The organism is Sphingobium sp. LMC3-1-1.1 (assembly GCF_040676285.1).
Lineage (GTDB): Bacteria > Pseudomonadota > Alphaproteobacteria > Sphingomonadales > Sphingomonadaceae > Sphingobium.
Genome location: NZ_JBEGHQ010000001.1, coordinates 390543 through 446863, shown reverse-complemented (window position 1 = coordinate 446863; position 56321 = coordinate 390543). Strand labels below are relative to the sequence as shown.

The following is a 56321-nucleotide window of genomic DNA, read 5'->3' as shown; positions in this document are numbered from 1 at the left end:
CAGGGTCTTCAAGCCTCCGTTCTGGAAGGCTCCATTCCGGAAGATGGTCTCAAGCGGGAGGATGTAAGTTAAGCATGAGCCTGTCGCCCGCCTTCCTCGATGAATTGCGCGTGCGCACCTCGCTTTCCACCCTGATCGGTCGGACGGTGAAGGTGCAGAAGGCGGGCCGCGAATACAAGGCCTGCTGCCCCTTCCATAATGAGAAGACGCCCAGCTTCACCATCAATGACGAAAAGGGCTTTTATCACTGCTTCGGCTGCGGCGCGCACGGTGATGCGATCCGGTGGATGACCGATCATCGCGGCCTGCCGTTCATGGAGGCGGTGAAGGAACTGGCGCAGACGGCCGGGATGGACGTTCCCGCCCCTGATCCCCGCGCGGCGAAACGGGCAGAGCAGGCGCGGGGACTGCATGACGTCATGGCCGCCGCGCAGGGCTTTTTCGAGGAGCAGCTTGGCGGAATAGAGGGCGCGGAAGCACGATCCTACCTCCAGAAGCGCGGCATCGGCGCAGCGACCGCCAGGACTTTCGGCTTCGGCTTTTCTCCCGACGGACGGGGACGGCTCAAGACAGCGCTCAAGGAATTTGGCGAGCCGCTGCTGATAGAGGCCGGCTTGCTCATCGATCCGGATGGTGCCGAACCGGATGGCGGGAATGCCCGAAAACGCGAAAGCTACGATCGCTTCCGGGGCCGGCTGATGCTGCCGATCCGGGACATTCGCGGCCGGGTGATCGCTTTTGGCGGGCGCATATTGGGCGCGGGCGAGCCCAAATATCTGAACTCCCCCGACACGCCGCTCTTCGACAAGGGGCGCACGCTCTACAATATCGACCGGGCCTCTCCCGCCAGCCGGCATAGCGGCCGGATCATCGTCGTGGAGGGCTATATGGACGTGATCGCCCTCGCCCAGGCCGGCTTTGAGGAATCGGTGGCCCCGCTGGGCACGGCACTGACCGAGCATCAGATCGAGCGCCTGTGGAAGATGGCCGATGTGCCGATCCTCTGCTTCGACGGCGATGCGGCAGGCCAGAAGGCGGCGATCCGGGCAGCGATGCGCGCCCTGCCCCTGCTGCGGCCAGGCATGAGCCTGGCCTTCGCGACGCTTCCCGCCGGTCAGGATCCGGACGACCTCATCCGCGCGGAGGGGCCAGCGGCGATGGAAGCGGTGCTGGCTGCGGCCGAACCGCTGATCGAGCGGTTGTGGACCCATGAACAGGGCGCCGCGCCGCTGGATACACCGGAACAGCGCGCCGCGCTAAAGCAGCGTCTCTCCGCGATTACAGACGCCATCGCCCACCCCGACGTGCGGGCGCATTATATCCATGCCTTTCGCGAACGGCATGACGCGCTGTTCTTCGCGCGGGCGGCATTCCAGCCCCGCCACCAGCGCGGTGGCGGCGCCCGATCCGGCTGGCAGCGGGACCGTCGGGGCAATTGGAAGCCCCCCCTTCCCCCCGCGGGAAGCGAGGCAAGGGCGATCGGCGCAAGCGGCATGGAACAACGGCTTTTGCGTGCCGTACTGGCCAGCCTGCTGCGGCATCCCGATCAGATTGCGCTACATCGAGAGACGCTTATCGGGCTTCGCGTGGCCGACTCCGCATTGGCGGAATTGCTGAATGCGATGATCACGGCCTCGTTCAGCAAAGAAACAGTTGAAACCGATGGCCTCCTTACCATATTGGGGCAAGGTGAAGTGTATAATATGGCAAAAGGGATGCTCCGGGCCGACACGTTCACATTCACCCCCCATAAAAGCAAGGCCGACTCGGATCGCGCGCGGCGCGACCTGGATGAGGCCATTCGGGTGATGGCGCAGGGACCGGAATTGGAGGCGGCGTTGGCACATGCCACCCGGCGGGCGAGAGAAGACCTCAACGAGGACAGCTTTGCCGAACAGCAAAGGGTCCACAAGTTGAAGCTGGATCATGATCGCCGCCTGGCGGAACTGGCGCAGTCCGAAGATATTATATGATATGGATCGCTCCCTTCACGGGCGCGGCGGAGTTAAGGCGAATAAATGGCGAGCAAGGCGAACGGCAAGGGTGCGGGTGAGGATACGGATACCGGCGATGCGCCGCTGCTGGATCTGAACGAGGCGTCGGTCAAGAAGCTGATCGCCCGCGCGAAGAAGCGTGGCTACATCACCTATGACGAGCTGAACGACGCGCTGCCGCAGGACCAGATGTCCTCCGAGCAGATCGAGGACATCATGTCCGCGCTCAACGAAATGGGCGTGAACATCGTCGAGAATGAGGAAGCCAGCGAGGACGGCGAGGATCAGCGCGACGACAGCGATGATGACAGCGCCGACGACAGCGCAGAAGACGACGGCTCGCCGCGCCCCGTAACGGAAAAGAAGAAGGAAACGGTCGACCGCACCGACGACCCCGTGCGCATGTACCTGCGCGAAATGGGGGCGGTGGAACTGCTCAGCCGCGAGGGCGAGATCGCCATCGCCAAGCGGATCGAGGCGGGTCGCGACACGATGATCCTGGGCCTGTGCGAAAGCCCGACCACCTTCAACGCGATCATCGAATGGTCGACCGCGCTCAACAATGGCGAGATGCAGTTGCGCGAGATCCTCGATCTCGACGCGATGCTGTCCAAGGATCCCGCTCCGGAAAATCTGGAGGAAGGCGCCGAGGACGACGACGGGGAGATCAGCGAGAAGACCGCTGGCCCCAGCTTCAAGGAAGAGGAAGAGCCGGAGGAGGAATCCGCCGATTCCGACGAGGATGAGGACGGCCTGACCGAACGCCGTGCCCGCCGGATGGAGGAGGAGGAAGAGGAGGACAACACCCTCTCCCTCGCCCAGATGGAAGAGACGCTCAAGCCGATGGCGCTGGAGAAATTCGCGACCATCACGGAGATTTTCCGCGCCTTTTCCAAGGCGCAGGAATCGCGCATGGCCGCCATGGCCAGCGGGGAAACGCTCAGCCAGAAGGCGGAGGACGACTATCAGGATCTGCGCGAACAGCTCACCGCCGAGGTCGAGAGCGTCCAGTTCCACCAGCAGAAGATCGAATATCTGGTCGACCAGCTCTATGCCTATAACCGGCGCCTGACCGCGCTGGGCGGGCAGATGCTGCGCCTTGCCGAGCGGCACAAGGTAAGCCGCAAGGATTTCCTCGACCGCTATGTGAACCATGAACTGGACGATGGCTGGCTCGACAAGGTGTCGGGGCTGGACAAGAAATGGGCCGCCTTCGCCGCCGCCGAGGGTCGCGCCGTGGAGCGCATCCGCGTCGAGGTGAGCGAGATCGCCCAGGCGACGGGCATGTCGCTTTCGGAATTCCGCCGCATCGTCAACATGGTGCAGAAGGGCGAACGCGAAGCGCGCATCGCCAAGAAGGAAATGGTCGAGGCGAACCTGCGCCTCGTCATCTCCATCGCCAAGAAATATACGAACCGCGGCCTGCAATTCCTTGATCTTATTCAGGAAGGCAATATCGGCCTGATGAAAGCGGTCGACAAGTTCGAATATCGGCGCGGCTACAAGTTCAGCACCTATGCGACCTGGTGGATCCGTCAGGCGATCACCCGATCGATTGCGGACCAGGCGCGAACCATCCGCATCCCCGTCCACATGATCGAAACGATCAACAAGCTGGTGCGGACCAGCCGCCAGTTCCTGCATGAACAGGGCCGCGAACCCACTCCGGAGGAGATGGCCGAGCGGCTGTCCATGCCGCTGGAGAAGGTGCGCAAGGTGATGAAGATCGCCAAGGAGCCGATCTCGCTGGAAACGCCGATTGGTGATGAGGAAGACAGCCATCTGGGCGACTTCATCGAGGACAAGAATGCGATCATCCCCGTGGATGCCGCCATTCAGGCGAATCTCAAGGAAACCGTCACGCGCGTTCTGGCATCGCTGACCCCGCGCGAGGAACGCGTGCTGCGCATGCGCTTTGGCATCGGCATGAACACCGACCATACGCTGGAAGAGGTCGGACAGCAGTTCAGCGTCACCCGCGAACGCATCCGCCAGATCGAGGCGAAGGCGCTGCGCAAGCTCAAGCACCCGAGCCGCAGCCGCAAGATGCGCAGCTTCCTGGACCAATAGAGGCGCTTCGGCAGGCCGAGGCCGCAGCGCGGCAGGATGATCGAAAAAGGGCGGCTTCGGGTCGCCCTTTTTTACTGGCGTAAACTCCTCTTTTACCTCGACTCTCTACCGTCGCGGAATGTGGCTCCGCTGGTTGGCCGGCGTGTGCAGGGGAAGATGATGAGCGAAGCAGCACCGCGCTATCAATTTGGCGATGTATCGCAGATCCTGGATGCCGTGGTCGCCGCCGACGGCACGGCCGGACATGGCTATGCCAGCGGCGCGCGGGCGAGTTTCGGCGCGAATGCCACGATGTCGCTGCCCGACCTGGCCGACGCAGCCTATTATCTCTGCCTGCTCCATGGCCGTCATCCCGGCGTGATCGACCATGCCGCCACCCGATCCGCAGACAATGCGGCGCGCAACTGGCTGATCCAGGCGGCCGACGCCTTTGCACGGGAACGGGCCTATCTGACCCAGGTGACTGTCGCCGTCGGTCCCGCGCCCAGCACGGCGGGACAGAGCGATTGCGAAACCGTCGTCAGCCAGCAGCGCCATGCCCTCGACATGCTGGCCCAGTCGGACCGGCGGGGCTGCGCCATGGGCGCGGCGATCGCGCTGGTGCTCGACTGGCGGGCGGTGCGGCACGTTCTGGACATCGCGGCGATTCGCGTCGGGCTCGAACCCCATGTCTGCGATCTTCCCGGCCGGGCGGCGACTCTGGAGGTCGCCAGGGAAATCGGCGGCGACGACGCCGTCGACCGTGCCATCCTGTTCGGAACACGCCAGTTGCTCAACCAGCATCGCGGGCTGTGGGATGTGCTTCAGGCCCGCGCAGGAATACGCGCCGGCAAGGATCAGGCCGTGACTGGCCGATAAAGGCTTTGCGCTCCACCCCTGCTTTGCCATAGTTGGCCCGGCACAAGCAGGGTGAGAAGCAGCAATATGCGGTTTGAAGGCACGCAGGATTATGTCGCCACCGACGATCTGAAGGTCGCCGTCAACGCCGCGGTGCTGCTTCGCCGTCCGCTGTTGGTGAAGGGCGAACCGGGCACCGGCAAGACCGTGCTGGCGCAGGAAATCGCCAGGGCCCTGGGCGCTCCGCTGATCGAATGGAACGTCAAGTCGACGACCAAGGCGCATCAGGGGCTGTACGAATATGATGCCGTCGCCCGGTTGCGCGATGGCCAGCTCGGCGATCCGCGCGTTCACGACATCGGCAATTATATCCGCAAGGGAAAGCTGTGGGAGGCATTCACCTCCCCTACCCTGCCGGTCCTGCTGATCGACGAGATCGACAAGGCCGACATCGAATTCCCCAACGACCTGCTGCAGGAACTCGATCGCATGGCCTTCCACGTCTACGAGACGGGGGAAACGGTCGCTGCCAGGGAGCGGCCGGTGGTGGTGATCACCTCCAATAATGAGAAGGAACTGCCCGATGCCTTCCTGCGCCGCTGCTTCTTCCACTATATCAAATTCCCCGACCGGGAGACGATGCAGGCGATCATCGACGTCCATTTCCCCGGCATCCAGAAGGTCCTGGTCAAGCGCGCGATGGAAATCTTCTACGAATTGAGGGAAGTCCCCGGTCTCAAGAAGAAGCCATCGACCAGCGAACTGCTCGACTGGCTGAAGCTGATCCTGGCGGAGGACATGCCGCTCGACATATTGCAGGACCGCGATCCCACCAAGGCGATCCCGCCACTCCACGGCGCCCTGCTCAAGAATGAGCAGGACATCATGATGTTCGAACGGCTTGCCTTCATGGCCCGGCGACAGGGCCGGTAAGGATGCCCCCCTTCAACTGAAAGGCCCGACCCATGGCTCATCAAGCTGGATGCCTGTGCGGACAGGTACGGATCGACATCGATGCGGAACCCATGGCGGCGCGCATGTGCTGGTGCCGGCTTTGCCAGTATCTGGGCGCCGGATCAGGAACGGTGAATGTCTGCTTCCCTTCCGACAAGCTGACGGTGACCGGAGAGGTGCGCTGGCATCACAGCATGGCGGACAGCGGCAATGCCATGCGGCGCGGCTTCTGTCCCGAATGCGGCACGCCGCTTTTCAGCCTGGCCGAATCGCGTCCCCACCTCACCTTCATTCGGGCTGGCGCGCTTGACGATCCTGAACTTCTGGGACCGCAGGCGGTGATCTGGACCGATGCGGCGCCCGATTGGGCGCATCTGGACCCGGAATTGCCCCATTATCCGGCACAAATGCCGCCCGTGACCTGAAAGGCCGCTTGCGCCGCCGATGCATTTCGGCTCAACTTCCCCCGACGTTCAAAGCCGCGCCAAGACGGCCATGAATCGGAGGAAGGATGCCAATGCCCAAGCGTGCGTGGTCCCTTTTATCGGCGGTGCTGGCCCTGTCAGCGCCCGCATTCGCGCGCGCGGCCGAGGAAAGGGAAGCCTGGACACCCACTGCCACCGCGCTGCGCGCCGATGCAGCGGGGATCAGCATGCCGCAGACAGTGGCCGGGCTGTCCCTCTCCAAGAGCGGGGAGGTTTCCAACGGCGGCAAGGGGATCGACAATTACGCCCAATATCTGTCCGAAGACGGCGCGGTCCAGGCGACGCTCTATGTCTATCTGCCCAGCTATGCCGACGCGTCGCTGGCCGCCTATATGACGGACAAGGCGGTGATGGAGCGCTTTGGCGCAAGGACGCACCGCACCGATTATTCCAGCGTCGCCGTTGCGGGGCGCGCCAATGCCGCCATTCGCGCCGTCTATGACGATGCCGCCGACGGTGCGCTCACCACAGCGGCGGCATTCCTGCACGCCGGGCGCTGGATCGTGAAGCTGCGCGTCACGGGACCGACCGAACGGCGGAGGGAAGTCCTCGCAGGCCTGGACGGCATGCTGGCGGGTCTCCGCTTCGATGCGCCCGCATCCATCCATGCCACAAAACCGGCGAGGCTGACGGCGTGCCCGGCCGTCGACGCGGCCGAAGCGCGGCTGACCCATCAGACATCTGCCCAACCCGTCGATAATTCCCTGCCCCGCGAAGGGCAGGCGGATCTTTGCGTCCGCGGGAAGGCCGAAACCGCCAATGGCAGCTACGACATCCTGCAACAGGCCGGCATTGCCGACGGCGCGATCATCGTGCCGGTGGACGATTCGGGCACGGTAATGACATTTGATCCCGCCACGACCGGCAGCGGCTATCAGCTTTCGATCCACTCGGTGGGCCAGACCGATCTCTACGGCATTTACGACAAGGTGCCGAGTGCGCGGCAGATTGCCCAGATACTGGATGGAAAGGATCCGCAAACCGCGCAGGCCGGGGCAACCGCAGCCTACACCGCCAGCGGCCAGATGACGGTGCGGACGGCGGACGCAAAGCTGCATTAGGGCGGGCTTCCGGGCGGCCGGGTAGAAATGCGGAGTGGCAGGATAGCCGATCAGATCAGATAGCCGACCTCATAAAGGCCCCAGCGCCGGCCGCCGAACATCAGCGGCACGAAGACGCTGCGCAGCGCCCGGTAACGTCCCTCGCCCAGATCCTGGCGATAGGTGAACAGGAAAAAATCCCCTTCTCCATCCAGGGCGCGGCGCGTCTGGCTGTCCATGAAAATCTGCCGGTTGCGCGCATGCTCCATGTTCCATCGCGCCTCGCCGGGCCGCTGCGGCTGGCTGCGCGCGCTGATATGGGTTGGCAGATAACCATTCATGTCGATCAGGCAACAACCGACGATGGCGCTGTCCTGCGCCGTGCGACGATCCAGGACGGGTTGCACGAAGCGGTCGGCAAAGGCGGTGAAGCCATTTTCATATTGCGCCGGTTCTGAACCGGGAGCCGGCCGATAGGCGGTATCGAACAGGCCGGCCATGTCCAGCGCGCCTTCCGCCAACGCCCGTTCGATCAGCGCCTGCACCTCCTCCGCCCCTTCTTCGGCGAACCCGATATAGCGGCTGTTGCGCGTGACGTGCCCGCCATGCGCCGCCGTGTTGAGCATCGCGTTCGCCATGCCCTCCAGGCTCTCCAGATGGCTGCGCGCCGTCGCCACGCGCGTCGCGCTCTCCGTCGCGGACTGGCTGAAACGGGCCAGCCCCTGCCGCAACGCCGCCACATCGCCATCCGCCTCATCCGTGCAAGTGGCGATCGTGTCGGAACGTTGCCCGAATTGCGTCACCAGCGAAGCGATTTCCGCCATGCTGACGCGCAGAGTATCGATATGCGAACCGACGTCGCGGCCACGCAGGATATTGGCCTCGACCCCGCCGATCAGTCGCCGGGCGTCATGGTCGAGCTGCCCCAGCTTGTCCCCCACGGAAGCGGCGGACTCGCCCGCCTGCCCCGCCAGCCGACGGATTTCGTCCGCCACCACGGCAAAGCCCTGCGTCGCCTCGCCTCCGCGGGCCGCCTCGATCGCTGCGTTCACGCCGAGCAGGCGGGTCTGCCGCGCGATCGCGCCCAGTTGCCCGGAAATATCGCCCACGGTCTCTATAACGCTCAGAAATTGCCGCAAATGCCCTTCAAGGCCAGTCACATTCTCGATCAGCTCCGTGACCTGGCCCAGGGAACGGCCAATCGCCTCATGCCCCTGGGCGATGATCTGGCCCGCGCGACGGGCCGTCAGGCTGAGCTCCTGCGCAGCCAGCACGCTTTCATTCTGGCTGACGGCCAGCGCCTGCATCGTTGATTGCAGTTCACCCAGATGCGCCGAGTCCTCATGAATGCGGCGGGTAAGCTCCCCCAGAAAGCCTGCCGTTTCGCTGCATTGCAACGCAATGTCGCCCGATCGCTCCCCCAGGTCGGTCAACAAATCTCCGTTTTCCAATGGTCACTGCCCCATTCCACCCAATATGGATACTGCCCTGTTAACGATGCAATGCAACACTTAACATTCCGACAACGTCCGCTGCTTGCATGATCCGCCAAGCTGGCGGACAAGGGCGCCATCATGATGCTCAACTTTCTCGATGCGCTGCGCGCTGCCGGCATTCCCGCCAGCATCAAGGAACATCTGCTGCTGCTGGAGGCGCTGGACCGGGACGTGATCGGACAGCGCCCGGAGGATTTCTATTATCTCGCGCGCGCCACCTATGTGAAGGACGAGGGGCTGATAGACCGCTTCGACCAGGTATTCGCCCGCGTGTTCAAAGGCGTGCTGGACAGCGAAGCGGTGGAGGCGGACATCCCGGAGGACTGGCTGCGGCTGGTGGCGGAAAAATTCCTAAGTCCGCAGGAAATGGAGGAGATCAGGTCGCTGGGAAGCTGGGACGAGATCATGGAAACGCTGAAGAAGCGGCTGGAGGAGCAGAAGGGGCGTCACCAGGGCGGCAACAAGTGGATCGGCACCGGCGGCACATCCCCCTTCGGCCATGGCGGCTATAATCCCGAGGGCGTGCGGATCGGTGGCGAGGGCCGGCACAAGCGCGCCATCAAGGTCTGGGAAAAGCGCGAATTCGCCAATCTGGACAATCAAAGGGAACTGGGCACCCGCAACATCAAGGTTGCGCTGCGGCGGCTGCGCCGCTTCGCGCGGGAGGGCGCGGCCGACGAACTGGACCTGGACGAGACGATCCGGGGAACGGCGCGGCAGGGCTGGCTCGACATCCGCATGCGGCCAGAGCGGCACAATGCAGTGAAACTGCTGCTGTTCCTGGACGTGGGCGGATCGATGGACCCGTTCATCATGCTTTGCGAGGAGCTGTTCTCGGCGGCGACGAGCGAATTCAGGAACATGGAGTTCTTCTACTTCCACAACTGCCTTTATGAGGGCGTGTGGAAGGACAACCGCCGCCGCTTTTCCGAACGCACGCCGACCTGGGATATCCTCCACAAATATGGGCATGACTATAAGGTGATCTTCGTCGGCGACGCGGCGATGAGCCCCTATGAGATCAGCCATCCCGGCGGCTCGGTCGAACATATGAACGACGAACCGGGCGCAACCTGGCTGAGCCGCGTGCTGCATACCTATCCGGCGGCCGTTTGGCTGAACCCCGCGCAGGAGGCGCACTGGGGTTATAATCAGTCGACCCGGATGATCCGCGAGATCATGAACGGGCGCATGTATCCGCTGACGATCGAGGGGATAGACGACGCCATGCGGGAACTGACCCGCAAGCGGTGATCCGCCGGCTCGCCCGGTATTGCCGAGGCGACGGAAAACAGCCCTGGGCGGAAGAATTTACGCCGGTTCGAAGAGCACGCCGCCCGTCATCGGCTGCGGCGCGCCGGTCGTGCCGGGGAAGCTGATGGGCAGGCCCTTCATATGGCGTACGGCCATATAGGCGAAACCCTGCGCCTCCAGCGCGTCGCCGTCCCATCCCAGTTCGTCCACGGGCCGCACATCCGCGCCGGTATAGGCCCCCAGCATTCGCATCAGCGTCGCATTGCGGCGTCCTCCGCCAGCGGCATAGATGCGCGTCGGCCGTTCGACGAGATGCTCCATCCCCCGCGCAACGGCTGCGGCGGAAAAGGCCGTCAGGGTCGCCGCGCCATCCGCAAGCGACAGCCCGCGCACCGCGTCGATGGTGAACGCCTCGCGGTCTATGCTCTTGGGCGGAGCGACGGCGAACCACGGGTCGGACAGCATGCGGGCCAGCCGCGCCTCGTCGACCTGGCCGCTGGCCGCGGTCGCGCCATCCTCGTCGAAGCTGCGGTCGCCATGGGTCTGCATCCAATTGTCGATGAGGCCGCTTGCCATGCCGGTGTCGAAGGCAAAAATCTCCCCGTCGGAGGCAATGGCGGTAAGGTTGGCGACCCCGCCCAGGTTCAGCACGGCGAGCGGCTTCGCCAGATCATGGGCCAGCGCACGATGATATACGGGGAGCAGCGGAGCACCCTGCCCGCCTGCCGCGACATCGGCGCTGCGCAGGTTCGCGACGACAGGGATGCCGAATGCCCCCGCCAGGGCGGCGCCGTCGCCGATCTGCCAGGTCCAGCGCCATTCGGGACGATGGGCCACGGTATGGCCATGGAAGCCGATGACGGCAATGTCCTGCGTCACATGGCCGCTGCGGGCCAGCAGGTCCGATATCGCCTCGACATGAAGCTCCGTCAGTTCCTCCTCGACCGCGTGGATGAGCGGTTCGAAACCCGGCCTCTCCATCGTCATGGCGCGCTGACAGGCTTCGGCAAGGCGAAGGCGGAAGCCCTCGCCATAGGACATGGCGTGGAAAGCGACGCCCTTGCCGGCGCCCTCGCCATCGGTTTCTATCAACGCGGCGTCTATGCCGTCGCGCGATGTTCCCGACATCAGGCCTATTGCGAGCATCGATGATCCTGCCTCTTTTACACTATTCCTCTCAATGCTACAGGGCCGCGCCATGAGCAACTACCAGTCCGATCTGCTCCGCCTGCTCGAAGCGCGCGGCTATATCCACCAACTGACCGATGCGGAGGGCCTGGACGCCCTGGCCGCCAGACAGATCGTGCCGGGCTATATCGGGTTCGATCCCACGGCGCCCTCGCTGCATGTCGGTCACCTGGTGTCGATCATGATGCTCCGCCAATTGCAGAAGGCCGGGCACAAGCCCATCGTCCTGATGGGCGGGGGCACCGGCAAGATCGGCGATCCCAGCTTCAAGGACGAGGCCCGCAAACTGCTGACCACAGACACGATCGCGCAGAATGTCGGGAGCATCAAAAGCGTGTTCGAACGCTTCCTGACATTCGGCGACGGGCCGACCGACGCGATCATGGCCGACAATGCCGATTGGCTGGACCGCCTGGAATATATCCCGTTCCTGCGCGACATCGGCCAGCATTTCTCGGTCAACCGGATGCTGAGCTTCGATTCGGTGAAGCTGCGACTGGACCGGGAACAGTCGCTGAGTTTCCTGGAGTTCAACTATATGATCCTCCAGGCCTATGATTTTCTGGAACTGTCGCGCCGTTCGGCCTGCCGGTTGCAGATGGGCGGATCGGACCAGTGGGGCAACATCGTCAACGGCGTCGAACTGGCACGCCGGGTGGACGGTACGCATGTGTTCGGGTTGACCACCCCGCTGCTGACCAATGCCGACGGCACGAAGATGGGCAAGACCGTGGGCGGCGCCGTCTGGCTCAATGAGGACCAGCTTTCGCATTATGATTACTGGCAGTTCTGGCGCAACACGGCCGATGCCGACGTTGCCAGCCGGCTGCGCCTGTTCACCGATCTGCCGATGGACGAAGTGGAGCGGCTGGCCGCCCTGCAGGGAGCCGAAATCAACGAGGCGAAGAAGATCCTGGCGAACGAGGCGACGACCCTTTGCCGCGGTGCCGAAGCCGCCGCCGCGGCCGCGGAGACGGCCCGGCGAACCTTTGAAGAGGGCGCATCGGACGCCAATCTGCCCAGCGTCAGCCTGGGCGCGGACGGGCTGAACATCCTGCAGGGGACGACAGCGCTGGGCTTTGCCGCTTCCAACAAGGAAGTGCGGCGAAAGCTGGCCGAGGGCGCGATCCGCGTCAATGGCGAGGTGGTGAGCGATCCCGCCCTGTCGCTGAAGGCCGGTGACAAGGTCAGCTTCGGCGCGAAACGGCACGGGCTGGTAACCCCCTGAAATCGAAAAAGGCTTTAGGCGGCCTTAACCACAATAGGTAAGGAAGAGGCCATCTTCCCTACCTATCCTGTTTCCATGCCTTCAGTGTTCGCCAGCCTTTCCCATCTGAACGAGCGGGGTCCCGCGGTCAGCCAGCGGCGCGTGCAGCGAGATCTGGTCGATATGGTCAGCCATATCACGGCAAAGGGCCGCAGCCATGGTGTGCGGATCATCAACATCTCTGCCCTGGGCCTGATGTGCCGGACAGAGGCGCCGCTGACCATTGGCGAGCGGGTAACGATATGGCTGCCCGTGGTGAAGAACCAGGCCGCGGAAGTGCGCTGGTCGGAAGAAGGGCGGATCGGCGTGGAGTTCCTGCAGCGGATCGAGCCGGAGGTCTATGACGCCATGCTCGCCCTCATACCGCCGCGCCAGACGGCCTGGTAAACGCCTTACCCAGATCATCCCCCGCCTCCAGCCGCTGACGCGATCGCACCAGCGCCTGCGGCATTTGCGTGCGCAGGAAATTCATCATCGCCTCTCGCACCTCGCAGCGCAGGTCAAAGGCTATGCCGGCGTTGCGGGCGCTCAGAAGGCCGCGCAGTTCCAGCGCATCGGCGCGCTGGTCGGTCACCTGCATGATGGCGACGCGGCCATCCCAGCGGCTGTTGGCCTGGACCGCCTCGATGAATCTCGCCCGTATCGCCTCTATGTCCGCGGCAGGATCGACATAAAGGAAGACGGTGCCGAGCAGGTCGGAGGTTTTCGTCGTCCAGTTCTGGAAGGGCTTTTCGAGGAAATAGGATATCGGCACGATCATCCGCCGGTCGTCCCAGATGCGGACGACGACATAGGTCAGCTTGATATCCTCGATCCGGCCCCATTCACCCTCGACGATGACGACATCATCCAGCCGGATCGGTTCGGAAAAGGCCATCTGTATGCCCGCGATCAGATTCTTGAGCGCGGGCTGCGCGGCGGCGCCGACGGCCAGCCCCGCCAGCCCCGCAGATGCCATCAGCGTAACGCCGATGCTCCGTACGCCGGGAATGGCGATCAGCATCAGCGAGAGGATCAGGAAGCCGACGATGAACTGCGTCACGCGGTAGAGGATACGGATTCGGGTATGCTGCCGCCGCGCCTTGAGATTGTCCGCCACGCTGATGTCGCTGCGGCGCTCCAGGATGATGCGCCCCGCCCGCATCAGGGAAAAGATCAGCCATCCCATGAGCAGGATGAACAGCATCCTGGAACCGATGGACCAGATCGCCTCCACATTCGGGGTGAAGGTCAGCGGCTGGACGCCCGCCGACAAGGTCATCAGGACGATCAGCCAGCGCGTAGGGTGGTAGAGGGCGGGCAGGATCACCGGCTCCATCCGCATCCGGTGGACGATGCGGGTCGCCAGCCAATAGGCCAGCCAATGGAGCAGGAAGGCGACGACGACCGACAGGCCGATCGAGATCGCCGCCATCGACGTGACATGGTGCAGGCTGATGTCGGATTGCATGGCGATGCAACGACAGGGCGGCGGGATGGTTTCGCAACTGCGGCAAGACGTTGTTTTCACAATATGTGCCGCGCCGTCCTGTCCTGTTCCTGGCCCTGTTCCTGAAGGCAGGAGCAGGGACTCTACCCGCTGCGAAGCAGGCCCACCGCCGCGTCGCGTTCGAAAAGATAGAGGCAGGTTCGGGCTGCCTGCCCGCGTGCTTCGCTCAGGCCGCCATCCCTGTCGATCAGCAGATGGGCGTCGTCCCGAGCCGGGTCCAGCAGGGCGGAGAGATGCTCCGGCGTAGCGAGCTTCAACTGCTGCTCGCCCGACTGGCGCGTGCCCAATATTTCGCCCGCGCCCCGCAGGCGCAGGTCTTCCTCGGCTATGCGGAACCCATCATTGGTTTCCCGCATCAGGGCAAGGCGCGCCCTCGCTGTTTCACTCAGCGCATTGCCGCGCAGGAGAATGCACACCGATTGATTCTGCCCCCGCCCGACGCGCCCGCGTAGCTGGTGAAGCTGGGCAAGGCCGAAGCGGTCGGCCCCTTCGATGATGATGAGGTTGCTGTTGGGAACATCGACGCCGACCTCGATCACCGTGGTCGCCACCAGGATTTTCGTGCGGGCCGAAGCGAAGGACTCCATCGCGGCGTCCTTTTCCGGCCCCTTCATCCGGCCATGCACGATGGCGACGCGTTCGCCAAAGCGCATCCGCAGCGTTTCCGCCCGCGCCTCTGCGGCGGCAAGGTCGCTATTCTCGCTTTCCTCGACCAGCGGGCAGACCCAATAGGCCTGCCCCCCGCCCTCCACATGGCGGGCCAGCGCCTCGACCACTTCGTCGAGACGTCCGGAGGACATGACGACGGTCTGGATCGGTTGCCGGCCCGGCGGCATCTCGTCCAGGCGCGACACGTCCATCTCGCCATAATAAGTGAGCGTCAGGGTGCGCGGGATCGGCGTGGCGGTCATCACCAGCAGATGCGGCGTGCGCTCCGCCTTGGCCGCCAGCATCATGCGCTGCGCGACGCCGAAGCGATGCTGCTCGTCGATCACCGCCAGGGCGAGGTTCCTGTAACGCACCGCATCCTGGAAAATGGCATGGGTGCCGACCAGAATGTCGATGCTGCCGTCGGCCAGCCCCATGAGGGTGGATTCGCGCGCCTTGCCCTTTTCCCGCCCGGTGAGGATGGCGATGTTCACCGGCAGGCCCGACGCCATCCTGCGCAGCGTTTCATAATGCTGGCGGGCCAGGATTTCGGTGGGAGCGAGGAGCGCGCCCTGGGCTCCCGCCTCCACCGTGTTGAGCAGGGCCATCAGCGCCACCAGCGTCTTGCCGGATCCTACGTCGCCCTGCAGCAGGCGGAGCATGGGGACAGGCTGGGCCATGTCCCCCTCGATTTCTCCGAAGGCGCGGCGCTGCGCGCCCGTCGGCGCGAAGGGCAGTTGCAGCATGGCGCGCAGTCGGCCGTCGCCGGCGATCGGCACGCCCCTGCGCTTGCGGGAGGACTGGCGGACCAGCATCAACGCAAGCTGGCCGGCGAAGATCTCGTCATAGGCAAGGCGCTCGCGGGCCATGGCGTCGCTGGGGTCGGCGTGGATGCGGGTGAGCGCTTCGCGCCATGTGGGCCAGCCCCTTTGCGCAAGGAGGCTGGGTTCGATCCATTCGGGGAGGTCAGGCGCGCGGGTCAGCGCCTGCGCCACCAGGTCGCGCAGGCGGTTGTTGCTGAGGCCTTCGGAGAGGCCGTAGACCGGCTCGCGCGCCGGGATGGTATCGGCTTCCTCCGGCGGGAGGACATGGTCGGGGTGGACGATCTGAAGATTGTCGCCATAGGCCTCCAGCTTGCCGGAGACGAATTTGGGTTCGTTGAGCGGCAGCAGCTTGCGCGGCCATGCGCTGTTGCGGCCGAAATAGACCAGCGCGACGCTGTTGCCGTGCTTGTCCCGCGCGATCACGCGGAATGGAGCGCGGGCGCTGCCGGAAGCTCGGTAATCGGTCGGCGTCAGTTCAATGCCGATGACCCGGCCGGAGTCGGAGAGGATCAGTTCATCCACCATGCGGCGGTCGATGAAGCTGACCGGCAGGTGGAATGCCACGTCCACGGCGCGAGCCAGCCCCAGCCGCTCCAGAGGTCGGGCGAGCGCGGGGCCGACGCCCTTCAGGGCTTCGATTTCGGTGAAGAGTGGGTTGAGGATATCGGGTCGCATGGCTATCTGAGGCGGTCTAGAGCATTTTCGAGCCGGACGGTACGTCTGGCGGCCCGGAAAATGCGCAAACAGAAAAACTCCAGCCGGGATGGTGGTTCAAACATCCGATCGGCGAATTTGTCATGTCCGCGCAAGGAACAAATTGTGAACGAAGACCCCCGCATCCGCCGCCTGCAATTCCGGGCCTGGCATCGTGGCATCAAGGAAGCGGACCTGGCGGTGGGCGGGTTCTTCGACCGCTACCATGGCGAATGGGGCGAAGCGGAACTCGACTGGTTCGAGCGGTTTATCGAGGAACAGGATGCCGACATCATGGCCTGGGCCCTGGGGACGCTGCCGCTGCCGGACGAGTGGCGCGGGCCGATGTGGGACAGGTTCGTGAAGATGGATTTCGTGGAGATCGGCAGGAAGTAATCCCCTCCGACCTGACCTGACCTGACTTGCCCTCCCTGACCCCTCCCGTCTCCGGGCGGGCTACTGAGTAGCGAATGACCGACCTTCTCAAAATCCTCAAAGCATCCTCACCCATCACCCTTTCGGGCGTGCCTGCCGGTTTCCAGCCCTGGTTGCTGGCCGACATTGCGCGGGCGGCGCCTTCCCGCGCCCTGTTCGTCGCGCCTGACGAGCAACTCATGCGGGCGGTGGCGGACACGGCGCATTATTTCGCGCCGGAGATCGAGATTGTCGAGATTCCGGCCTGGGACTGCCTGCCCTATGACCGGGCCAGTCCTTCGCTGCGGACAGCGTCGGCGCGGCTGGCGGGGCTTCATGCCTTGCAGGCCAGGCCCAGGGGGCCGCAACTCGTCCTGACCACGCTCAACGCCCTCACCCAGCGCACCCTCACCCCGTTCCGCGTGCGGCAACTGGTGGCGAAGCTCGCGCCCAAGGAACGGATCGCGATCTCGCGGCTGGCCGAAATGTTGCAGGCGAACGGCTATGTGCGCACCGACACCGTGCACGATCGCGGCGAATTCGCCATTCGCGGCGGCATTGTCGACCTGTTTCCGGGCGGCGAGGAACAGCCGCTCCGGCTTGATTTCTTCGGGGACGAGATAGAAACGGTCCGCCGCTTCGATCCTGCCGATCAGCGGACGAGCGGGAGTGTCGAGGGCTTCACCCTGCTGCCCGCGTCGGAGGCGTTGCTGGACGAGGAGACGATCAAGCGTTTCCGCGGCCGCTATCGCGAGATTTTCGGCGCCACGGCCACTGGCGACCCGCTCTACCAGGCGGTGAGCGACGGACGGCGACTGCAGGGCATGGAGCATTGGCTGCCGCTGTTCGAGGAACGGCTGGTGCCCCTGACCGATCATCTGGGCGACGACAGCCTTATCCTGCTGGACCACGGCGTCGCCGGCGCGGCAGAGGCGCGGTTCGAGGCGATCAGGGACTATCATGCCAATCGTGCGGCGGCGAAATCCTCCGATCCGGGGGCCTATCGGCCGCTGGAGCCCAAGGCACTTTATCTAGAGGCGGAGGAATGGGCCGCCCTCGCGCACGACTGGCCGATGCACGCCACCACGCCCTTCCATGAACCGGAAAGCGCTTCCGTCATCGACTTCGCCGTGGACGGCCCGCGCGACTTCGCACCGGAGAGGGCGCAGAACGCCAACGTCTATGAGGCGGTGGGCAAGCATATCGCCTCGCTTCAGCGGGCGAAGAAGAAGGTGGTGATCGCCAGCTATTCGGGCGGCGCGCGGGAACGGCTTTCCGGGCTGCTGGCCGACCATGGGCTGAAACGGATCGCCGCGGCGGACAGTTGGCAGGAGTCTCTGGGCCTCGCCGCCGGGGGCAGCACGGTGCTCACCGTCCTGCCGCTCGACCATGGCTTCACCGCCCCGGATGTCGCGGTGCTGACCGAGCAGGACATGCTGGGCGACCGGCTGGTGCGGCGGGCCCGGCGGAAGAAGAGCGCGGACGCCTTCCTGGCCGAACTGGCGACGCTCTCGCCGGGCGACCTGGTCGTGCATATGGACCATGGCATCGGCCGCTATGAGGGGCTGACCCAGATTCCCGTCGCCAAGGCGGCGCATGATTGCGTCGCGCTGGAATATGCCGGCGGCGACAAGCTCTATGTGCCGGTCGAGAATCTGGAGGTTCTCTCCCGCTACGGCTCCGAAAGCGAAGGCGTCAGCCTCGACAGGCTGGGCGGAGAGGCCTGGCAGCGGCGCAAGGCGCGGATGAAGGAACGCATCCGCGAGATCGCCGGGGAATTGCTCAAGACCGCGGCGGAGCGCGCCCTGCGGCCCGCGACCGTGGCGGAACCCGACAGCGCCGGCTATCCCGCCTTTGTCGATCGCTTCCCCTATCAGGAAACCGACGATCAGGATCGGGCGATCAGCGATGTGATCGAGGATCTGGGCGCGGGCAGGCCGATGGACCGGCTGGTCTGCGGCGATGTCGGATTCGGCAAGACGGAGGTCGCGCTGCGGGCCGCCTTCGTCGCGGCGATGGCGGGGATGCAGGTTGTGGTGATCTGCCCGACCACCCTGCTCGCCCGCCAGCATCACATGAATTTCGAGGAGCGTTTCCGGGGCTTCCCGGTTAAGATCGGCCGCCTCTCCCGGCTGGTCCCGGACAAGGAGGCGAAGGCGGTGAAGGCCGGTCTGGCGGACGGCACCGTCGACATCGTCGTGGGCACCCACGCGCTGCTGGCCAAGGGGCTGGAATTCAAGCGGCTGGGCCTTGTCATCGTGGACGAGGAACAGCGGTTCGGCGTGACCCACAAGGAACGGCTCAAGTCGCTCAAGACCGACGTCCACGTGCTGACGCTGACCGCGACGCCCATACCGCGCACCCTGCAGATGGCCATGTCTGGCCTCCGGGAACTGTCGGTCATCCAGACGCCGCCGGTGGATCGCCTGGCGGTGCGGACCTACATCATGCCCTGGGACGGCGTGGTGGTACGCGAGGCGCTGCTGCGCGAACATTATCGCGGCGGCCAGAGCTTCTTCGTCGTGCCGCGCATTTCCGACCTGACGGAGATCGAGGAATTTCTCCGCACCGAAGTGCCGGAGGTGCGCCCGGTCGTCGCCCATGGACAGATGAGCGCGACGGAGGTGGAGGAACGCATGTCGGCCTTCTACGACAAGCGCTATGACGTGCTGCTCTCGACCACCATCGTCGAGAGCGGGCTCGACATCCCCTCCGCCAACACGCTCATCATCCATCGCGCCGACCGCTTCGGCCTGGCACAGCTCTACCAGCTTCGCGGACGCGTCGGACGCGCAAAGACCCGCGCCTATGCCTATTTCACCACGCCTGCCAACCGGGTGATCACCGAAACGGCGGAAAAGCGGCTGAAGGTCCTGTCAGACCTCGACACGCTGGGCGCCGGCTTCCAGCTCGCGTCCCACGATCTCGACATACGCGGCGCGGGCAATCTGGTCGGCGACGAGCAGTCCGGCCACATCAAGGAGGTGGGGTTCGAACTGTACCAGTCGATGCTGGAGGACGCGATCCTGGAGGCGAAGGCCGGCGGCGCGGGGCTGGACAAGGCGCGCGAGAGCTTCTCGCCGCAGATCACCGTCGATGCGCCCATCCTCATTCCGGAGGATTATGTGCCCGACCTCGACCTGCGCATGGGGCTCTACCGCCGCCTCAACGAAGTCGAGGACCGGCAGGGGCTGGAGGCCTTCGCCGCCGAACTGATCGACCGTTTCGGCAAGCTGCCCGCGCCGACGCAGAATCTGTTCAAGATCATCGAGATCAAGCAGAATTGCGTCACCGCCAACATCGCGAAAATCGATGTCGGGCCAAAGGGCGCGCTGGTCAGCTTCTTCGAGGACCGCTTCCCCAGGCCGGAGGGGCTGGTCGCCTATATCCAGCGGCTGAACGGCGTGGCCCGGCTGCGGCCCGACAGCAAGGTGGTCGTGAACAGGGCCTGGGCCGATCCGGCCGCCCGCCTCAACGGTGCGTTGCAGCTTTCCAAGGGGCTGGCGAAGGCGGCGAACTAGAGCGATTTCCAAGCGATCGGAACCGATCGCTGGTTAAGAAATCGCGGCAAACAAGGAATCCGGAGCGGTATCGACATTCAGCCAGCACCCCTTTGTCATCCGCCAGACAACAGCCAGCAACAGTCGCAACCTAGATCCCGCTCTGACGACCGGACAGCAAAGTCCGGCGTCGAGCAGGAGATAGACATGAGTTTGACCCTTATTGCCCTGGCCGCGGCAGCGGCCACGCACAGCGTGCAGATCGACCATGGCGGAACGCCGGTCGATGCGACCTACAGCGCCCGCGCCGAATTCCGCACCAGGACCATAGGCGCCCGAACCCCGAACCGCGCGGACGCGCAGCGGTGCCAATGGACCGCCACCATCCTGGTCGACCGGGCGCTCAGCCATGGACCTGCGCTCAGCCGCACGGTTTCCAGCGACAAGCAGTTTACGGGCAGCGAGCATGGCGCCTGCACGCCCGGCCGCCAATCGGGCGAGCGCAATCTGGCGCGCCATGAAGGCGAGATCCGCGCGCACCTGGTCGCGGTTGCGCAGGCGGACCACGCACCGCTACTGGCCGAGCTTGATGCCGTTCGCAATCTTGCCTCCAATTAAAAGGAAGGCTGCGCTGGCCTGCGCCTTTCTGGCCTCTGCCGGCGCCAGCCCCGCCTTCGCGCAATATGCCGATGGCGTATCTGGCACGATGGAGGCCGCCAGCGAGGAACGGCGCCGGGGGCTGAGCTGGAGCGACGGCGACCCGGTGCTGCGCGGCACCCTCTCGGTACCCGTGGCGGAAGGGCTGAGCCTCGACGGCGTGGCCGTCTCGCTATGGGGCAGCGATCGGCATGGCGGAGCCGACGCTGTCGTCGACCTGGGTGCCACCTATGCGCGGCAGATCGGCGGATGGCGGCTGTCCGCCGAAGGTCGCTATCATCTTTTCCCCGGAAGTGCCGACCAGGCTTATGGCGAAATCGGCGCAGGCGCGGCTTTCCTGATTGGTCCGGCCAGCATCGATTTCAACGGCAGCTATGCCCCGCGGCAGTCGTCCATCGGCGGCGACAATCTCTATCTGTCCGCGTCGGCGACCATGGGGTTGCCCGGCACGCCCTTGACCATCTCGGCGCGGATCGGCCGGTCTTCGGGCGATGTGCAAGACCCGGCCCGTGCCATGCGGCTGCGCCCCGATGGCACCTATTGGGATTATGGCGTGGGCGTCGATTATATGAAGGATCGCTGGTTCGCCGGGCTACGCTATGCCGACAGCAGCATCGCAGGCCCAGCCAGCCGGCATGCGGGCGCAAGCCTGATCGCACGGATAGGACTGAGCCTTTAGCCTGCAACCGTGGCACGCCCCTTACGGTTTGAGCGCCAGCGCCACCAGATCGGCGGAGGACACCCCCGCCGAACGCAGGAAACCCTGATAATAATCGCAGCCTTCGCGCGTAAGGAGATCAAGCTGCTGCTCGGTTTCCACCCCCTCGGCGATCACCCGCAGACCCAGCGACTTCGCCATATGGATGACGCCGCGAACGACGATCCGGTCGCGGGACGTCCCGGCGATGTCCTGCGCCAGGCCGCTGTCGATCTTCAGATAATCAAGCGGCAGGCTCTTGAGATAGGCGAGGCTGGAATAGCCGGTGCCGAAATCGTCCACCGCCACCGCCAGCCCTTCTGCGCGCAACGCCGTCAGCAACGCCGTGGCATTTTCGACATCCTCGATCAGGCCGCTTTCGGTGATCTCCACCGTCAGGCGCGACCGGGGAAAACCGCTCATGTCGACCAGGTTCAGGAATTGCGGCATGAAGCCGGGCTGGGCGATGTCCTCCGCCGTGACGTTGATCGACAGGCGCAGGTGGGACAGGGCGTGCGGCCAGGCGGCGGCCTGGCGCAGCGCTTCGGCCTGGATATGCGCCGAAAGCGGCAGCATATAGTCGGAACGCTCCGCCGTGGCGAACAGCATCCCCGCGCCCAGCGCGCCATATTGCGGGTGGTTCCAGCGCGCCAGCGCCTCTACCCCGATCATATGCTCGCCATCGACGGGATATTGCGGCTGGAACAATATGCCGATCTCCCCGCGATGAAGGGCAAGGCGCAAGTCGGTTTCCAACTGGTCGGCATCCACCTGGCGGCTGCGCTTTTCCGAAGAGAAGATGCGGATGCCCTCCCCGCCCCCGACCCGGGCATCGGCCAGGGCAGTTCCGGCGCGACGGATCAGCCGGGTGGCGTCATCGTCGGGGCGCGACTGGGCAATACCGCAGCGCGCCGTCAGACGGATCAGATGGTCCCCCGCGCTGAACGGCCGGCCAATGGCGCCGATCAGTTGGCGGGCCAGGAAGGTCGCCTTGTCCGCGGTGGCCGCCTCTCCGGTCAGGCCGATCAGGAATTCCGTCCCGGCGATGCGCGCGACCATGGTGCCGGCCGCCATATCGATGGTCATCCGCTCTATGCGGCGGGCGATTCGGCCCAGCAAGGCATCGCCCACGACCTGGCCATAGGCGGCGTTCATCCGGTCGAACTGGCTGATCGACAACAGCAGCACCGTCGTCGCCAATCCCTGCCGCCGCTCCAGCCAGTCGAGCGCCGCCTGGCGCGAACGCAGGCCGGTCAGGTCGTCACGGCCGGTCGCCTCATGGCCATGCGCATCGGAAAGCCATTCCACGTCCGCCGCAACGACGCCGTCGATCAACCGAAGATGATGAACCAGCCTGTCACCGGGCCGGCCCGGCGCCGCGTGGGCGAACGCCTCCGGACGACCCGACCGCATCATGCCGCGCAGCGCCGCGATCACGGACCGGCGTTCCGACCGGGGCAGGCACCGGATAAAGCCCGCCGGATCGACGCTCTGCCCCTCGACGCCAAGATGGCGGGCGAGATTGTCGCTGAGGCGGATCCGGTTCCCGTCCCGCTCCCAGAACAGGGCGTCGCCGCGCCGGATGCGTTGCGCCCGCCGGCTATGGGTGGTGCCGCCGACGAGCCGGTCGACCAGGCGCTGCGCCGAAGCCAGCGTCGCGCCCAGTTCGGCAGGCGTGAAGGGGGCCGCGAGATAATGCGTCGCCCCCGCCTCCAGCATGGCCGGCACGGCGGGAAGGTCATGCGCGTCCACCAACACGACCAGCGCACCCCCGCCCGCGTCCACCGCCGGCACCAGCGACGCGATCAGGCGAAGGTCGCCGTCCCGCGCGCCACGCATGTCGGTCAGCGCTATGCGGGCATCGCTGTGCAGGAAACGCTGCGCCGCATCGGTGGCGCGCCGCGCTGCGATCACGCGCCAGCCGGCCGACTGCGCGAGCTGCGACAGTCCATCGCGGTCGCCCGGCGAGAGAATGTAGAGGCTGCGCTGTCCGTCCAGTGCGGTCTCGCCGCTCACATCTTGCTCCTTGGGACGATCCACCAGCTCTTCCCTATGCTCTATCGGTTAGCGACCTGTTTACGCTCCCGCAACCAGTGACGCTTGCACGGGGCAGGTCCATCGCCTAACTTGCATATATGAAGACGACTGATCTTACGCGTGCGGCTCTGACCGATGCACTTGGCCGCCGGATCAGCTATTTGCGGATTTCGGTGACGGATCGCTGCGACCTGCGCTGCCGCTACTGCATGTCGGAACGGATGACCTTCCTTCCCAAGGACCAGGTGCTGACGCTGGAGGAGATCGGGCTGCTGGCCGACCTCTTCATCTCGCGGGGCGTTCGCAGGATTCGGCTGACCGGCGGCGAACCGCTGGTGCGCCGGGACATTGTCGACCTTGTCCGCCGCATCGGCCGCCATGTGGGCGAGGGTCTGGACGAACTGACGCTCACCACCAACGGCACGCGGCTCGCGCAGCATGCCGAGGCGCTGGCCCAAGCGGGCGTCAGGCGGATCAACGTCAGCCTGGACAGCCGCGACCCTTCGCGCTTCGCCCATGTCACTCGCAATGGCGACATCCGGCTCGTGTTCGAAGGACTGGAAGCCGCGCGGGCGGCCGGGCTGGCGATCAAGATCAACATGGTCGCGCTCAAGGGCCTCAATGAGGATGAAATCCTCCCGATGCTGCATTGGTGCGACGAACAGGGCTTCGACCTGACGCTGATCGAAACGATGCCGCTTGGCGAAACCGGGGAAGACCGCACCGATCATTATCTGCCCCTGACGGAGGTGGCCGACTCGATCCGCCAGCATCATGCCCTGACGCCGATACCGCATCGCACCGGCGGTCCGGCCCGCTACCATGCTGTGGAGGGGCTGAAGGCAAGGCTGGGGCTGATCACGCCGCTCACTCATAATTTCTGCGCCGATTGCAATCGCATGCGCATGACCTGCGAGGGCAAGATTTTCATGTGCCTGGGCCATGAAGATCATGTCGACCTGAAATCGGCCTTCCGGCAGGGCGGACTGCCGGCGGTCGAGCCGCTGATAGACCGCGCCCTTCGCCTGAAGCCGGCGGCGCATGATTTCCGCATCGGCGCTGGTGCTGCGCCGGCGGTGCGAAGACATATGAGCGTGACCGGCGGATGACCGAAGAGGTCCGGCGCGCCCTGGTCGCCTCCTCCAGTCCAGCAGCCAAGGCGGCGGAGGAAAGGTTGCGCGCCGCTTATGATTTCGTCCCGGTCGAGCAGGCGGACATGATCATCGCGCTCGGCGGCGACGGCTACATGCTCCAGACGCTGCACTCCATGCTGGAGGGGCGGCACATCCTGCCGGTCTTCGGCATGAATCTCGGCACGGTCGGCTTCCTGATGAACGAATGGCGGCTCGAACGGCTGGAACAGCGGATCGAGGCGGCGAAGCCGTTCAAGGTCAATCCCCTCCGCATGATCGTCGACACGGTGGATGGAGAGCGCTTTTCCATACCCGCGATCAACGAAGTGTCCCTGCTGCGCGAAACGCGCCAGACCGCCAAGCTGGAGGTCAAGGTCAACGATCGCACCGTCCTGCCCGAACTGGTGTGCGACGGCGTGCTGGTTGCTACGCCGGCCGGATCGACGGCCTATAATCTTTCCGCCCATGGGCCCATCCTGCCGCTGGGATCGGCGCTGGTGGCGCTGACGCCGATCAGCCCCTTTCGCCCCCGGCGCTGGCGCGGCGCGATCCTGCCTGAAAATACCGCGATCCAGTTCACCGTGCTCGATCCGGTGAAGCGGCCGGTCAGCGCCGTCGCCGATCAGCGCGAGGTTCGCGACGTGGCGCAGGTGGAGGTGAAGATTGATCGCGCGACGCCGCTGACCCTGCTGTTCGACCCGGAACATACGCTGGACGACCGGATCGCGGCCGAACAGTTCATCGCGTAAAAATTCCGTCATTTGCCGCTTGCCATTGCGGGAAAGCCGCTGCTATAGGCGCGGCCTGCCCGGCGAAGGCCGGGTTGCTCCCCGATAGCTCAGCGGTAGAGCATTCGACTGTTAATCGAATGGCCGTAGGTTCGAATCCTACTCGGGGAGCCACTTTTCAACCGGCGATCGAGCCGGAAAATCCACCATGATCCGACAGGCTGGCCGCCCCTCTTCACGGTACATCAAGCCACCGGTCCATTTTTTCGGGCGGACGGCTTTTGCCACCCTTGCCATTTCACGAAAGCCACTGCATATGCGCGGCCTGCCCGACGAAAGTCGGGTTGCTCCCCGATAGCTCAGCGGTAGAGCATTCGACTGTTAATCGAATGGCCGTAGGTTCGAATCCTACTCGGGGAGCCACTTTCCTTCCGGTGCCGAAGCCGTAGTCCGGCGGATCGTCATCCCGCCCCCGACAGCCTCCGTTCAGCCGCGCTGATCCGCCGCCAGGGCGCGCACCACCTTCTGGTCGACCGCCCCGAAATGGTCGCCGACCGCCTGCATCTGCACGCGATCGCCGAACCGCAGGAAAGACGTCGCAGGGGCGCCAGAAGCGATCATTTCAATGGCGCGGCGTTCGGAAATGCAGGCCGAACCAACCCTGTCATAACTGGCATTGGAAACAGTGCCCGAACCAATGATGGTCCCCGCGACGAGATCTCGGGTCCGCGCGGCATGGGCAACAAGTTCATGGAAACCAAAGGCCATCTCGCCCCCGTCGGGATTGCCGAACCACTGGCCGTTGACATGGACCTCCAGCGGCAGGTGCACCCTCCCGTTCTTCCACGCGTCGCCCAGTTCATCCGGCGTGACGGCAAAGGGAGCGGCGGAACAGGCCGGCTTGGCCTGTACCCAGCCAAAGCCGGTCTTCATCTCGACAGGCGCGATGGCCCGCAGCGACCAGTCATTGGTGAGGATGACGAGCCTTATATGCTTCATCGCCTCCTGCGCGGTGATGCCCATCGGCACCGCATCGGTGATGACGCCGAACTCGCCCTCGAAATCGATGCCATCCGCCTCGCTGGGCAAGGGCACATCGGCGTGGCCCGGCAGGAAACGGTCGGACAGGCCCTGATACATCAGTGGCCGGTCAGTCTCGATCGGCGGCAGGTCGAAGGCGCGCTGCATAAGCTCGCCATGCTGCGGAAATGCCGATCCATCGAGCCATTGCCAGGAACGCGGCAGGGGAGCCAGCAGCGCTGCGGGATCCAGCACCTCTCCCTCCCCCGCTTCCAGCCGGGCCGCCAGCCCCCGCATCGCCCGTTCGGTCTCCCCCCAATGCTCCATCGCCGCAAGGAGGCTCGCAAAGCGCCCACCAACCGGCAGCAGGCGATCGCCACCGGCCGATATCACCACAAGTTCGCCATCCGCCTGACCGTTGGCCCGCGTTGCAACCCTCATGCGGACTGTTCCCCCTTGATCATCATTTGCAGCTTCCGGCGCGCCCGCGTCCCGCCGGAGTCTATGCCCAGCGAAAGCGGCTTTGCCGTCCAGAAATCCTCACCCTCCAGATTCTCGTAGGCGGCCTTGATGATCGGCTTGTCCTCCTCGTCAAATGCCTGGGCGAAAAGCGCCTTGAGAAACGCGTCCGTCTCTGGCGAGTCCAGATCATGCATGCGCGCGGAGGCCCAGAAATAATGCGCCGTCGTCGCGCTCGCAGGCGTCAGCACGTGCGCCTGATACGCAACCACCCCCGTCTCGCGCAGTCCGCCCGACGGACAGGAACCGATCTCCAGCAGCATTGTCGCGGGCGCGTTCCACCGCATCTCCAGCCAGTGGTCGGTAATCATGTCGGGGGGATAGATGCCCATCGTGTGGCTCGGGGCGGGCACGCCGGGCATCCACCAGTTGGATCGCAGCGTGTCGCCTTCGTCGATCACCTCGTGACGGCCGGCAAATATGACGCCACCCCCGGCAAAGGACCCCTTGTGCACGAACTCGATATGCGAAAGGTCCATCAGATTGTCGGTGCCGAACTCATAGGGCGCCTCCAGCAGCGTATAGCCGCGCACGACGCGCACGGTGTCGCTGTCCTCGACCAGGCCAAGGTCCGGTATCATCGCGGGATCGGCGGATTGCGGCTCGCCACCCCATAGCCAGATCGCGCCATGACGTTCGTCGCACAGCCACGCGTCGATGCGGGCGGCGGCCGGAATATTCTCCGAAAAGGGGTTGCGGACGCAGCCGCCCGATCCATTGAAGGTCAGGCCGTGATAGGAGCAAACCAGCGCGTCGCCGTGCACCTCTCCCAGGCTCAATGGCGCGAAACGATGGGGACACCGGTCCGCCACCGCGCTGACGGCGCCCGCGTCCGTCCGGAACAGGGCAATCCGGCGGTCACGGATGCGGCGGCTGATCACCTGGCCGGGACCAAGTTCCTCGCTCCACCCGGCCATGTACCAGACGTTGCGCAGATACTCGGCCATGGCCTTCACTCCTCGAAAATGGCGACGGCGCGGGTCCAGCCGGCCGAGGCGCCCTTGATCTTGTGCGGGAAGCAGCTGACGGTGAAGCCATCGGGTGGCAACACCTCCAGATTGTGCAGCTTTTCAAGGTGGCAATAGCCGATGTCGCGGCCCGCCTTATGCCCTTCCCAGATCAGCGAGGTATCGCCGGTTTCCTTCACCTTTTCCGCCGTGTGGACGAAGGGCGCGTCCCACGACCATGCGTCGGTCCCTGTCACCCGCACGCCCCGGCTGGTCAGGTAGATGGTGGCCTCATAGCCCATGCCGCAGCCCCGGCTGACATAGTCCGGATCGCCCAGCGCCTTGCCCGCAGCCGTGTTGATCATCACGATTTCCAGCGGCTTCAGCTCATGTCCGATGCGCTTGAGCTCCGCCTCCACATCCGCCGCCGTGACCACATAACCGTCGGGAAAATGACGAAAGTCCAGCTTGACCCCTGGCTGGAAACACCATTCCAGCGGCACCTCGTCGATGGTCAGGGCCGGTTTGCCGCCATCCTGCGTCGGATGGAAATGCCAGGGCGCATCAAGATGGGTGCCGTTATGAGTGGTCAGCCTGACTGATTCCACCGCCGCAAAACCCTCGCCCCCCGGCGTTTGCTCCGCCGTCACGCCCGGAAAGAAAAAACCAAGCTCCTGCATGGTTTCGCCATGCTTCTGATAGGTGATCTCCGGCCGCAGGAACGGCGGATCGCTCACCACCTCATTGCACAATGTGATCGACAGATCGACGAAGCGGCGCGTCATGCCGTATGTCCTCCCAGCGTTTCGGCAAACCAGTCGGCAATGCAATCACGGCCATAGCTCATATTGTCCGCGCCGACATGCTCCACCCCGCCCTCGCGCGCGGTGAAGATCACCTTCTCGCGCCGGGGGGAGTTCACGAGCTGCCCATAGAGATCGTCGGCATAGCTGGCGCTGATCTGCCGGTCCTGCGCGCCATGGGTGACGAGGAAGGGCACCTTGATGCGGTCCATATGGCCGTTGAGGTTCATGCCCTGCGACTTTTCCAGAAATTCGTCCATATCGCCCGCGCCAAAGGCCCACATGACATGCGCCCAGTAATGCGGCACCGGATTCTCGCCCTCGCGCTTCATCCGCTTGTCCTGCACCTCGCGCCAGTTGTGGTTGGCGCCCCAGACCGCGCCGGAGGCGAAGCGGGGTTCATAGGCGACCGCGCGGGGCGCGAAATGGCCGCCCAGCGAAATGCCGGTCATGCCGATGCGCCTGGGATCGACGTCGGGCTGCTGCTCCAGCCAGTCCACCGCCTTGCTCGCCCAGCTTTCGCTATGCGGCTCGATGGGCAGGTTCTGCAGGCGAAGCGCCTCACCGCTGCCCGGCTGATCGACGCAGAGCGTCGAAACCCCGCGCCGCGCCAGAGCCTCCGGCAACCGCGACCAATAGAGCAGTTCCTTGCAGCTATCGAGGCCGTTGCAATAGACGACCACCGGATGCGGCCCATCCCCCGGCGCGCGGGTGTAGAGCGCTGGCATGGTCCCCCTCTCCAGCGGAATGTCCACCCGTTCCCGGTTGATCCTGCCCAGGACCGTCGAGCGGTCGAAGGTCTCCCGCGCCTTGGCATAGGTGGCCTGGCGTCCCGGATGACCATGCCCTTGCATCCGCTCCGCATTCAGGAGGTAGAGCGCGGCGCGTTCCAGCTTGTTCGATGCCGAAAAGGCCCGTCCCTTCGCCTCATCCTCGGCGGCGAGGTCAATCAGCTTGTCGCCCATCGCCGCCCATTGCGCCATGAATTGCGGCGTCCCCGCATCCGCGCCGCTCGCGGCCGCGTCCCGGATCGGCTGGCACATGTCCACGATCTCGCCGATCTGGCCGCCGCTCTCCATTGCGATGGCGACCGACAGGTTCCAGATATAGTTGGGGAAATATTCGAACAGAGCCATGCGATCAGGCCTCCACCGCCACGAACAGCCCCGGATTGGGCGTAGGATGCGGCAGGGTCTGCGGCCCGCCAACGCCAATGCCCCATTGGTCCATGACCATCGGCGCGGGCGTGTAGACGGTCGGTTCCCGCGTCTCGAAATCCACCTCTTCCAGCTCCGACGTATATTCCGTGACAAAACCGTTCGGCGTCACGAAATAGCTGAACGTGTTGTTGCCGGCCGTGTGCCGCCCCGGACCCCAGCCGATGTCGACATTCTTCAGCTTCAACCGATGCACGCCGCGCATCATGTCGTCGATCGAAAGCATGTCATAGGCCACATGGTTGAGGCACGGCGGCCCCGGAAGAATGGCGATGCGGTGGTGCGCCGAATTGCAGCGCAGGAAACACATGAAATCGCCCAGCCAGTCGGATATTTTGAAGCCCAGCACGTCGGTGAAGAATTTGACCAGCGCCGGATGGTCCGGCGAATGCAGCACGATATGGCTGATCTTGACCGGCAACCCTTCCCAGCGCGTCAGTTCGCGCTTCGGCCCGGTTTCGACATCGCTCGAAATCTCGAACTGAAGGCCGTCGGGCGAGAAGAAGCGAAAACCATAGCCGCCGCCCGGCGTCGTCAGGTCGCGCGGTTCATGCACGATCTTCGCGCCCGCCGCCGCCACCTTGCCGCACAGGGCATCGACATCGGCACGACTCTCCGCGGCGAGGGCGATGACATCGACCCGGTTTTCGTCCGCCGGCCGCAACCGCACGACATGATGCTCGCCATGGCCGGGCGCCTTGAACCAGGCAAGACCATCGTCGGAGGGAACGGGATCAAGCCCGAAGACTTCGCCATAATAGCGGCGTTCGGCCTCGATATCGGTGACGCCATAACCAATATAGCGGATTTCAGTGACGCGGCTCATTGCCGGCTTCCTTGTTGCATGAGGGATTTCACAGCGGCTGAGATACGACGGCGAACATTTCAGCCGTCGCCTTGTGGTTGTCCACCAGCGGGCCCTTGCCCAACTGGCCGTAACAGATGGCCAGGCTGCTCTCGACGATATAACGGCAACGCTCATGGCGGCGATCGCGATAGGCCTTCAAGGCCGCCTCGACATTGTCGTGCTTCCCAAGCTCGTCGACGAGGACGATCGCATCCTCGATCGCCATGCCCGCCCCCTGCCCCAGATGCGGCGTCGTGGCATGGACCGCATCGCCCAGCAAGCCCACGCGTCCCCTGCTCCACGGACCATGAACCATCATGCCTTCAAGGGGGCGGTAAACGACGCCATCATCGTCGGTGATCTGTTCGGCCAGGGCGCGGATCGCCGGCGCGCAATTGGCGAGCTTGCCGCGCATCGCCGTCGCCAGCCCCTGGCGCGGATAGCGCGGATTGTCCGGCTCGGGCGTGGTGACATACATATACATAAGTTCCGGCCCGATCGGCACCAGTCCCACCCCGATAGGGCCGTTATAGGCCCGCAACGCATCCAGATCGGTATCGCGCGGCAGATTATATCGCCATACCGCCTGCCCGGTGAACACCGGGCGCTCCGCGCCGGGCAGGATGAGGTCGCGGACCTGCGAATAGACGCCGTCCGCGCCGATCACCAGGTCGAATGCGCCCGCCGAACCATCGGAAAAGGTCACATGGACTTGCGCACCATCATCCGAGAGGCTCTCCACTGTCACGCCGAGTCGGATTTGCGCACCCAGCCCCTTGGCGCTGTTCCCCAGCACGCTCTGCAGGGCGCGCCGGCCAATCCCGACATTCGCCGGCTTGCCCTCGACCAGCCGGGGCGACGGAATACGCGCCACCCGGGTTCCGTCCGGGGCAAAAACCTCGACGGCGTCGAAACCGCAGGCCGCATCAAGGAAATTCTCCAGCACGCCAAGCTGATCCATGGCCCGCAAGACATTGGATTGCTGGATGATGCCGACGCCATAGACCGACCATTCAGGATCGCGCTCGATCACCAGCACGTCATGGCCGGCGCGGCGTGCCGCAATCGCGGCGGACAGGCCGCCAATGCCCGCTCCGACGATCAGCATGTTCAATTTTTGCATTCCAGGCTCTCCGTGAAGGCGTCGCACGGACCGATGCCGCCACCGCCGCACCCTCCCCGCAGGCAGACCTTCTTCCAGGTCACTGCCGCACGCCGTCTTTTCTATTGCCCAAAAGCTAGCCGGAAACGGATCATCCTCAAAAATAATTCTTTTTATAGCCTTCTATCGATTTCATGGATTTTGAGGGGCGGCCTCCATCAGCGTCGCGATCAACCAGCGCAGACCCGCATCGTCAGCCCGTGCCCTGTGATATTGCACCATTTCCCGCATGCCCGGCATGTCGAACGGCAGCGGCGCCGATTTGATCGGATAATGGAGCGAAGCCCTCTCCGCCAATCGTCGATGCATGACAGCCAGACGAGCCGTTCCGACCAAAAATTCAGGAATGAGGGTGAAGGAGGAAACGCGGATCTCGATCCGCCGCTCTATTCCTCGCGACCGCATGAAGGATTCGGCAAAGGACGCGCGGTTGACGCGCCCGATCTCCACGGCGACATGGCCGGCGGCCTGAAACTGGTCCATGTCGATCGCGCCTGCGAACATCGGGTTTTCGTTCCAGCCGGCTACGACATGTTCTTCCTCGAACAACAGTTCGGCGGGATGATCCCCGCTGATATAGATTTCAGGCGCCAGCAGCATGTCGGTCTCGCCCCGGTCGAGCTCCGCCGTGGCCTCGTCACTCAGGGGGACAAGTTGTATCCGCAAATTGGGCGCCACCAATTCCATCTTCGGCAGCAGCGGCGCGATCAGCACGCTGGACAGAAAGTCCGACACGCAAAGCTTGAACGTCCTGTTGCTCGTGGCCGGATCGAAATAGGGGGACGTGCTGATGAGCGAATCGACGTCGCCCAGCAAAGCCGTGATCGCCGGCAGCAGTCGCATCGCATGGGGCGTCGGCAACATCCGCTTGCCATGCGGAACCAGCAGCGGATCACCGAAGAACACCCTGAGCCGCGACAGGGCGGCGCTGATGGCAGGCTGGCTGAGATTGAGCTGCTCGGCCGCGCGCGTGACGCTCTGCGCCTCCAGCAACGCGTTGAGGCAGACCAGAAGGTTCAGATCCAGACCCTTGTACCGCATTGTCGCTCCATTTTATTCATAACCAAATTTGTTACATAACAATAAAAACTAATCATTTCCATTATGACAACTCCCCTGCAAGGATGAAAATAACGATAGTCAAGAACATCTGGGGAGAGAGAAATGCTGTGCAGAACCTTGTTCCGCTCATCAGTCGCAATCACCGCGCTGGCGCTGGCAAGTCCGGTTGTCGCGCAGGAAGGAAGCGATGCCCGGCCTGATCCTGCCGCCTCCGGCAACGGCCTTTCCGATATCATCGTCACCGCGCAGCGCCGCGAGGAAAATCTCCAGCGCGCCGCCCTCGCGGTCAGCGCCGTGAACGGCGATGTGCTGGTCAACCAGAGCGTCACGCGGGCCGATGACCTGACCCGCCTCGTGCCCGCGCTGCAAGTGGCGCCGGCTTCCTCCTTTACCCAGATCTACCTTCGCGGCATCGGCACCTTCGGGGCGAACGCCTTTGCCGAACAGGGTGTCGCCTTCAACCTCGACGGCGTCTATCTGTCCCGTCCGGCGGCACCGGCCGCCCTCTTCTATGACCTGGAGCGGTTGGAGGTGCTGAAAGGGCCGCAGGGCACGCTCTATGGCCGCAACGCATCGGGCGGCGCCGTCAACGTCATCACCGCCAAGCCGAAGCTGGGGGAAACCTCCGGCTTCCTGACCGGCGAATATGGCAATTACGACACCTTCAAGACCTCCGGCGCCATCAACCTGCCGCTGGGCGACCAGGCCGCCCTGCGCATTTCGGGCCAGCGCGCCAGGCATGACGGCTATATGAGCGACGGTTATGACGACGAAGACAGCTGGGCGCTGCGCGGCCAGCTGCGCTTCGATACAGGCGGCGGGTTCAATGCCAATCTGATGGTCGATTATGGCCATGTCGGCGGCATGGGATCGGGCGGCACGATCATGCCTCTGCTGGCCGGCAAGAAGCGGCTGGGTCCAAGCGACCCGGCCGTGATCGCTGCCTATCTGGCGAGCCCACCCACACTCCCGGTGCCTCAGATCATCGCCCGCGACGATGGCTATCAGGACAATGAATATTATGGCGCGATCGCGACCCTCAACGCCGATCTGGGCTTTGCGGAACTGACGGTCATTCCCGCCTGGCGCAGGACAAATCTGGATTTCCTCGGCTACGCGTCCAGCTTCCTTATCGACGTGACCGAGAAATCGGACCAGATGTCGCTGGAAACCCGCCTCGCCAATCAGAGCGACAGGCTGAAATGGGTGCTCGGCTCCTATTATTTCGTGGAGGACGTGTCGGCGCGCCAGTTCTTCGACCAGGGCAGCAACGGCACGCGCATCAACTCGGAACTGGAAACAAACAGCTATGCGGTATTCGGCGAGGCGACCTATTCGCTGACCGACCGTTTCCGCCTGACCGGCGGCTTGCGCTATACCCATGACAACAAGAAGCAGGATACGGAAGCGCACACCTATCCCTTTGTCGGCTTCGTGCCGCCCGCCTTCCCCAACTTCACGCCAATCATCCTCGACCTGCGCACCGACGCCACGTCCGACGTGAATTTCAGCAAGGTGACATGGAAGGCCGGCGTGGAATATGACGTCGCCGACCGCTCGCTGCTTTACGCGACGGTCTCCACGGGCTTCAAATCAGGCGTGCTTTTCTCTGCGCTGGGGCGGAATTTTTCCCGCCCCGAACGGCTGACCGCCTACACCATCGGCAGCAAGAACCGGTTCCTGGACAACCGGCTGCAACTCAATGTCGAGGCCTTCTACTGGGATTACAAGGACCAGCAGATTTCGCATCTGGCGCCGGTCCAGGTCGCCATGACGCCGGGCGGCCCGATATATGGCCCTGTTTTCGCGACGGAGAATGCGGGCGCGGCGACCCTCTACGGCGCGGAACTGGAAATGCTGTGGAAGGTCATGCGCGACGGCGTCCTGTCGCTCAACGTCCAGTATCTCCACACCAAATATGACGACCTCAACTATCAGGCCTATTCGACCAGCGGCCCCGCACCGGTGATCGGTTGCGCGGTGACGCCATCGTCGCTGACAGGAGCCTCGCCCGCCGCGCGCATCTACAATGTCGATTGCTCCGGCCGTCCGCTGGTGAATGCGCCGAAATGGGTGGTGAACGCCGGCTATGAACATAGTTTCGACCTTGGTGGCACCGGCCGGATCAGGGCGGGCGTCGATACCCGCATCGAAAGCTCGCGCTATCTGTCGCTGGATTATCTGTCGCTGGGCCGGCAGGGCAGCTACATGATGTCCAACGCGCGCCTCACCTATGAAACGGCCTCGGGCAAGCTGGCGGTGACCGCGTTCGTGAACAATATCGAAAATAGGCTGGTATTCGCCAATTCGGTTCAAAGCCCCGCCAAGTCGGGCGTGATCTACAATCAGATCCGTCCACCGCGCACCTATGGCATCCGCGGTACGGTACGCTTCTGATCGCGTCGCGGGGCGGGTTGGCACCCCCGTCCCGCGCGCTTCTCTCGGCATGGGGCAACGGGTTCGCAACAGCAGACTGGCGGAACAACCGGCATAGACCGGGCCAGCAATATACAGGTCAGCAAATGGAGGACATCATGGCAGGGACCGGACCGACCTTTCCAGGCGTCAGCATGGATCGTCGCGCCCTGCTAGCGGCTGGCGGCGCGACCGTGGCGGGGGCATTGGCCACGCGCGCCGCCGCCGCCCCCCCCTCCCCCCTGCGCCTGATCGCCGTCGAAGAGGCATGGGCCTGCCCGGAGTGGATGGAGGCGATGGCGACGCTGCCGGCGCGCGGGCTGGAGGAGGATGAGGTCCGCGCCTTCCAGATGCTGGCGCATATCGGGGACATTCATGCGCGCCTCCTGGACATGCATATGCGTCAGACGGCAATGGACGAAAATGCCGTGGACATGCACGTGCTCAGCCTGACCGCGCCGGGCGTGCAATCGTTCGACAATGCGTCCGCGCTTCGGCTCGCGCGGCTGACGAATGACCGGCTGGCGCGGATCGTCGCGGACCAGCCCCGCCGCTATGCGGCGCTTGCCTCCGTTCCTCCCCAGGACGTGCCGGGCGCGATCATGGAAATCCGCCGCGCCCGGCGCGAACTGGGGCTGAACGGCATCATCATCAATTCGCACACGCGCGGCGAATATCTGGACGACCGCAAATATTGGCCATTGTTCGAAGCCGCGGCCGAAACCGGCGCGCCGGTCTACATCCACCCGCGCACGCCCAATCCGACCATGGCGCCGCTGTTTCGCGATTATAATCTGTGGGGCGCGATCTACGGATATGGCGCGGAAACCGGGCTTCATGTGATCCGCCTGATCTCCAGCGGCCTGTTCGACGCCTATCCCGACCTCAAGGTCGTGATAGGCCATATGGGCGAGGGATTGCCTTACTGGTTCTACCGCATCGACCATATGCACCATAATATGGTGACGCTGGCCAAACCACCGCTCCGGCCGGTGCTCAGGAAAATGCCCAGCGAATATTTCAGGTCCAATATCTCGATCACCACCAGCGGTGTGAACTGGCACCAGGCCCTGGCCTTCGCGGAGGAGATCGTCGGCGCGGACAACATCATGTTCGCAATCGACTACCCCTATGAACGAACGGAACCGGCGGTTGCGTTCATCCGCTCCGCCCCCCTTCCTCCCGACAAGCTGGAGCGGATCGCCCATCGAAATGCCGAGAGGATTTTCGGCATCAAACCGGCCTCCTGAAAAGATTTGCGGGCGGACACCATGGGTGCCGCCCGCAAATCATATCCCTTTGGTCGCCGACTTTTTTTTCAGCGTGACGCGTATTGGCGGCCCCTGGTCGCCAACGCCCAGCGCTGCGGCGTTGCGTCGGCCACATTTTCGCGCACGAAGCACTGGCCGCGCCGCGCCTGGATCGCGCGGCAAAGCGCAACCGCCTCCGCACGTGCGTCGAAACCGCCGACCGCCAACCGCGCGAAAGTGGCGCCGTTCACCGTGATCTGGCTGGTAACGACCGGCAAATTCGCCAGCACGCCGTTGCGGCGAGCCATGGAGAACCATTTTTCCTTGGCAATGGCCGCATTGTCATAGGCGCCAAGCTGGACCACCCAATGACCATCGTCCTTTCCGCTGAAGCGGAAGGCAGCCTGCTGGAACCGTGCGGCCGCCGTGGCACGGACGGGCGCCATCCCTCGCGAAACCTCGCGAACCGGTGCGACGATCGCCTGGATCATCGGTGCCGGCGCCTCGGATATAACCGGGGAAGGCGCGGGTGCCGGATCGGCGGCGGCGATTTCGACTGGCGCGGCCTCGACGGCCTGCTCGGCCGGAGCGGCTTCGGCGGACCGGACTTCGGCGGACTGGACTGGCGACGACTCAACGGGTGCCGACACCGGCGCCGCCAGCGCAAGGGCAACCGGCTGCCCGGCGTCCGCGCCGTCGATCGTCACGCCCATCAGGGCGGCGACCCGCTGTTGCGAAAGGCCCGGCGCGGCGGTCTGCGCCCATTGGGTGATGCGCTGGTTGGCGGCAAGCGGATCAAGGTCGAAGCCCGCCATCATGCGCGCATCCTTCCATCGTCCGGCCAGCGCATAGGCATAGGCCAGGTTCTGGCGGGTGCGGGCATTGGCCGACGGATCATGGATCATCTCGGACAGGATGCGCACGCCCTCCGGCGCGTCGCCCGCCATCGCCATGGCCAGGCCATAATCGGCGGCGGGCAGGACGTCGGCATGGCTTGCGAGCAGGTCGCGCGCGGCGCGATCCTTGCCCAGCCCTACCTGCACCAGCGCAAGGGTGATGATGGTCCGCGCATCGCCATTGCCCAGCGTCATCGCGTCAGACAGAGCGGTTTCCGCCGATGCGAAGCGACCGTCAGCGACATAGGCGCGACCCAGCAACTGGCGGTAGCGGGCATCCTGCGGCGCCGCCTGCACGGCCGCCTCGGCCAGGTCGACCGCGCGGGCACCCTCGCGATCCGCCAGCGCCTTCTCGACGCCGGCCGCAAGACGGTCGGGCTGTTGCGGCGCGACGGCGGCGGTGCGGAACGCCGCCCCGGTGCATCCCACCATGGTCGTGCCGATCATCATCGACGCGACCGCTGCTTTGGCGAAGGCGTTGCGCTTCATCGCTTCCCAACCCTTAATTGTCGCCGCGGGCGCGCGGCAGTTGCTGGGCCAGCCGGTCGACGTCCGGCAGGCTGCCAAGATAGGCGTCCAGTGCTTCGGTCACCATCTGCTGCGCGGACCGGCCGACAATGGCGCTGGCCAGACGCAGCTTCAGATGGCGGTCGGCATCCAGCCGCAGGGTGAAGGCGGCCTTGCGCCCCTTCGCCACGGCGGAGGCGCGGGGCTTTTTCCCGGCCTTTTCGACCTTGGCGGGCACAGCCGCTTCGGCAATGCGTTCGGCCAGCTCCTCGCGTTCGGTGACCACGGCGGGCACCGGCGCCACGGCGGGAACCGCCGTCATGGGCGTCAAGCCGGCAACGGAGCGGGCTTCGGACGGCGCCGGTTCCGGCTGCGTCACGTCAAAGCCCATGTCGTTCCAGCCCAGATCCTCCTGCAGCGCCGTCGCTCCGGCGGTCATGCCGAAGACGGGGCGGCGCATGGCGGGCGAGGCGGCGCCCTTGCGCGCCAGCAGGCCGGAAGTCAGCGAAGCGAGAGGTTTCGGTTCGACCATGATGCTCCCCTTCCCTTATTGCGAGACCCGGCGGCCGAAGCCACCGCTTGTCGGACGGGCCGTCCCCGCCGCGCCGACCGCATTGTGCGGAACGGAAAAGACGGTACGACGGAAATTCTTTTCCAGCCGGTCGGACACATAGGTCCAAAGCTGCACGACTTCGCTGGCGGATCGACCATTGGGATCGACCTCCATCACCGTGCGGCCATCGATCATCGATGCGGCGAAATCCGTGCGGTGGTGCAGCGTGACCGGCGCGACGGTGCCGTGCTGCGACAGCGCGACTGCCGCTTCGGATGTGATGCGCGCCTTGGGCGTGGCGGCGTTGACCACGAAGATCAGGGGCTTTCCCGCCCTTTCGCACAGGTCCACCGTGGCGCCCACGGCACGCAGGTCATGCGGGCTCGGACGGGTTGGAACGACGATCAGTTCGGCGACGGAAATGACGCTCTGGATCGCCATGGTGATGGCCGGCGGCGTATCGATGACGGCCAGCTTGAAGCCCTGCTGGCGAAGGATTTCAAGGTCCGCCGCCAGACGCGCGACCGTGGTCTGGGCAAAGGCGGGATATTCGGCCTCGCGCTCGTTCCACCAGTCGGCCAGCGAACCCTGCGGATCGATGTCGATCAGCACGACCGGACCAGCGCCAGCCATCTGCGCCTGAACGGCCAGATGCCCTGACAGGGTCGTCTTGCCAGAGCCCCCCTTTTGCGATGCCAATGCCAAAATGCGCACGCAACTTCCCCCAGAAAACCAATGCATGGCAGGATTGCCACAGGCCCGCCTAAGAATTGGTTAATCCGCGTGGAAGCCTGACAGCCGGTAAAAAGGCGATGTTCTTAATGCTAAGTCGCTATTAACCTTGACGTGGCATAGACCGGGCAGGAACCCTTGGGAGCATGAGCATGAAGCATATCTGTGGCGTGCTGGCCGCCGGCGCGGTGTTGATCCTGGCGCAGCCAGCGCTGGCCGACGTCAAGGCAGGCGTCGATGCCTGGCAGCAGGGCGACTATGCCAAGGCCGTCGCCATATGGCAGCCGCTGGCGCAGTCCGGCGATCCCGACGCGCAGTTCAACATGGGCCAGGCCTACAAGCTGGGCCGTGGAGTGAAGACCGATCCGTCCGCCGCGATCGACTGGTACGGCAAGGCCGCAAGGCAGGGCCATGCGCGGGCCGAGGACAATCTGGGGCTGCTGATGTTCCAGCAGGGTGACCGGGCTGGCGCCCTCCCCTATCTTCAGCGCGCCGCCGAGCGGGGCGAGCCGCGCGCGCAATATATCGTCGGCACGGCCCTGTTCAACGGAGACCTGACCGCGAAGAACTGGGTGCGCGCCTATGCGCTGATGACGCGGGCGTCCGAATCCGGCCTGGCCCAGGCAACAGCCAGCCTCCGCCAGATGGACAAATATATTCCGCAGGATCAGCGCGACCAGGCCGTCGCCATGGCCCGCTCCATCGGCCAGCAGAACAGCAGCCTGGCGGCGGATGAGCCTCGCCGGCCCGCGCCGGTCATGCGGGAAGCTCCCGCCCCGGTGCGGAGCGCGCAACTGCCGCCCTCCGCTTCGTCCGCACCCAGGACGGCCGAACCGGCCCCCCGGCCCGCACCCGCGAAGACAGCCGCAGCCAAGCCCCCGGAAGCCAGGCCGGCCGCCTCCAAGCCCGCGCTCCCCAAGCCCGCAAGCGGCGGCTGGCGCGTGCAGATCGGCGCCTTCAGCGCGGAAGCGCGCGCCCGCACGCTCTGGACGCAACTCAGCGCGAAGGTGGGCGGCCTGTCCGGCTATCAGCCCTATATCATGACCAGCGGCGGCGTGACCCGCCTGCAGGCGGGTCCCCTGGCGAGCAGCGCGGACGCCACCCGGCTGTGCAGCGCGATCAAGGCGGCCGGCGCGGAGTGCATGCCAAAGAAGATGTAATTCTTGCTACGACTTGGAATTTTATTTCAACCATGCGATAATGGAAACTCAGCACGGAGCGTCCCATGTCGGTGGAAAATCTGTCGGTGATCAATGCGCTGGTCGAGGGGTTTCTTGGCCCCGAACCGGCCCGGGCGGCGCTGGCCGCGCTCGATCTGGACAGCCGCCTGACCGAACAGAGCGGCCCCCATGTTTCCCGCGCCGCCTTCGCCATGGCGATGAACGTCGCGCTGTTCCACGATCTTCTCCAGCGCGTGCCGAGCGGGGCGGCCTATGTCGCGGACCGGCTGGCGCGCGGCGGCAGGGTGGTGTTCGACCATGGCGCGCTGCGCACCGTAAGGCTGGTCGAGGGTGCGACCGGGCAATTGCCGCCGGGCGAGGAGGCCTTCACCCGCATATTGCTGCCCCTGGGCTATGAGATGGCGGCGGTCTACCCGCTCGACCGGCTGCGGATGACGGGCCGGGCCTATCGCCATGTCGACCTGCCCGAATCGATCCCGCAATTCTTCCTGTCGGAACTGCATGCCGACCGCTTCGACCCGGAATTTGCCGAAGCCGCGGCGCGGGTGTTCGGCACGTCCCGCGATCCGCTGACGCCGGAAGCGCAGGCCGTGCTGGAAAAATTCGCGGACAAACGCCCCGTCACGCGGGCGGAGGCGGCCGCCGCCCTGCCCGCGATCGTGGCCGCCTTCGACCGACAGCACCAGCCGCCAAGCATGGAGGATTATGAACTGCTGCTCTCCCGATCCCATGAGGCGGGCTGGATCGCGACGGAGGGCAATGCCTTCAACCATGCGACGGACCGGGTGGCGGACGTCGCTGCTTTGGCGGAACGGCTGAAGACGCAGGACTGGCCGATCAAGGAGCGGCTGGAGATCTCGATCACCGGGCGGGTGCGGCAGACCGCCCTGCGCGCCGACACGATCGAACGGCTCTTTGCCGGCAACGAACTGCGCCGCGTTCCCGGCTCATTCTACGAATTCATCAGCCGCGACATCGATCCGGAAACCGGCAGGCTGGACCTTGCCTTCGACACCGGCAACGCCACCGGCATCTTCGCCATGACCAGCGCGGCGGACGAGGGACGCCCGCAACAGGGTTGATCGGCGGGCGCGCTTGAGGCAACGGGTTCGCCGAATTTGCGGGGAGATGCACGTTGACTGATCCGGTTGTCCCATCCTGGGTGCTGACCCTGGCCTGCGCCGACCGGGTCGGCATCGTCGCGGCCGTCAGCCAGTTCCTGGCGGAACGTGGCGGCTTCATCACCGACAGCCAGCAATATGCCGACCGGGAGGCAGGCCGCTTCTTCATGCGCGTCGCGTTCGAGGCGACGGACCAGCGCATGGGCGACACCGACCGGCTGCGCGGCGAATTCGGCGATATCGGCACCCGTTTCGCGATGGACTGGCGGTTGACCAGCGCCGATGAAAAGCCGCGCATGCTGATCGCCGTGTCCAAGGGGTCGCACTGCCTGGCGGACCTGCTGCACCGATGGCAGACGGGAACACTGGCGGTCGACATCATGGGCGTGGTGTCCAACCATCCCGACATGCGCCGGATCACCGAATGGCACGGCATCCCCTATCATGAGCTGCCCCCCAATGGCGACAAGGCCGCGCAGGAGGAGGCGCTGTTCAACCTGTTCGAACGGACGCGCTCGGAATATCTGATCCTCGCCCGCTATATGCAGGTGCTCTCGGGCGAACTGGTCGAAAGGCTCGCCGGGCGCTGCGTCAACATCCACCACAGCTTCCTCCCCGGTTTCAAGGGCGCGCGCCCCTATCACCGCGCGCATGAGCGGGGCGTGAAGCTGATCGGCGCCACTGCCCATTTCGTTACCGCCGACCTCGACGAAGGGCCGATCATCGAACAGGCGGTGGAACGCGTGGACCATCGCGCGACGGCGGAGGACATGATCCGCATCGGACGCGACATCGAAGCGCAGGTGCTCGCCCGCGCCGTGACATGGCTGGCGGATCGCCGCGTCCTGCAGAATGGCGGCAAGACGGTGGTGTTTCGCTAGGCTGTTATGCCCCCACCGTGCTCCTGCGAAGGCAGGAGCACGGCAGACATGGGGTACCCTGCGTTTTTTTGATCGGAAGGCAGGTCGTGAATCGCCCGATCCCGCCTCCCCCCTATCAAGCCAGCTTCCGCGCCCGTTCCCGCCACGCCTCGGCCAGCACCGGCATGTCCGCCAGCGCCCGCACGGCGTCCGGCTCACCCTTGTGCCCGCCCCCGATCAGCAGCCGGAACACTCGTGCGATCGACCATTGGGGCAGGGGCCGCTCCAGCAATTCCATCATCACGCCGGCCTCCGCCTCTCCCTCCCGCAGCACGCGGAAATAGATGCCGCAGCGGGCGGTCTTCACGATCGTCGCCATGACGTCGCGCGCGCCGAAACGATGGTCGAGCTTCCAGCAGGGCTGCCGCCCATGGCTCGCCTCGACCACTGCGCTGCCCAGCGAAAAGCGGTCACCCAGGCAGACCTCCTCCTCCGTCATCCCGCGGGAGGCGATATTCTCGCCAAAGGCGCCCGGCTTCTCCAGCAAGGGATGGCCGGGCTTGCGCTCGCGCCACCAGCCATAATGGTCCTGCGGATAAAGGTGGATCGCCTTGTCCCACCCGCCATGATGCACGGGGTCGGCCACGCTGTCGCCCGCCAGGCCCAGCCAGCCGATCCGCACCGCGCCCGACACCGGCTGCTTCGCGATCGCGCTGTAATCGCCATCGCGGAAGGGAACGGGTATCCCCGTCAGCAGCGCGTCGACAGTCATGAAGGAAGCGGTCATGCCTCCCCATGCCACGGAAGCAACCGTGAGGAAAAGGCCGCCTGATGGAAAAAGGATTCAGCCGGGGGAAAGCTCCGAACCCAGCTTCAGCACTTCGGAACCGCTGTCGGTGGTCACCAGATAGGCGGGATTGCGGCTGGACCCGTTACGCCTGATGACCGCGCCTTCTATCCGGCACTCCACCTGCCGCTCGAACCGCTCCGCTATTCTCCCACGGCCGACGCCCTGCCCCCAATTCCACTTGACCCTCGCTCCTTTTCGAAAGCTTTCGGTCATCAAGCATCTCTCCTTCGGGGAACAACCACGACGGCCGGCCGTCATCGCTGCCGCTACTGTGGTGGATTTGAAATACGCCTCATTATGGCGGCCAGGTGGGGAGCGTATTTCAAATCCAAAGACCACAGTAGAATCATATAGTTGCTAGTGACCCTGATAAATCTGAAGTTCGTTCAACGCCCACCCAGCAGTGTGACGAACTTCAGATTCGGGTCACTAAGCAAAAATCCCGAATGCCGCGCTGGTTCCCTTGGGTTTTGCGCTTGCCTGGGTTAAGGGCGGCGGATGGATGTCACGGGGCTTCGCGTCGCACTCTTCAGCGGCAATTACAACTATGTGCGCGATGGCGCGAACCAAGCGCTCAATCGCTTCGTCGGCTACCTGCTGCGGCAGGGAGCGAATGTGCGCGTCTATTCACCCACCACCGATACGCCGGCCTTCGAACCGGCGGGCGATCTGGTCAGCACTCCTTCCTTTCCGGTTCCGGGCCGCCGCGAATACCAGGTTCCCTACCGCATGTCGGGCGCGGTGCGCCGCGACCTCAGGGCCTTTCGTCCGAACCTGGTCCACGTCTCCAGCCCCGATCCGCTCGGCCATCGCGCCGTCGCCTGGGCGCGCCGCCACGGACTGCCGGCGGTCGCCTCCGTCCACACACGCTTTGAAACCTATCCGCGCTATTATGGCCTCGCCTTTCTGGAGCCGGTGATCGAATCGCTGCTTCGCCGTTTCTACCGCCGCTGCGACGCCATCGTCGCGCCGTCCGAGTCGATGGCGCAGCTCCTGCGCGAACAGCGGATGAGCTATGATGTCGGCATCTGGACGCGCGGCATCGACCGCGAAATCTTCCATCCCGGCCGCCGCGACATGGCCTGGCGCCAGTCGCTCGGCATCGCCGACGATGAACCGGTGATCGGCTTCATCGGCCGCCTGGTGATGGAAAAGGGCCTCGACGTCTTTTCCGACACGATCGATCATCTGGCGGCGAAGAATGTGCGGCACAAGGTGCTGATAATCGGCGAAGGGCCGGCGCGGGAATGGTTCGCGAACCGCCTGCCGAACGCCGTCTTCACCGGATTCCAGAAGGGCCCCGACCTGGGCCGCGCCGTCGCAGGCATGGACATGCTGTTCAACCCCAGCGTCACGGAAACCTTCGGCAACGTCACGCTGGAGGCGATGGCCTGCGGCCTGCCCACCGTCGCCGCCCGCGCCACCGGCAGCGAGAGCCTGGTCGCGGACGGGATCACAGGCCGGCTGATCCGGCCGGGCGCCATCACCGCCTTCGCCAACGCGCTGACCGTCTATTGCACCGATTCCGCTGCCCGCGCCGCCGCCGGTGCCGCCGCCATGGCGCAGGCGGAACATTATGGCTGGGATCAGGTGAACCAGGCGCTGGTCGACACCTATCTGCGCATCATCCGCCAGCGCGAACATGGCGCGCTGGTCCGGTCGAGCCCTGTTCCCTGAAAGCAAAAGCCTGACTATATCCGGGGCAATGGCCGATCTTTTCGCTCCCCACGATCTCCCCCCTGTTCCAGCCGACGCGCCGCTGGCCGACAAGCTGCGGCCCCGCACCCTGGCGGAGGTCGTCGGCCAGGATCATCTGACCGGGCCGGAGGGCGCGATCGGCCGCATGGTCGCCGCCGGCCGCCTCTCCTCGATCATCCTCTGGGGCCCGCCGGGCACGGGCAAGACCACCATCTCACGCCTGCTGGCGGATGCCGTCGGCATGCGTTTCGAACCGATCTCCGCCGTCTTCTCCGGCGTTGCCGACCTCAAGAAGGTCTTTGCCGCCGCGAAGGAACATGCCCGGCGGGGCGAGAAAACCCTGCTCTTCGTGGATGAGATCCACCGCTTCAACCGGGCGCAGCAGGACAGCTTCCTCCCCTTTGTGGAGGACGGCACGGTGACCCTGGTCGGCGCGACCACCGAAAATCCCAGCTTCGAACTCAACGCCGCACTGCTCTCCCGCGCACAGGTGCTGATCCTGCGCCGCCTGGATGCGCCCGCGCTGGAACAGTTGCTGGAACGCGCCGAAACGGTGATGGAACGCGCCCTGCCGCTCGACACCGCCGCCAGGGACGCCCTGCTCGCCAGCGCCGACGGCGATGGACGCTTCCTGCTCAATCAGGTCGAGACCCTCTATTCCATCGACATTCCGCAGCCGCTCGATCCGGCGGGCCTTTCGGCCCTGCTCCACCGCCGCGTCGCGGTCTATGACAAGGATCGGGAGGGCCATTACAACCTCATCTCCGCCCTTCACAAATCCCTGCGCGGTTCCGATCCGCAGGCCGCGCTCTATTATCTGGCGCGCATGCTGACCGCGGGTGAGGAGCCGCTCTATGTCCTGCGCCGCCTCGTCCGCTTCGCCGTGGAGGATATCGGCCTTGCCGACCCGCAGGCGCTCGTCCAGTGCCTCGCCGCCAAGGACAGCTACGACTTCCTCGGCTCGCCCGAAGGCGAACTCGCCATCGTCCAGGCCTGCCTCTATTGCGCCACCGCGCCCAAATCCAACGCCGCCTACAGTGCCATGAAATCCGCCTGGAGGTCCGCCCGCGACACCGGCTCGCTCATGCCGCCGCAGAATATCCTGAACGCCCCGACCAAGCTCATGAAAGACGTGGGCTACGGCAAGGGCTATCACTATGACCATGACGCGGCCGACGGCTTTTCCGGCGACGATTACTGGCCCGAAGAGATGCAGCCCCAGACCTTCTACGCCCCCACCGAACGCGGCTTCGAGGCGCGCATTGCCGAACGCATGGCCTATTGGGACCGCTTGAGGACCGAACGCCGCCAGAAATGACGCCCCGTTTCACCCGCTACGCTGTCATCGACTGGTCCGGCGCAAAGGGATCGCGCCACAAGGGGATTGCCGTCGCCCTGTGCGAAGCCGGCGATGCGGCACCCCGGCTCCAGCATCCCGACGGCGGCGGCGTCTGGTCGCGCCGCGCCGTCGCGGACTGGCTTGTCCGAACCGCGCGGGAGGCCCCGACCCTGTTCGGCTTCGATTTCAGCTTCGCCCCGCCCTATGTCGCGCGCCAGAGCTATCTGCCCGGCGACATCGTGCCCACCACCGCTCCGGCCTTCTGGGCCTATGTCGACAGCATTTGCGCGGATGAGGATCTGGGCGCCGCCAGCCTGCTCGAACACACCCACCGGCGGCATTTCTATTTTGGCAAGGTCGACGGCATCAAGGCGGACTATATGCACAACCGCGCCTGCGAGGCGCACTATAATGCCCAGGGCGGCGGCAAGCCCTCCACCGTCTATGACGCCATCGGCGCGGCGCAGGTCGCCAAGGCGAGTTTTTCGGGGATGCGCCTGCTCCACCACGTCCATCCCCATGTCCCGGTCTGGCCGTTCGACCCGCCGCCGCCAAAGGGCTCCCTGATCGTGGAGATCTACACCAGCATCGCCGCCCGCGCCGCCGGACGCCCCAAGGGAAAGGCCAAGATGCGCGACCTCCCCGCGCTGAACGACGCGCTCCTCGCCGTCGGATCGCAACCGCACAGGGGCCTCCCGCCTGACGACCATGGCGCCGACGCGATCCTGACCGCCGCCTGGCTGCGACGCATGGCCCCGCGCCCCGGCCTGTGGAACCCGCCGCCTCTCGACGAAAAAATCGCCGCAACAGAGGGCTGGACGTTCGGCATCATCTGATAGTAAGGCGCTCCCCGTCCGAAACGGATATGCCGGATTAGCACAGCGGTAGTGCAGCGGTTTTGTAAACCGAAGGTCGGGGGTTCGATCCCCTCATCCGGCACCATATTCCCCTCGCGCCCGCGACGCGACGGTCGCCACCCCAACGCACTCCAGCTTTCAACCGATCCTGCCGCCGCTTCACGCGATGCCCCGGATCGCCCGCCGCGCCAGAAAAATAGCCCGAAAAGCAAAATGGGGGCCGGCATTTCTGCCGGTCCCCACTTCCGTCGTGTCTCTCGATCCGCTTCTCTTTCAAGATGCGATCATCGGACTCGGCGCGCGATAGGTCCGCCGCAAGGGCTTTGCTATCGTGTCGGCTCCGTTTGTCCGGCCGGTCGGCCGTTTTCCCGCAGCCTGTCCTCTTTATTCGATGCCCGACGTTCACTTTCGCGCGTGCACAGCATCGTCTATTGAGGCTCATCGGATTTCCGCATTTTCCTTCCGGTCCATGCTTCTTTCCCGACGCTCGAAAATTCCTTCAAGTCGCTGATTTCTCACCGACTTTGGCATCCAGATTTCTCTGTCTCCCGGTCTTTCCGATAGGGAGATCGTCTCACCAAAAGCGAGTCGCTCAAAGCGGAATCTTGCACCCTGAAGACCGTGTCACGCTAAAGCTGTGGATAAATGTGGATAAATTTTCCAGAAGGCTCGGCGGCCATGCGATCAGCCTCGCGGCGCCGGCGCTACCCCCCGAAAATTCTGATCGCCGAACCAGGCCGCGCCCTGGCGACGTCCAGCCCTCTACACGCGGTCAGATCAACCAGCAGATCGATGCCGTCCCCGCTTCATCGGTGCCGCCCATCGCCTCGTCTCAAAATTTATTGCTTCAGAAACAACATGCTGCGCCGTTGTCGCAGGTTCATGCAACCTCCATCAATATGCGCGGGTTGAACGATCAAAACACGCCTTTTTGGAGGAGAAAAAATGCGTAAAGCCCTTATGGCACTGGCCGCCGTCTCGCTGGCCATTCCCGCTTCCATGGCGATCCCGACCGAGGGCGCCAATGCCCGCCGTCATTATGAATATCGCGAATGGCGCGGTCGCGACGGCCGCATGTACTGCCGCAAGTCCAATGGCACGACCGGCCTCATCGTCGGCGGCGTGGGCGGCGCGCTGGTCGGCCGCGCGATCGACACCCGCGGCGACCGCGCCACCGGCACGATCCTGGGCGCCGCGGGCGGCGCGCTGCTGGGCAAGGAAATCGACAGCAAGCGTCGCTGCCGCTGAGATATGCGAAAAAAGGGGGGCGGCTTCCGATCGGAAACCGCCCCCCTTTTTAATCCGAAATGCCTGGGGCTTATTCGGCCGAGGCGCCGCGCGCGTCTTCGACCTTGAACGTCACGGCCTGACCGCCGGACATGCCCGACACGCGGCCATTCTTCACCGCAAGGTTGAAGGCAACGGCATCGGGGTAACGACGGCCCGAAATCACCCTGCCGGTCTTGGTGTCCTTGACGGCATATACATAGGTATAGCCCTCATGCGTGAACTTCTGCTTGGCAGCGTCTTCGGCATGGGCCGGGCCGTTGGCGGCGCCGGCGGCCAACAGGGCGGAAAGAACAAACTTGGACAGCATTCGCATGGGTAAACTCCTTGTGAATGCCGATCAAACACCTCTGGAATATTCTTTTCTGTTGACGTCGATTTATGGAGCGCCGCCAAAGGAGCACAATCGCAAACAAGGGCGGAACGATTGCGTTTCCCGCAATCGCCTTTCAACCCTTTGGCCTTTCAACTCTTTGACAGGGCGACGATATGCCTGAACTCCGCCTCTGTAAGCGGGGATACGGAAAGCCGCGACTGGCGGATCATCGCCATATTGGCCAGCGCCGGATCGGCCTTCATCGTCTTCAACGTGACCGGCTTGGCGAGCTTTTCCTTCGGCCCGACATGCACCGCCATCCACTTGCCCGTTTCGTCCGTGCTGTCTGGCGCCGCCTCCTCGACGATCTCCATGATGCCGACCGCCTCGACCCCGATATTGCTGTGGTAGAAGATGGAAAGGTCGCCCTTGCGCATCGCCCTCATATGGCCCTGCGCGGCATGATTGCGCACGCCGTCCCACTCGGCCTTCCCCTTCTTGACCAGATCGTCATAGGAAAAGACATCGGGTTCCGATTTCATCAGCCAATAGTTCATGGCTTCTCCTTGCATCAGCCGCCAAGGACGATCAAGGATGCTCGCATGGCCAGCATGGCGCCCGACGGCGCGCCGGCTCTATCCAGTTGAGTTTCGGAGAATAACGTGTCGCAAACGGTGCCCGGACAAGTGCCCGTCCTGTCCATGGGCAATATGGACAAGGCCGACTTCGCCGCGGCTTTCGGCGGTTCCTTCCAGCGCTTCGGCTTCGCCATGGTGAAGGATCATGGCATGGACCAGGCGCTGATAGACAGGGGCTGGGCACTGGTCCGCCGGTTTTTCGCCCTGCCGGAGGGGGTGAAGCGCCGCTACGATGCCGCCAATAATGGGGGTCAGCGCGGCTACACGGCCTTTGGCGTGGAAATCGCCAGGGGCGAGAGCGAGAATGATCTCAAGGAATTCTGGCATGTCGGACGCGACCTGCCCGCGGGCGATCCGCTGGCGCAAAGCATGCCGCCCAATGTCTGGCCGGACGAACTGCCGGAATTCCACGCGACATTCGCGCCTCTCTATGCCGAATTCGACCGCGTCGGCGGGGAACTGCTGTCCGCCATCGCCCTGTTTCTGGGGCTGGAGGAGCAGTGGTTTGAAAGGCCGGTCGAAAACGGCAATTCAATCCTGCGCCTGCTCCATTATCCGCCCGTCTCTGCGGAAGCGCCGGGCATCCGCGCCGGCGCGCATGAGGATATCAACCTCATCACCCTGCTCCTGGGCGCGGAGGAAGGCGGGCTGGAGCTCAGGGATCGCGACGGCAACTGGCTGCCCGTGGTCCCGCCGCCCGGCGCCCTTGCCATCAATGTGGGCGACATGCTCCAGCGGCTGACCAACCATTATCTCCCTTCGACCAGCCACCGCGTCGTCAACCCGCCGCCGGAACGGCGCGGCCATTCGCGCTATTCCATGCCCTTCTTCCTGCACCTGCGACCGGATTTCCTGATCGACGCGCTGCCCCAATGCGTGGATGCGGACCACCCCCGCCGCGACCCGCCGATCACCGCGCACGACTATCTGTCGGAACGGTTGCGCGAAATCGGCCTGATCAAGGGGTAAGGGCAGCGATTCAGGAAAACCTGGGCCGGGAAAACCCGATGGAACAGGCTATCTGCGCCCGCGCGCCATGGTGATCCCGATCTCCTCGCCCTTCTCGCTCAGGGCCAGCTTGACGATCTTGACCTCGACATGGGTCACCTTGTCATCCTGCAGGAAGATCGTCTCGATGATATGGTCGGCCACCGCCTCGATCAGCGTGAAATGCTGCCCCTCCGGCAGAGCGGTGGTCGCGGCATGTTTCAGGTCCATGTAATTTTTGGACCGCGACAGCGGCGTGTCGGGATCATAATGATCCGCGATCTTCAACCGCGCCCTGATCGATATGCGCAGCGGTTGCGGCAGGTGCGTCTCCTCCGAATAGATGCCGGTCAGGACATCCACGTCCAGATTATTCACCTCCAACGTCAGAAAATCGTCAAATACGCTGTTCATAGCTCGCCACATTCGGGCCCTCCCTGCCGCGGGCGGGCCCCAGTTTAGACTTTTATTTTGCCAGCCACGCGCTAAAGCCCGCCGCTCTCGGCGCGTCCATGCGCCATTGAGGACGGATCGGCAAGACGTGTCTGTGATAGTGCCCCTCAAGATGATGTCGCATGACGCGGTTGAGCGGTTGCTGGATGCGGCCTTCGGCCCTGACCGGCACGGGCGCACCGCCTATATGATTCGCGACGGCATGCCATGGCTTCCCGAACTCTCCTTCGGCATGAGGGATGAGGACGGCGGGCTCATCGGTTCGCTGCAAAGCTGGCCCGTCGCGCTCGTCCATGCCGACGGCGGCCGGACGCCGCTCATCATGGTCGGCCCGGTCGCCGTCGATCCGGCGGTGCAGGGCACCGGGCACGGCCGCGCGATGATGGACGCCGTCGTCGCGGCCGCCCGCGCACAGAACAGCGCCCCGCTGATGATGATCGGCGATCCGGAATATTATGGCCGCTTCTGGGGCTTTTCGGCGGAAGGGACCGGCGGCTGGAACTGCCCCGGCCCGTTCGAGCCGCGCCGCCTGCTGGCGCTGTCGGTCGACGGCCGGCCCATAGGGGGCACGGGCATGCTGGGTCCGCGCGCCATTGCCCGCGCCTGAAATTTCCCTTTTGCCTTCGCCTTCAAGCGCCCCTATCTCGGCCCCATGCCGATGGAGCCGCCCCCTGATCTTTCCAGCCTGTCGCTGACCGACGTCGCCCGCCTGCTGGCGGAAAAGCGTCTGCCGCCGGTCGAGAAATGGAATCCGGACCATTGCGGCGACAGCGACATGCGCATCGCCCGCGACGGCACCTGGTTCCACCAGGGTTCGCCCATCGGGCGGGAAGCCATGGTCCGCCTCTTCTCGACCATCCTGCGCCGCGAACCCGATGGCGGCTACGTCCTGGTCACGCCGGTCGAAAAGCTCTCGATCGAGGTGGAGGACGCCCCCTTCCTCGCCGTGGAGCTCAAGAGCGAAGGCGAAGGCCGGGCACGCAGCCTCGCCTTTCGGCTCAACACGGGCGATCTGGTCGCCGCCGGGCCGGACAACGCCCTTGTCCTGCGCGAAACGCCTGACGGACCGCATCCCTATCTCCACGTCCGCGGCGGGCTGGAGGCGCTGGTCGCCCGCAGCGTCTATTATGAACTGGTGAACCTGGCGCTGGACGAAGGCGCCGAACCAGTCGGCCTCTGGAGCAACGGCGCCTTCTTCGCGCTGGACGGGTCGGCATGACGCTGGCGGAACGGCTGCGGATCGCCCTGAAGGAGGGGCATGAGCGGGAGATCGGCCTGATGCCGTCCGACACCCGTGATCCCCGGATCGACGGCGACATCATGCTGTCTCCTGCGGCCGTGCTGGTCGCGATCACCGATCGTCCCGAACCCGGCCTGATCCTGACCCAGCGGTCCGCCAGGCTGCGCAAGCACGCCGGGCAAGTCGCCTTTCCGGGCGGCCGGGTCGACGACCACGACCCCGACGAAATCGCTGGCGCGCTGCGGGAAGCGCAGGAGGAAATCGGTCTCCTGCCCGACCTGGTCGACATCATCGGCACGTCGGACCGCTATCACACCTTCACCGGCTTCGACATCGTCCCCGTGCTGGGCGTGATCCCGCCCGACCTTCCCCTCCTCCCCCAGGAGGCCGAGGTCGCGGAACTGTTCGAACTACCCCTCTCCTATGCCCTCAATCCCGCCAACCGGATCAGAAAGTCCATGGAGTTTCAGGGCATTGAGCGGCATTATTACGAAATATTCTGGGAAGGACGACGCATCTGGGGCATCACCGCCGCCATCCTCGCCAATCTGTCGCGCAGGCTAGGCCATGACCAGCCTGCTGCCTGACGCCGACTGGCGCCACCGCCCCGGCCTGGACGCGCTGCTCGACGCGCTTGGCGCGGAACAGGGCCTCGTCCGCTTCGTCGGGGGCGCCGTCCGCGACGGCCTTCTGGGCCTGCCGGTCAACGATCTCGACATCGCCACCATATCGGAACCGCAGTCGGTCATCGACCGCCTCAGGGCCGCCGGAATAAAGGCCGTGCCCACCGGCATCGACCATGGCACGATCACGGCCGTCATCCATGGCTGGCCGGTGGAGATCACGACCCTGCGCCGCGACGTCAGCACGGACGGCCGCCGCGCCACCATCGCCTATACCCATGACTGGCGCGAAGACGCCGCCCGGCGGGATTTCACCATCAACGCGCTCTATGCCGACCCGCTCACCCACGCCATCACCGATTTCTTCGGCGGCGTCGCCGATCTGCGCGCGCATCGCGTCCGCTTCATCGGCGATGCAAACGCCCGCATCGCGGAGGATCACCTCCGCATCCTGCGCTATTTCCGCTTCCTGGCCCGCTTCGGCCATGACGAGCCGGATGTGGAGGCCTATGCCGCCTGCCGCGAAGCCGCCAACAGCCTGATGGCCCTGTCGCGCGAACGCATCGCGGACGAACTGCTCAAGCTGCTCGCCCTGCCCGCCCCGCTGGCCTCGTTCCAACTCATGGTCGACGGCGGCATATTGCTGCCCGTCCTTCCGGAGATCGACCAGGACGGGCTGGCCCGCCTGTCCACACTGATGCAGCGGGAAGCCGCCTCCGGCACCAGTCCGTCAGCCCTGCGCCGTCTTGCCGCCCTGCTCGCCCATGATCCGCGCACCGCCGAGCAGGTGGGCGCGCGCCTCAAATTGTCCAACAAGGCCCGCAAGCGCCTGGCCACCGCGCTGGAGGGCGCCACGGCCCCCATGCCCCCTCGCGCCCTCGCCTTCCGGGTCGGCGTGGAGGGCGCGATCGACCGCATCCTGCTCGATTCTTCGGCTCCGCTCGACGGCCTGAAGACACTCGCTGACTGGACGCCGCCACGCCTGCCTCTGGGCGGCGGCGCCCTCATCGCCCGCGGCCTTCAGCCCGGCCCGGATGTGGCAAAAGCCCTGGCCGAGGTCCAGGATATCTGGGTTGCGGAGGGTTTTCCCGACGAAGCCCGCCTCGCCGAAATCGCGGATCAGACCGTTTCGAAATTCCAGCGCGCCCGCCAATAGTCATAGGCGTCGCTCTCCGGCATCGGCCGCGCGAAATAATATCCCTGCCCCTGCCAGCAGCCCATATTCTGCAGCGCATGGGCAAGCTGCTGCGTCTCGATCCCTTCGGCCGTGACACGCAGCCCCAGCGATTCGGCCAGCGACAGGATGGTGCGGACCATGACCACCTTGTCCCGGTCCTCCAGCATGGAGGTCACGAAACTGCGGTCGATCTTCAATATGTCGATCGGCAGGCTGTGCAGGCTCGCCAGGTTGGAATAGCCGGTGCCGAAATCGTCCATGGCGATCGGCATTTGCAGGTCCTTGAGCGCGAACAGCAGCTTACGCGCCTTTTCCGGGTCCGCCACGATCGCGCTTTCGGTCAGCTCCGCGGTCAGGCGATTGCCCGAAATTCCCGAATAACGCAGCGCTTCCTCGAACATGGAGGCGACATCGTCCCGCGCCATCTGGATGGGGGACAGGTTCACATTGATGCCGACGGGCAGCGACTGGCCGAATTTCGCGTCCCACCGGCTGAGCGCCTGCGCCGCCTCATAGGCAGCCCAGCGACCCAGCGAGGTGATCTGGCCACTCTCTTCCGCCACGGCAATGAACTCGGCGGGCGACACATGGCCCAGCTCTTCATCCTGCCATCGAGTCAGGGCCTCGAAGCCCGTGATTTCGCCAGTCTGCAGATGGATCAGCGGCTGGAATGCCAGGGTCAGTTCTCCCTGCGCCAGCGCGTCGCGCAACCGGCTCTCGACGGAAAAGCGCCGCTGCGCTTCCTTCAGCACGCCGTTGCGATAGATTTCCACCTTGCCGCTGCGCTTGGCGATCTTCACCGCGGCCTGCGCCTTGCGCACCACATCCTCCGGGTCTTCGGTCAGGCTGGTCGACAGGGCGCATCCGATCGCGCAATCGACCCGGATCTGCAAATCGCTCAACCTGATCGGATAGCTCAGTCCATCACGAATACGCTGAACAATATGAAGAGCATCCGACAAGCCATTGTTCAGGCGTGCAAAAATAGCAAAGTCATTACCGCCGATGCGGGCCAGCACGTCCCCCTGCCGCAGGCTGGACTTCAACCGCTTGGCCACGGTGATCAGCAATTCGTCGCCGGCCATTGGCCCCAGCGACTCATTGACCCGACTGAACCGGCTCAGGTCGATGGCAAGGATGCCGAACTGCGCATTGTCAGGCCAGCTCGTATTGGCCAACCGGTCCTCGATCTCCTCGCCGAACCCCGTCCGGTTGGGCAATGCCGTCAGACCGTCGGACAGCAATTCCCGCCGGAGATTCTTCTCCATCGTGCGGTCGCTGGTGCGATCAAGCGCCGTGAACAGGAAAAGGTCGGACTCGCCGTCCCGCTTGGGCAGGCGTCCGACCGAGCAGCAGAAATATTCCGGCCCCAGCGATCCGTCGCGGCGCAACTCGAAACTTTCCGAATCACGGCCCGACCGCACGCTCTGCACGATCCGGTCGCGCCATTCGGCAGCGTGCGGTTTTTCCGGCTCGCCTGAACCACTCACCCTGAAACGGTGGTGGAACGGCGCATTGGCAACTACGGTTGATAAATGATTGTTTGCAAAGGAAAGTACCGCTGCGGGATAAGGCAGCGCCGCCAGCCATTCGGTGATCGCCAACCCATGCGAAAGATGCGCTCCGTCCTGCCCCGCAAGGAGCTGTCCGCCCGGCATTGAGATTGGCCGATCGCGCATCGACATGGATTCCATAGGGCCGGCGATAGGCCCAAAGGGTAAATTTTCGGGAAACAACATTCCCGATTCCGACGCGATGGCAACAAAAAATCGCTTTCTCAGAAACGGTTATCGCGTGGAAAGCCGGTTGGCGGCATCCGCCCCGCCGCGCCCCTTGCAACGCGCCATGGCGTCATGTCCGCTTCCGTGCGAACCCGCCCGGATTCTCCCCCCATGGCCCAGCTCAGGCCATCCGACAGGCGGAACGCGATCGCGTCGGACAGGCCGCCGTCACGATAGCGCTGCATCTGCACGCCCTGCCCCCGCGCCATGCGCGGCATTTCGATCAGCGAGAAGACCAGCAGCTTCCGGTTTTCACCCACCACGGCGACGCTGTCCGCCTCCGGCGCGATGGGATGCACGACACTCAGCTTCGCGCCGGTGCGTACATTGACCACCTGCTTGCCCTTGCGCGTCTCCGCGATCACATCGGCGACCGTCGCCACGAAGCCGCGCCCGTCCGAGGATGCAAGCAGCAATTCGCCGCCGACGCGGGCAGGCAGAAGCGCCACGATATTGCCGGTGCCGTCCATGTCGACCAGCGACCGCACCGGGTCGCCAAAGCCGCGCCCGCCCGGCAGCTTGTCCGCACCCAGCGTGAAGATGCGCCCGGTCTCCGTCGCCAGCAGCAGCTTGTCGGT

General features: G+C 64.7%; 52 protein-coding genes and 3 tRNA genes (1 of these 55 only partly in view). 33 read left to right on the top strand and 22 right to left on the bottom strand.

What is annotated here, in order from left to right; translation table 11 throughout:
- Nucleotides 1–74 precede the first annotated feature (74 nt).
- From dnaG to MRBLMC3_RS02200, 6 genes are all read left to right on the top strand, one after another.
- Nucleotides 75–1973 carry a DNA primase gene (dnaG, locus tag MRBLMC3_RS02225; protein WP_363735017.1) on the top strand — a complete coding sequence of 633 codons (1899 nt, stop codon included), beginning with the start codon at nucleotides 75–77 and terminating at the stop codon, nucleotides 1971–1973.
- Between the two features lie 45 nt (nucleotides 1974–2018).
- Nucleotides 2019–4064 carry an RNA polymerase sigma factor RpoD gene (rpoD, locus tag MRBLMC3_RS02220; protein WP_363735019.1) on the top strand — a complete coding sequence of 682 codons (2046 nt, stop codon included), beginning with the start codon at nucleotides 2019–2021 and terminating at the stop codon, nucleotides 4062–4064.
- Between the two features lie 159 nt (nucleotides 4065–4223).
- Nucleotides 4224–4922 carry a DUF6975 family protein gene (locus MRBLMC3_RS02215; protein ID WP_363826605.1) on the top strand — a complete coding sequence of 233 codons (699 nt, stop codon included), beginning with the start codon at nucleotides 4224–4226 and terminating at the stop codon, nucleotides 4920–4922.
- A 66-nt stretch (nucleotides 4923–4988) separates the two neighbouring features.
- Nucleotides 4989–5834: an AAA family ATPase gene (locus MRBLMC3_RS02210; protein ID WP_363735021.1), complete on the top strand. Its 846-nt coding sequence runs from the start codon at nucleotides 4989–4991 to the stop codon at nucleotides 5832–5834.
- 32 nt (nucleotides 5835–5866) lie between these two features.
- On the top strand, nucleotides 5867–6280 hold the full coding sequence (locus MRBLMC3_RS02205; protein WP_363825525.1) for a GFA family protein: 414 nt from the start codon (nucleotides 5867–5869) through the stop codon (nucleotides 6278–6280).
- A gap of 92 nt (nucleotides 6281–6372) precedes the next feature.
- Nucleotides 6373–7401 carry a hypothetical protein gene (locus MRBLMC3_RS02200; RefSeq protein ID WP_363825523.1) on the top strand — a complete coding sequence of 343 codons (1029 nt, stop codon included), beginning with the start codon at nucleotides 6373–6375 and terminating at the stop codon, nucleotides 7399–7401.
- Nucleotides 7402–7451: 50 nt separating this feature from the next.
- On the opposite strand, the gene MRBLMC3_RS02195 is transcribed toward MRBLMC3_RS02200, so the two are convergent.
- Nucleotides 7452–8816: a methyl-accepting chemotaxis protein gene (locus MRBLMC3_RS02195; RefSeq protein ID WP_363825520.1), complete on the bottom strand. Its 1365-nt coding sequence runs from the start codon at nucleotides 8814–8816 to the stop codon at nucleotides 7452–7454.
- 138 nt (nucleotides 8817–8954) lie between these two features.
- Between MRBLMC3_RS02195 and MRBLMC3_RS02190 the strand changes: the two genes are divergently transcribed.
- A complete protein-coding gene (locus MRBLMC3_RS02190; RefSeq protein ID WP_363825517.1) occupies nucleotides 8955–10130 on the top strand; it encodes a vWA domain-containing protein in 1176 nt (391 codons plus the stop codon).
- Nucleotides 10131–10187: 57 nt separating this feature from the next.
- Here MRBLMC3_RS02190 and MRBLMC3_RS02185 read toward each other — a convergent pair whose 3' ends face one another.
- Nucleotides 10188–11276 carry an anhydro-N-acetylmuramic acid kinase gene (locus tag MRBLMC3_RS02185; protein WP_363825514.1) on the bottom strand — a complete coding sequence of 363 codons (1089 nt, stop codon included), beginning with the start codon at nucleotides 11274–11276 and terminating at the stop codon, nucleotides 10188–10190.
- Between the two features lie 52 nt (nucleotides 11277–11328).
- Here MRBLMC3_RS02185 and tyrS point away from each other — a divergent pair, with 52 nt between their 5' ends.
- Together tyrS and MRBLMC3_RS02175 are read left to right on the top strand one after the other, a co-directional pair.
- Complete coding sequence (gene tyrS, locus MRBLMC3_RS02180; protein ID WP_363735027.1) at nucleotides 11329–12546, top strand: tyrosine--tRNA ligase; 1218 nt, start codon at nucleotides 11329–11331, stop codon at nucleotides 12544–12546.
- Nucleotides 12547–12621: 75 nt separating this feature from the next.
- On the top strand, nucleotides 12622–12972 hold the full coding sequence (locus tag MRBLMC3_RS02175; protein WP_363735028.1) for a PilZ domain-containing protein: 351 nt from the start codon (nucleotides 12622–12624) through the stop codon (nucleotides 12970–12972).
- Here MRBLMC3_RS02175 and MRBLMC3_RS02170 read toward each other — a convergent pair.
- Both MRBLMC3_RS02170 and recG read right to left on the bottom strand, forming a co-directional pair.
- Nucleotides 12944–14035, bottom strand: a complete 1092-nt coding sequence (locus tag MRBLMC3_RS02170; RefSeq protein ID WP_363825512.1) for a mechanosensitive ion channel family protein — start codon at nucleotides 14033–14035, stop codon at nucleotides 12944–12946. The two genes, MRBLMC3_RS02175 and MRBLMC3_RS02170, sit on opposite strands and share 29 nt — an antisense overlap.
- Nucleotides 14036–14157: 122 nt before the next feature.
- Nucleotides 14158–16221 (bottom strand): ATP-dependent DNA helicase RecG, encoded by a 2064-nt coding sequence (recG, locus tag MRBLMC3_RS02165; protein ID WP_363825510.1) that lies wholly within the window; start codon nucleotides 16219–16221, stop codon nucleotides 14158–14160.
- 144 nt (nucleotides 16222–16365) lie between these two features.
- Between recG and MRBLMC3_RS02160 the strand changes: the two genes are divergently transcribed.
- The 4 genes from MRBLMC3_RS02160 (at nucleotide 16366) to MRBLMC3_RS02145 (ending at nucleotide 21489) form a co-directional block, all read left to right on the top strand.
- On the top strand, nucleotides 16366–16635 hold the full coding sequence (locus MRBLMC3_RS02160; protein ID WP_363825507.1) for a succinate dehydrogenase assembly factor 2: 270 nt from the start codon (nucleotides 16366–16368) through the stop codon (nucleotides 16633–16635).
- 74 nt (nucleotides 16636–16709) lie between these two features.
- Nucleotides 16710–20174 carry a transcription-repair coupling factor gene (mfd, locus tag MRBLMC3_RS02155; protein WP_363825505.1) on the top strand — a complete coding sequence of 1155 codons (3465 nt, stop codon included), beginning with the start codon at nucleotides 16710–16712 and terminating at the stop codon, nucleotides 20172–20174.
- Between the two features lie 186 nt (nucleotides 20175–20360).
- On the top strand, nucleotides 20361–20771 hold the full coding sequence (locus MRBLMC3_RS02150) for a hypothetical protein (RefSeq protein WP_363825503.1): 411 nt from the start codon (nucleotides 20361–20363) through the stop codon (nucleotides 20769–20771).
- On the top strand, nucleotides 20758–21489 hold the full coding sequence (locus tag MRBLMC3_RS02145) for a TorF family putative porin (RefSeq protein WP_363825500.1): 732 nt from the start codon (nucleotides 20758–20760) through the stop codon (nucleotides 21487–21489). The genes MRBLMC3_RS02150 and MRBLMC3_RS02145 overlap by 14 nt, the downstream gene beginning before the upstream one ends.
- A 21-nt stretch (nucleotides 21490–21510) precedes the next feature.
- Here the strand turns inward: MRBLMC3_RS02145 and MRBLMC3_RS02140 are convergent, their stop codons facing one another.
- Entirely contained in the window at nucleotides 21511–23523 is a 2013-nt protein-coding gene (locus MRBLMC3_RS02140; RefSeq protein ID WP_363754080.1) for a putative bifunctional diguanylate cyclase/phosphodiesterase, read from the bottom strand.
- 119 nt (nucleotides 23524–23642) lie between these two features.
- Between MRBLMC3_RS02140 and moaA the strand changes: the two genes are divergently transcribed.
- The 4 genes from moaA (at nucleotide 23643) to MRBLMC3_RS02120 (ending at nucleotide 25828) form a co-directional block, all read left to right on the top strand.
- Nucleotides 23643–24653: a GTP 3',8-cyclase MoaA gene (gene moaA / locus MRBLMC3_RS02135; protein WP_133651891.1), complete on the top strand. Its 1011-nt coding sequence runs from the start codon at nucleotides 23643–23645 to the stop codon at nucleotides 24651–24653.
- On the top strand, nucleotides 24650–25426 hold the full coding sequence (locus MRBLMC3_RS02130; RefSeq protein WP_363735038.1) for an NAD kinase: 777 nt from the start codon (nucleotides 24650–24652) through the stop codon (nucleotides 25424–25426). Before moaA ends, MRBLMC3_RS02130 begins: the two co-directional genes overlap by 4 nt.
- A gap of 78 nt (nucleotides 25427–25504) precedes the next feature.
- Nucleotides 25505–25579 (top strand) — tRNA-Asn (locus tag MRBLMC3_RS02125).
- Nucleotides 25580–25753: 174 nt separating this feature from the next.
- Nucleotides 25754–25828 (top strand) — tRNA-Asn (locus tag MRBLMC3_RS02120).
- 63 nt (nucleotides 25829–25891) lie between these two features.
- Here the strand turns inward: MRBLMC3_RS02120 and MRBLMC3_RS02115 are convergent.
- The 7 genes from MRBLMC3_RS02115 to MRBLMC3_RS02085 all read right to left on the bottom strand — a co-directional run bounded on the left by MRBLMC3_RS02115 (nucleotide 25892) and on the right by MRBLMC3_RS02085 (nucleotide 32961).
- Nucleotides 25892–26866, bottom strand: a complete 975-nt coding sequence (locus MRBLMC3_RS02115) for a fumarylacetoacetate hydrolase family protein (RefSeq protein WP_363825499.1) — start codon at nucleotides 26864–26866, stop codon at nucleotides 25892–25894.
- Entirely contained in the window at nucleotides 26863–27891 is a 1029-nt protein-coding gene (locus MRBLMC3_RS02110; protein ID WP_363825496.1) for an aromatic ring-hydroxylating dioxygenase subunit alpha, read from the bottom strand. The genes MRBLMC3_RS02115 and MRBLMC3_RS02110 overlap by 4 nt, the downstream gene beginning before the upstream one ends.
- Nucleotides 27892–27896: 5 nt before the next feature.
- Nucleotides 27897–28676: a cyclase family protein gene (locus MRBLMC3_RS02105; protein WP_363825493.1), complete on the bottom strand. Its 780-nt coding sequence runs from the start codon at nucleotides 28674–28676 to the stop codon at nucleotides 27897–27899.
- Complete coding sequence (locus tag MRBLMC3_RS02100) at nucleotides 28673–29830, bottom strand: alpha/beta hydrolase family protein (RefSeq protein WP_363825490.1); 1158 nt, start codon at nucleotides 29828–29830, stop codon at nucleotides 28673–28675. The genes MRBLMC3_RS02105 and MRBLMC3_RS02100 overlap by 4 nt, the downstream gene beginning before the upstream one ends.
- 4 nt (nucleotides 29831–29834) lie before the next feature.
- Nucleotides 29835–30737: a VOC family protein gene (locus MRBLMC3_RS02095; RefSeq protein WP_363825488.1), complete on the bottom strand. Its 903-nt coding sequence runs from the start codon at nucleotides 30735–30737 to the stop codon at nucleotides 29835–29837.
- A 28-nt stretch (nucleotides 30738–30765) separates the two neighbouring features.
- Complete coding sequence (locus MRBLMC3_RS02090) at nucleotides 30766–31881, bottom strand: FAD-dependent oxidoreductase (protein ID WP_363825486.1); 1116 nt, start codon at nucleotides 31879–31881, stop codon at nucleotides 30766–30768.
- Nucleotides 31882–32052: 171 nt separating this feature from the next.
- Nucleotides 32053–32961: a LysR family transcriptional regulator gene (locus tag MRBLMC3_RS02085; protein WP_363825483.1), complete on the bottom strand. Its 909-nt coding sequence runs from the start codon at nucleotides 32959–32961 to the stop codon at nucleotides 32053–32055.
- Nucleotides 32962–33084: 123 nt separating this feature from the next.
- On the opposite strand from MRBLMC3_RS02085, the gene MRBLMC3_RS02080 reads away from it, so the two are divergent.
- Nucleotides 33085–35379, top strand: coding sequence for a TonB-dependent receptor (locus tag MRBLMC3_RS02080; RefSeq protein ID WP_363825480.1), 2295 nt, complete (start codon nucleotides 33085–33087; stop codon nucleotides 35377–35379).
- Nucleotides 35380–35516: 137 nt separating this feature from the next.
- Entirely contained in the window at nucleotides 35517–36647 is a 1131-nt protein-coding gene (locus MRBLMC3_RS02075; RefSeq protein WP_363825477.1) for an amidohydrolase family protein, read from the top strand.
- 68 nt (nucleotides 36648–36715) lie between these two features.
- Here the strand turns inward: MRBLMC3_RS02075 and MRBLMC3_RS02070 are convergent, their stop codons facing one another.
- Genes MRBLMC3_RS02070 through MRBLMC3_RS02060 form a run of 3 tightly spaced genes read right to left on the bottom strand, consistent with a single transcriptional unit; the run spans nucleotide 36716 to nucleotide 39317 of the window.
- Nucleotides 36716–38032 (bottom strand): SPOR domain-containing protein, encoded by a 1317-nt coding sequence (locus tag MRBLMC3_RS02070; protein WP_363825474.1) that lies wholly within the window; start codon nucleotides 38030–38032, stop codon nucleotides 36716–36718.
- 13 nt (nucleotides 38033–38045) lie between these two features.
- Nucleotides 38046–38582, bottom strand: coding sequence for a hypothetical protein (locus tag MRBLMC3_RS02065; protein WP_363735050.1), 537 nt, complete (start codon nucleotides 38580–38582; stop codon nucleotides 38046–38048).
- Nucleotides 38583–38597: 15 nt separating this feature from the next.
- Nucleotides 38598–39317: a ParA family protein gene (locus MRBLMC3_RS02060; RefSeq protein ID WP_363754052.1), complete on the bottom strand. Its 720-nt coding sequence runs from the start codon at nucleotides 39315–39317 to the stop codon at nucleotides 38598–38600.
- 164 nt (nucleotides 39318–39481) lie between these two features.
- On the opposite strand from MRBLMC3_RS02060, the gene MRBLMC3_RS02055 reads away from it, so the two are divergent.
- The 3 genes from MRBLMC3_RS02055 (at nucleotide 39482) to purU (ending at nucleotide 42518) form a co-directional block, all read left to right on the top strand.
- Nucleotides 39482–40495, top strand: a complete 1014-nt coding sequence (locus MRBLMC3_RS02055; RefSeq protein WP_363825471.1) for an SPOR domain-containing protein — start codon at nucleotides 39482–39484, stop codon at nucleotides 40493–40495.
- Nucleotides 40496–40560: 65 nt separating this feature from the next.
- Nucleotides 40561–41598, top strand: coding sequence for a 2-oxoadipate dioxygenase/decarboxylase family protein (locus tag MRBLMC3_RS02050; protein ID WP_363825468.1), 1038 nt, complete (start codon nucleotides 40561–40563; stop codon nucleotides 41596–41598).
- An 80-nt stretch (nucleotides 41599–41678) separates the two neighbouring features.
- Complete coding sequence (gene purU, locus MRBLMC3_RS02045; RefSeq protein ID WP_414714624.1) at nucleotides 41679–42518, top strand: formyltetrahydrofolate deformylase; 840 nt, start codon at nucleotides 41679–41681, stop codon at nucleotides 42516–42518.
- Nucleotides 42519–42633: 115 nt separating this feature from the next.
- Here the strand turns inward: purU and MRBLMC3_RS02040 are convergent, their stop codons facing one another.
- Nucleotides 42634–43284 carry an MOSC domain-containing protein gene (locus MRBLMC3_RS02040; RefSeq protein ID WP_363825465.1) on the bottom strand — a complete coding sequence of 217 codons (651 nt, stop codon included), beginning with the start codon at nucleotides 43282–43284 and terminating at the stop codon, nucleotides 42634–42636.
- 57 nt (nucleotides 43285–43341) lie between these two features.
- On the bottom strand, nucleotides 43342–43560 hold the full coding sequence (locus tag MRBLMC3_RS02035) for a DUF2945 domain-containing protein (RefSeq protein ID WP_133651874.1): 219 nt from the start codon (nucleotides 43558–43560) through the stop codon (nucleotides 43342–43344).
- A 285-nt stretch (nucleotides 43561–43845) separates the two neighbouring features.
- Between MRBLMC3_RS02035 and MRBLMC3_RS02030 the strand changes: the two genes are divergently transcribed.
- The 6 genes from MRBLMC3_RS02030 (at nucleotide 43846) to MRBLMC3_RS02005 (ending at nucleotide 48489) form a co-directional block, all read left to right on the top strand.
- Nucleotides 43846–45024 (top strand): glycosyltransferase family 4 protein, encoded by a 1179-nt coding sequence (locus MRBLMC3_RS02030; protein ID WP_363825462.1) that lies wholly within the window; start codon nucleotides 43846–43848, stop codon nucleotides 45022–45024.
- A gap of 28 nt (nucleotides 45025–45052) precedes the next feature.
- Complete coding sequence (locus MRBLMC3_RS02025; protein ID WP_363735057.1) at nucleotides 45053–46363, top strand: replication-associated recombination protein A; 1311 nt, start codon at nucleotides 45053–45055, stop codon at nucleotides 46361–46363.
- The gene (locus MRBLMC3_RS02020) at nucleotides 46360–47220 is read left to right on the top strand and encodes a hypothetical protein (protein ID WP_363754041.1); all 861 of its coding nucleotides are present in this window, start codon (nucleotides 46360–46362) and stop codon (nucleotides 47218–47220) included. Before MRBLMC3_RS02025 ends, MRBLMC3_RS02020 begins: the two co-directional genes overlap by 4 nt.
- Before the next feature lie 31 nt (nucleotides 47221–47251).
- Nucleotides 47252–47326 (top strand) — tRNA-Thr (locus MRBLMC3_RS02015).
- A gap of 520 nt (nucleotides 47327–47846) precedes the next feature.
- Nucleotides 47847–48194, top strand: coding sequence for a hypothetical protein (locus MRBLMC3_RS02010; RefSeq protein WP_363825460.1), 348 nt, complete (start codon nucleotides 47847–47849; stop codon nucleotides 48192–48194).
- Nucleotides 48187–48489, top strand: coding sequence for a glycine zipper 2TM domain-containing protein (locus tag MRBLMC3_RS02005; protein ID WP_363735060.1), 303 nt, complete (start codon nucleotides 48187–48189; stop codon nucleotides 48487–48489). The genes MRBLMC3_RS02010 and MRBLMC3_RS02005 overlap by 8 nt, the downstream gene beginning before the upstream one ends.
- Nucleotides 48490–48559: 70 nt before the next feature.
- On the opposite strand, the gene MRBLMC3_RS02000 is transcribed toward MRBLMC3_RS02005, so the two are convergent.
- Together MRBLMC3_RS02000 and MRBLMC3_RS01995 are read right to left on the bottom strand one after the other, a co-directional pair.
- The gene (locus MRBLMC3_RS02000) at nucleotides 48560–48844 is read right to left on the bottom strand and encodes a hypothetical protein (protein WP_414714612.1); all 285 of its coding nucleotides are present in this window, start codon (nucleotides 48842–48844) and stop codon (nucleotides 48560–48562) included.
- A 149-nt stretch (nucleotides 48845–48993) separates the two neighbouring features.
- A complete protein-coding gene (locus tag MRBLMC3_RS01995) occupies nucleotides 48994–49401 on the bottom strand; it encodes an EVE domain-containing protein (RefSeq protein WP_363735062.1) in 408 nt (135 codons plus the stop codon).
- Nucleotides 49402–49506: 105 nt separating this feature from the next.
- On the opposite strand from MRBLMC3_RS01995, the gene MRBLMC3_RS01990 reads away from it, so the two are divergent.
- Nucleotides 49507–50451, top strand: a complete 945-nt coding sequence (locus MRBLMC3_RS01990; protein WP_363825457.1) for an isopenicillin N synthase family dioxygenase — start codon at nucleotides 49507–49509, stop codon at nucleotides 50449–50451.
- A 48-nt stretch (nucleotides 50452–50499) separates the two neighbouring features.
- Here the strand turns inward: MRBLMC3_RS01990 and MRBLMC3_RS01985 are convergent, their stop codons facing one another.
- Nucleotides 50500–50883 (bottom strand): dihydroneopterin aldolase, encoded by a 384-nt coding sequence (locus tag MRBLMC3_RS01985; protein ID WP_363735064.1) that lies wholly within the window; start codon nucleotides 50881–50883, stop codon nucleotides 50500–50502.
- 127 nt (nucleotides 50884–51010) lie between these two features.
- Between MRBLMC3_RS01985 and MRBLMC3_RS01980 the strand changes: the two genes are divergently transcribed.
- Genes MRBLMC3_RS01980 through MRBLMC3_RS01965 form a run of 4 tightly spaced genes read left to right on the top strand, consistent with a single transcriptional unit; the run spans nucleotide 51011 to nucleotide 53941 of the window.
- Entirely contained in the window at nucleotides 51011–51529 is a 519-nt protein-coding gene (locus MRBLMC3_RS01980; RefSeq protein WP_363825454.1) for a GNAT family N-acetyltransferase, read from the top strand.
- Between the two features lie 45 nt (nucleotides 51530–51574).
- Entirely contained in the window at nucleotides 51575–52141 is a 567-nt protein-coding gene (locus MRBLMC3_RS01975; protein WP_133651866.1) for a DUF1285 domain-containing protein, read from the top strand.
- Complete coding sequence (locus MRBLMC3_RS01970; RefSeq protein WP_363735067.1) at nucleotides 52138–52749, top strand: CoA pyrophosphatase; 612 nt, start codon at nucleotides 52138–52140, stop codon at nucleotides 52747–52749. The genes MRBLMC3_RS01975 and MRBLMC3_RS01970 overlap by 4 nt, the downstream gene beginning before the upstream one ends.
- Nucleotides 52730–53941, top strand: coding sequence for a CCA tRNA nucleotidyltransferase (locus MRBLMC3_RS01965; protein ID WP_363825451.1), 1212 nt, complete (start codon nucleotides 52730–52732; stop codon nucleotides 53939–53941). The genes MRBLMC3_RS01970 and MRBLMC3_RS01965 overlap by 20 nt, the downstream gene beginning before the upstream one ends.
- On the opposite strand, the gene MRBLMC3_RS01960 is transcribed toward MRBLMC3_RS01965, so the two are convergent.
- Complete coding sequence (locus MRBLMC3_RS01960) at nucleotides 53905–55647, bottom strand: putative bifunctional diguanylate cyclase/phosphodiesterase (protein WP_414714611.1); 1743 nt, start codon at nucleotides 55645–55647, stop codon at nucleotides 53905–53907. The two genes, MRBLMC3_RS01965 and MRBLMC3_RS01960, sit on opposite strands and share 37 nt — an antisense overlap.
- Nucleotides 55648–55739: 92 nt before the next feature.
- Nucleotides 55740–56321 carry the 3' end of a DNA topoisomerase IV subunit A gene (gene parC, locus MRBLMC3_RS01955; protein WP_363825449.1) on the bottom strand. 1707 nt of this gene lie beyond the right edge of the window, so only the last 582 of its 2289 coding nucleotides appear in the window; its start codon lies off the right edge, out of view — the gene reads right to left on this strand; it ends in the stop codon at nucleotides 55740–55742.

Bases quoted from the DNA above. Each gene is read 5' to 3' on its own strand.
- MRBLMC3_RS02130 (WP_363735038.1), top strand. From the start codon at position 24,650: ATGACCGAAGAGGTCCGGCGCGCCCTGGTCGCCTCCTCCAGTCCAGCA.
- MRBLMC3_RS02200 (WP_363825523.1), top strand. From the start codon at position 6,373: ATGCCCAAGCGTGCGTGGTCCCTTTTATCGGCGGTGCTGGCCCTGTCA.
- MRBLMC3_RS02085 (WP_363825483.1), bottom strand. From the start codon at position 32,961: ATGCGGTACAAGGGTCTGGATCTGAACCTTCTGGTCTGCCTCAACGCG.
- MRBLMC3_RS02005 (WP_363735060.1), top strand. From the start codon at position 48,187: ATGCGTAAAGCCCTTATGGCACTGGCCGCCGTCTCGCTGGCCATTCCC.
- MRBLMC3_RS02040 (WP_363825465.1), bottom strand. From the start codon at position 43,284: ATGACCGCTTCCTTCATGACTGTCGACGCGCTGCTGACGGGGATACCC.
- MRBLMC3_RS02090 (WP_363825486.1), bottom strand. From the start codon at position 31,881: ATGCAAAAATTGAACATGCTGATCGTCGGAGCGGGCATTGGCGGCCTG.
- MRBLMC3_RS02170 (WP_363825512.1), bottom strand. From the start codon at position 14,035: ATGCAATCCGACATCAGCCTGCACCATGTCACGTCGATGGCGGCGATC.
- MRBLMC3_RS02115 (WP_363825499.1), bottom strand. From the start codon at position 26,866: ATGAGGGTTGCAACGCGGGCCAACGGTCAGGCGGATGGCGAACTTGTG.
- MRBLMC3_RS02215 (WP_363826605.1), top strand. From the start codon at position 4,224: ATGAGCGAAGCAGCACCGCGCTATCAATTTGGCGATGTATCGCAGATC.
- dnaG (WP_363735017.1), top strand. From the start codon at position 75: ATGAGCCTGTCGCCCGCCTTCCTCGATGAATTGCGCGTGCGCACCTCG.
- MRBLMC3_RS02065 (WP_363735050.1), bottom strand. From the start codon at position 38,582: ATGGTCGAACCGAAACCTCTCGCTTCGCTGACTTCCGGCCTGCTGGCG.
- MRBLMC3_RS02095 (WP_363825488.1), bottom strand. From the start codon at position 30,737: ATGAGCCGCGTCACTGAAATCCGCTATATTGGTTATGGCGTCACCGAT.
- MRBLMC3_RS02175 (WP_363735028.1), top strand. From the start codon at position 12,622: ATGCCTTCAGTGTTCGCCAGCCTTTCCCATCTGAACGAGCGGGGTCCC.
- MRBLMC3_RS02105 (WP_363825493.1), bottom strand. From the start codon at position 28,676: ATGACGCGCCGCTTCGTCGATCTGTCGATCACATTGTGCAATGAGGTG.
- moaA (WP_133651891.1), top strand. From the start codon at position 23,643: ATGAAGACGACTGATCTTACGCGTGCGGCTCTGACCGATGCACTTGGC.
- MRBLMC3_RS02150 (WP_363825503.1), top strand. From the start codon at position 20,361: ATGAGTTTGACCCTTATTGCCCTGGCCGCGGCAGCGGCCACGCACAGC.
- recG (WP_363825510.1), bottom strand. From the start codon at position 16,221: ATGCGACCCGATATCCTCAACCCACTCTTCACCGAAATCGAAGCCCTG.
- MRBLMC3_RS01960 (WP_414714611.1), bottom strand. From the start codon at position 55,647: ATGTCGATGCGCGATCGGCCAATCTCAATGCCGGGCGGACAGCTCCTT.
- MRBLMC3_RS02210 (WP_363735021.1), top strand. From the start codon at position 4,989: ATGCGGTTTGAAGGCACGCAGGATTATGTCGCCACCGACGATCTGAAG.
- tyrS (WP_363735027.1), top strand. From the start codon at position 11,329: ATGAGCAACTACCAGTCCGATCTGCTCCGCCTGCTCGAAGCGCGCGGC.
- MRBLMC3_RS02205 (WP_363825525.1), top strand. From the start codon at position 5,867: ATGGCTCATCAAGCTGGATGCCTGTGCGGACAGGTACGGATCGACATC.
- MRBLMC3_RS01975 (WP_133651866.1), top strand. From the start codon at position 51,575: ATGCCGATGGAGCCGCCCCCTGATCTTTCCAGCCTGTCGCTGACCGAC.
- MRBLMC3_RS02185 (WP_363825514.1), bottom strand. From the start codon at position 11,276: ATGCTCGCAATAGGCCTGATGTCGGGAACATCGCGCGACGGCATAGAC.
- MRBLMC3_RS01965 (WP_363825451.1), top strand. From the start codon at position 52,730: ATGACCAGCCTGCTGCCTGACGCCGACTGGCGCCACCGCCCCGGCCTG.
- MRBLMC3_RS02070 (WP_363825474.1), bottom strand. From the start codon at position 38,032: ATGAAGCGCAACGCCTTCGCCAAAGCAGCGGTCGCGTCGATGATGATC.
- rpoD (WP_363735019.1), top strand. From the start codon at position 2,019: ATGGCGAGCAAGGCGAACGGCAAGGGTGCGGGTGAGGATACGGATACC.
- MRBLMC3_RS02030 (WP_363825462.1), top strand. From the start codon at position 43,846: ATGGATGTCACGGGGCTTCGCGTCGCACTCTTCAGCGGCAATTACAAC.
- MRBLMC3_RS02000 (WP_414714612.1), bottom strand. From the start codon at position 48,844: ATGCGAATGCTGTCCAAGTTTGTTCTTTCCGCCCTGTTGGCCGCCGGC.
- MRBLMC3_RS02190 (WP_363825517.1), top strand. From the start codon at position 8,955: ATGATGCTCAACTTTCTCGATGCGCTGCGCGCTGCCGGCATTCCCGCC.
- MRBLMC3_RS02050 (WP_363825468.1), top strand. From the start codon at position 40,561: ATGTCGGTGGAAAATCTGTCGGTGATCAATGCGCTGGTCGAGGGGTTT.
- MRBLMC3_RS01970 (WP_363735067.1), top strand. From the start codon at position 52,138: ATGACGCTGGCGGAACGGCTGCGGATCGCCCTGAAGGAGGGGCATGAG.
- MRBLMC3_RS02025 (WP_363735057.1), top strand. From the start codon at position 45,053: ATGGCCGATCTTTTCGCTCCCCACGATCTCCCCCCTGTTCCAGCCGAC.
- MRBLMC3_RS02075 (WP_363825477.1), top strand. From the start codon at position 35,517: ATGGCAGGGACCGGACCGACCTTTCCAGGCGTCAGCATGGATCGTCGC.
- MRBLMC3_RS02100 (WP_363825490.1), bottom strand. From the start codon at position 29,830: ATGGCTCTGTTCGAATATTTCCCCAACTATATCTGGAACCTGTCGGTC.
- MRBLMC3_RS02110 (WP_363825496.1), bottom strand. From the start codon at position 27,891: ATGGCCGAGTATCTGCGCAACGTCTGGTACATGGCCGGGTGGAGCGAG.
- MRBLMC3_RS02080 (WP_363825480.1), top strand. From the start codon at position 33,085: ATGCTGTGCAGAACCTTGTTCCGCTCATCAGTCGCAATCACCGCGCTG.
- MRBLMC3_RS02055 (WP_363825471.1), top strand. From the start codon at position 39,482: ATGAGCATGAAGCATATCTGTGGCGTGCTGGCCGCCGGCGCGGTGTTG.
- MRBLMC3_RS01995 (WP_363735062.1), bottom strand. From the start codon at position 49,401: ATGAACTATTGGCTGATGAAATCGGAACCCGATGTCTTTTCCTATGAC.
- mfd (WP_363825505.1), top strand. From the start codon at position 16,710: ATGACCGACCTTCTCAAAATCCTCAAAGCATCCTCACCCATCACCCTT.
- MRBLMC3_RS02020 (WP_363754041.1), top strand. From the start codon at position 46,360: ATGACGCCCCGTTTCACCCGCTACGCTGTCATCGACTGGTCCGGCGCA.
- MRBLMC3_RS02035 (WP_133651874.1), bottom strand. From the start codon at position 43,560: ATGACCGAAAGCTTTCGAAAAGGAGCGAGGGTCAAGTGGAATTGGGGG.
- MRBLMC3_RS01985 (WP_363735064.1), bottom strand. From the start codon at position 50,883: ATGAACAGCGTATTTGACGATTTTCTGACGTTGGAGGTGAATAATCTG.